46 protein-coding genes (2 of these 46 cut by a window edge) are annotated in these 57,671 nt (G+C 67.4%); 13 read left to right on the top strand and 33 right to left on the bottom strand.

Features of this window, described 5'->3' with window-relative positions; genetic code table 11:
* The 9 genes from K2R93_18410 to K2R93_18370 form a co-directional block, all read left to right on the top strand.
* Positions 1-2,288, top strand: the 3' portion of a protein-coding gene (locus tag K2R93_18410) for a serine/threonine-protein kinase (GenBank protein ID MBY0491819.1). The gene continues 454 nt to the left of window position 1, outside the view; 2,288 of the gene's 2,742 nt are visible here — the last part of the coding sequence; its start codon lies off the left edge, out of view; it ends in the stop codon at positions 2,286-2,288.
* Between the two features lie 12 nt (positions 2,289-2,300).
* Positions 2,301-5,036: a protein kinase gene (locus K2R93_18405; GenBank protein ID MBY0491818.1), complete on the top strand. Its 2,736-nt coding sequence runs from the start codon at positions 2,301-2,303 to the stop codon at positions 5,034-5,036.
* Between the two features lie 103 nt (positions 5,037-5,139).
* A complete protein-coding gene (locus K2R93_18400; protein ID MBY0491817.1) occupies positions 5,140-7,791 on the top strand; it encodes a serine/threonine-protein kinase in 2,652 nt (883 codons plus the stop codon).
* Positions 7,792-7,837: 46 nt separating this feature from the next.
* Positions 7,838-8,083, top strand: coding sequence for a ribbon-helix-helix protein, CopG family (locus K2R93_18395; protein MBY0491816.1), 246 nt, complete (start codon positions 7,838-7,840; stop codon positions 8,081-8,083).
* Positions 8,068-8,451 (top strand): PIN domain-containing protein, encoded by a 384-nt coding sequence (locus K2R93_18390; GenBank protein ID MBY0491815.1) that lies wholly within the window; start codon positions 8,068-8,070, stop codon positions 8,449-8,451. Before K2R93_18395 ends, K2R93_18390 begins: the two co-directional genes overlap by 16 nt.
* Positions 8,452-8,523: 72 nt before the next feature.
* Positions 8,524-11,220, top strand: a complete 2,697-nt coding sequence (locus tag K2R93_18385) for a serine/threonine-protein kinase (protein ID MBY0491814.1) — start codon at positions 8,524-8,526, stop codon at positions 11,218-11,220.
* Positions 11,217-13,847 (top strand): protein kinase, encoded by a 2,631-nt coding sequence (locus tag K2R93_18380; protein MBY0491813.1) that lies wholly within the window; start codon positions 11,217-11,219, stop codon positions 13,845-13,847. Before K2R93_18385 ends, K2R93_18380 begins: the two co-directional genes overlap by 4 nt.
* A 210-nt stretch (positions 13,848-14,057) precedes the next feature.
* Complete coding sequence (locus K2R93_18375; protein MBY0491812.1) at positions 14,058-15,239, top strand: ATP-binding protein; 1,182 nt, start codon at positions 14,058-14,060, stop codon at positions 15,237-15,239.
* A gap of 95 nt (positions 15,240-15,334) precedes the next feature.
* Complete coding sequence (locus K2R93_18370; protein MBY0491811.1) at positions 15,335-18,076, top strand: protein kinase; 2,742 nt, start codon at positions 15,335-15,337, stop codon at positions 18,074-18,076.
* A gap of 47 nt (positions 18,077-18,123) precedes the next feature.
* Here K2R93_18370 and K2R93_18365 read toward each other — a convergent pair whose 3' ends face one another.
* Both K2R93_18365 and K2R93_18360 read right to left on the bottom strand, forming a co-directional pair.
* Positions 18,124-18,663: a DUF2911 domain-containing protein gene (locus K2R93_18365; GenBank protein ID MBY0491810.1), complete on the bottom strand. Its 540-nt coding sequence runs from the start codon at positions 18,661-18,663 to the stop codon at positions 18,124-18,126.
* A 33-nt stretch (positions 18,664-18,696) separates the two neighbouring features.
* Entirely contained in the window at positions 18,697-21,357 is a 2,661-nt protein-coding gene (locus tag K2R93_18360; protein ID MBY0491809.1) for a protein kinase, read from the bottom strand.
* A 198-nt stretch (positions 21,358-21,555) separates the two neighbouring features.
* Here K2R93_18360 and K2R93_18355 point away from each other — a divergent pair, with 198 nt between their 5' ends.
* The gene (locus tag K2R93_18355) at positions 21,556-22,542 is read left to right on the top strand and encodes a serine/threonine protein kinase (GenBank protein ID MBY0491808.1); all 987 of its coding nucleotides are present in this window, start codon (positions 21,556-21,558) and stop codon (positions 22,540-22,542) included.
* A gap of 19 nt (positions 22,543-22,561) precedes the next feature.
* Here K2R93_18355 and K2R93_18350 read toward each other — a convergent pair whose 3' ends face one another.
* Both K2R93_18350 and K2R93_18345 read right to left on the bottom strand, forming a co-directional pair.
* Positions 22,562-23,110 (bottom strand): hypothetical protein, encoded by a 549-nt coding sequence (locus K2R93_18350; protein ID MBY0491807.1) that lies wholly within the window; start codon positions 23,108-23,110, stop codon positions 22,562-22,564.
* Between the two features lie 33 nt (positions 23,111-23,143).
* Complete coding sequence (locus K2R93_18345) at positions 23,144-24,787, bottom strand: hypothetical protein (GenBank protein MBY0491806.1); 1,644 nt, start codon at positions 24,785-24,787, stop codon at positions 23,144-23,146.
* A 119-nt stretch (positions 24,788-24,906) separates the two neighbouring features.
* On the opposite strand from K2R93_18345, the gene K2R93_18340 reads away from it, so the two are divergent.
* Positions 24,907-25,896, top strand: coding sequence for a DUF2383 domain-containing protein (locus K2R93_18340; GenBank protein ID MBY0491805.1), 990 nt, complete (start codon positions 24,907-24,909; stop codon positions 25,894-25,896).
* Here K2R93_18340 and ubiA read toward each other — a convergent pair.
* The 21 genes from ubiA to K2R93_18235 form a co-directional block, all read right to left on the bottom strand.
* On the bottom strand, positions 25,893-26,804 hold the full coding sequence (gene ubiA / locus K2R93_18335; protein ID MBY0491804.1) for a putative 4-hydroxybenzoate polyprenyltransferase: 912 nt from the start codon (positions 26,802-26,804) through the stop codon (positions 25,893-25,895). The genes K2R93_18340 and ubiA overlap by 4 nt on opposite strands.
* Positions 26,801-28,567, bottom strand: coding sequence for a UbiD family decarboxylase (locus K2R93_18330; protein MBY0491803.1), 1,767 nt, complete (start codon positions 28,565-28,567; stop codon positions 26,801-26,803). The genes ubiA and K2R93_18330 overlap by 4 nt, the downstream gene beginning before the upstream one ends.
* Positions 28,542-29,216: a hydrogenase nickel incorporation protein HypB gene (gene hypB, locus K2R93_18325; protein MBY0491802.1), complete on the bottom strand. Its 675-nt coding sequence runs from the start codon at positions 29,214-29,216 to the stop codon at positions 28,542-28,544. The genes K2R93_18330 and hypB overlap by 26 nt, the downstream gene beginning before the upstream one ends.
* A gap of 16 nt (positions 29,217-29,232) precedes the next feature.
* Positions 29,233-29,541 carry a hydrogenase maturation nickel metallochaperone HypA gene (locus K2R93_18320; GenBank protein ID MBY0491801.1) on the bottom strand — a complete coding sequence of 103 codons (309 nt, stop codon included), beginning with the start codon at positions 29,539-29,541 and terminating at the stop codon, positions 29,233-29,235.
* Positions 29,542-29,560: 19 nt separating this feature from the next.
* Entirely contained in the window at positions 29,561-30,142 is a 582-nt protein-coding gene (locus K2R93_18315) for a HyaD/HybD family hydrogenase maturation endopeptidase (GenBank protein MBY0491800.1), read from the bottom strand.
* 5 nt (positions 30,143-30,147) lie between these two features.
* Positions 30,148-30,942 carry a Ni/Fe-hydrogenase, b-type cytochrome subunit gene (cybH, locus tag K2R93_18310; protein MBY0491799.1) on the bottom strand — a complete coding sequence of 265 codons (795 nt, stop codon included), beginning with the start codon at positions 30,940-30,942 and terminating at the stop codon, positions 30,148-30,150.
* A 2-nt stretch (positions 30,943-30,944) separates the two neighbouring features.
* A complete protein-coding gene (locus tag K2R93_18305) occupies positions 30,945-32,654 on the bottom strand; it encodes a nickel-dependent hydrogenase large subunit (protein ID MBY0491798.1) in 1,710 nt (569 codons plus the stop codon).
* Positions 32,655-32,665: 11 nt separating this feature from the next.
* Positions 32,666-33,820 (bottom strand): hydrogenase small subunit, encoded by a 1,155-nt coding sequence (locus K2R93_18300; protein MBY0491797.1) that lies wholly within the window; start codon positions 33,818-33,820, stop codon positions 32,666-32,668.
* Positions 33,821-34,157: 337 nt separating this feature from the next.
* Complete coding sequence (locus K2R93_18295) at positions 34,158-34,622, bottom strand: hypothetical protein (protein MBY0491796.1); 465 nt, start codon at positions 34,620-34,622, stop codon at positions 34,158-34,160.
* A 7-nt stretch (positions 34,623-34,629) separates the two neighbouring features.
* Positions 34,630-36,195, bottom strand: coding sequence for a hypothetical protein (locus tag K2R93_18290; GenBank protein MBY0491795.1), 1,566 nt, complete (start codon positions 36,193-36,195; stop codon positions 34,630-34,632).
* Positions 36,192-37,781 (bottom strand): hypothetical protein, encoded by a 1,590-nt coding sequence (locus K2R93_18285; GenBank protein MBY0491794.1) that lies wholly within the window; start codon positions 37,779-37,781, stop codon positions 36,192-36,194. Before K2R93_18285 ends, K2R93_18290 begins: the two co-directional genes overlap by 4 nt.
* Positions 37,782-37,785: 4 nt before the next feature.
* On the bottom strand, positions 37,786-39,843 hold the full coding sequence (locus K2R93_18280; GenBank protein ID MBY0491793.1) for a hypothetical protein: 2,058 nt from the start codon (positions 39,841-39,843) through the stop codon (positions 37,786-37,788).
* A gap of 171 nt (positions 39,844-40,014) precedes the next feature.
* Entirely contained in the window at positions 40,015-41,517 is a 1,503-nt protein-coding gene (locus K2R93_18275; protein MBY0491792.1) for a cytochrome c family protein, read from the bottom strand.
* A gap of 327 nt (positions 41,518-41,844) precedes the next feature.
* On the bottom strand, positions 41,845-42,378 hold the full coding sequence (locus K2R93_18270) for a cytochrome c-type biogenesis protein CcmH (GenBank protein ID MBY0491791.1): 534 nt from the start codon (positions 42,376-42,378) through the stop codon (positions 41,845-41,847).
* A complete protein-coding gene (locus K2R93_18265) occupies positions 42,378-42,998 on the bottom strand; it encodes a redoxin family protein (protein MBY0491790.1) in 621 nt (206 codons plus the stop codon). The genes K2R93_18270 and K2R93_18265 overlap by 1 nt, the downstream gene beginning before the upstream one ends.
* A gap of 24 nt (positions 42,999-43,022) precedes the next feature.
* Positions 43,023-45,047 (bottom strand): heme lyase CcmF/NrfE family subunit, encoded by a 2,025-nt coding sequence (locus K2R93_18260; GenBank protein MBY0491789.1) that lies wholly within the window; start codon positions 45,045-45,047, stop codon positions 43,023-43,025.
* 1 nt (position 45,048) lies between these two features.
* Positions 45,049-45,525: a cytochrome c maturation protein CcmE gene (locus tag K2R93_18255; GenBank protein MBY0491788.1), complete on the bottom strand. Its 477-nt coding sequence runs from the start codon at positions 45,523-45,525 to the stop codon at positions 45,049-45,051.
* 18 nt (positions 45,526-45,543) lie between these two features.
* Entirely contained in the window at positions 45,544-45,687 is a 144-nt protein-coding gene (locus K2R93_18250; GenBank protein ID MBY0491787.1) for a CcmD family protein, read from the bottom strand.
* Positions 45,684-46,445, bottom strand: a complete 762-nt coding sequence (gene ccsA / locus K2R93_18245; GenBank protein ID MBY0491786.1) for a cytochrome c biogenesis protein CcsA — start codon at positions 46,443-46,445, stop codon at positions 45,684-45,686. Before ccsA ends, K2R93_18250 begins: the two co-directional genes overlap by 4 nt.
* A gap of 6 nt (positions 46,446-46,451) precedes the next feature.
* Positions 46,452-47,168, bottom strand: a complete 717-nt coding sequence (locus tag K2R93_18240) for a heme exporter protein CcmB (protein ID MBY0491785.1) — start codon at positions 47,166-47,168, stop codon at positions 46,452-46,454.
* A 14-nt stretch (positions 47,169-47,182) separates the two neighbouring features.
* Positions 47,183-47,917, bottom strand: a complete 735-nt coding sequence (locus K2R93_18235; GenBank protein ID MBY0491784.1) for an ABC transporter ATP-binding protein — start codon at positions 47,915-47,917, stop codon at positions 47,183-47,185.
* A gap of 307 nt (positions 47,918-48,224) precedes the next feature.
* Here K2R93_18235 and K2R93_18230 point away from each other — a divergent pair, with 307 nt between their 5' ends.
* Both K2R93_18230 and K2R93_18225 read left to right on the top strand, forming a co-directional pair.
* Positions 48,225-48,851, top strand: a complete 627-nt coding sequence (locus K2R93_18230) for a hypothetical protein (protein ID MBY0491783.1) — start codon at positions 48,225-48,227, stop codon at positions 48,849-48,851.
* Between the two features lie 195 nt (positions 48,852-49,046).
* On the top strand, positions 49,047-50,324 hold the full coding sequence (locus tag K2R93_18225; protein ID MBY0491782.1) for a FecR domain-containing protein: 1,278 nt from the start codon (positions 49,047-49,049) through the stop codon (positions 50,322-50,324).
* A gap of 139 nt (positions 50,325-50,463) precedes the next feature.
* Here K2R93_18225 and K2R93_18220 read toward each other — a convergent pair whose 3' ends face one another.
* From K2R93_18220 to K2R93_18185, 8 genes are all read right to left on the bottom strand, one after another.
* A complete protein-coding gene (locus tag K2R93_18220) occupies positions 50,464-51,558 on the bottom strand; it encodes a class I SAM-dependent methyltransferase (GenBank protein MBY0491781.1) in 1,095 nt (364 codons plus the stop codon).
* 86 nt (positions 51,559-51,644) lie between these two features.
* Complete coding sequence (locus K2R93_18215) at positions 51,645-52,436, bottom strand: hypothetical protein (protein ID MBY0491780.1); 792 nt, start codon at positions 52,434-52,436, stop codon at positions 51,645-51,647.
* 9 nt (positions 52,437-52,445) lie between these two features.
* Positions 52,446-53,168, bottom strand: coding sequence for a DUF2461 domain-containing protein (locus K2R93_18210; protein MBY0491779.1), 723 nt, complete (start codon positions 53,166-53,168; stop codon positions 52,446-52,448).
* The gene (locus tag K2R93_18205) at positions 53,165-54,028 is read right to left on the bottom strand and encodes a hypothetical protein (protein MBY0491778.1); all 864 of its coding nucleotides are present in this window, start codon (positions 54,026-54,028) and stop codon (positions 53,165-53,167) included. The genes K2R93_18210 and K2R93_18205 overlap by 4 nt, the downstream gene beginning before the upstream one ends.
* A 19-nt stretch (positions 54,029-54,047) precedes the next feature.
* Positions 54,048-55,031 carry a D-glycerate dehydrogenase gene (locus tag K2R93_18200; protein MBY0491777.1) on the bottom strand — a complete coding sequence of 328 codons (984 nt, stop codon included), beginning with the start codon at positions 55,029-55,031 and terminating at the stop codon, positions 54,048-54,050.
* A gap of 7 nt (positions 55,032-55,038) precedes the next feature.
* Positions 55,039-56,205 carry an aminotransferase class V-fold PLP-dependent enzyme gene (locus K2R93_18195; protein MBY0491776.1) on the bottom strand — a complete coding sequence of 389 codons (1,167 nt, stop codon included), beginning with the start codon at positions 56,203-56,205 and terminating at the stop codon, positions 55,039-55,041.
* A gap of 17 nt (positions 56,206-56,222) precedes the next feature.
* Positions 56,223-56,729: a MarR family transcriptional regulator gene (locus K2R93_18190; GenBank protein ID MBY0491775.1), complete on the bottom strand. Its 507-nt coding sequence runs from the start codon at positions 56,727-56,729 to the stop codon at positions 56,223-56,225.
* Positions 56,730-56,744: 15 nt separating this feature from the next.
* Positions 56,745-57,671, bottom strand: the 3' portion of a protein-coding gene (locus tag K2R93_18185; GenBank protein ID MBY0491774.1) for a GMC family oxidoreductase N-terminal domain-containing protein. 399 nt of this gene lie beyond the right edge of the window; the window shows 927 of its 1,326 coding nt (coding positions 400-1,326); its start codon lies beyond the right edge, outside the window; it ends in the stop codon at positions 56,745-56,747.

Raw genomic sequence — 57,671 nt, 5'->3', positions numbered from 1 at the left:
CCGACTTCGGCATCGCCCTCGCCGTGACGAATGCCGGCGGCAGCCGCATGACGCAGACGGGCCTCTCCCTCGGCACGCCCCAGTACATGGCCCCCGAGCAGGCCATGGGCGAGCGCACCATCGATGCGCGCGCCGACATCTACGCGCTCGGGGCGGTGACCTACGAGATGATCGCCGGCGAACCGCCCTTCACGGGGCCCACGAGTCAGGCCATCGTCGCGAAGGTCATGAGCACCGAGCCGCAACGCCTTGATGTGCTGCGACGCAACGTGCCAGCGCACGTCGCGGACGCGGTGCACCACGCGCTCGAGAAGCTGCCGGCCGATCGACCGGCATCGGCGCGCGCATTCGCCGATCAGTTGGAGGGGCGTTCGGCGTCGCCCACCGCGAAGCGAGGTGCATCTGCGCCCGCGCAGACCGGCGGTATGTTCACACGCACCGCTCTCGGCTGGCGAATGGCAACCATCGCCTTCGCCATTTCGACGCTCGGTCTGATGGCGCGTTGGCTTCGAACGCCCTCGGGCAGCGAGCACCAGGATGCCGTCACCCGTGTGCGCATGTCCCTTGCGCCGGCCTCGTACGCACCGTCTCTGGAAAGCGAAGGCATCGACCTCGCCGCCCGCGGCTCGCACCTCGCCTTCGTTGGCGCCCTTGACGGCGGCGGCAAGCGCAGCATCTGGCTCCAATCGCTCTCGGCGCTTGAGCCGACGTCCGTACCGGGTACCGACGGCGCCAGTGCGCCGCGCCTCTCACCCGATGGTCGACGCCTGCTCGCTCATGTTGATCGCACGTTCAAGGTCATCACGCTCGCCACCGGACAGGCCCAGACCATTCCGTCGGAGTATACCGACGCCACATGGGCCGATTCCTCGTCGCTCTATCTCGCCGCGAACAGTCGCATCATCCGCTGGACGCTTGCCGGCGCCGTGGACACCCTGTTGCCTCAGGATCGGGCGATCGTTCGGGATGCCCTGAGCCCGCTGCCAGACGGCTCGGGGCTGCTCTTTTCGGTCATTCGCCGACTGAACGGAGAGACCTATGCGCTCGCCCAGCTCGATCCCGAGTCGGCCATGCTGACGGCGTGGCGGCGCGCCGACGGGAAGTCCGTCCCGATCGTGCGAGCGGTGTGGGGCCGCGTGCTGCCGACGGGTCATCTGGCCTACGTGCAGAACGACGGCACGATGCTCATCGCCCCGTTCGATCTTGAGACGCTGCACCTCACCGGCCCGGCCACGCCGCTGATGCGAGTGCACATCGCGCGCGGCTATCTCGGCACCAGCGACATTCGTCCGCAGGTGGCCATCGGCGATGACGGCACACTGGCCTACGCCCCGGCGCCGGCCGACAGCACCGATCGGCTGTACTGGCTCTCGGCGACAAACGAAGTCGAGGACTCGCTTCGTTTGGAGGCGGTCGTCGAAAGCTTCGCCCTCTCCCCCGACGAATCGCAGGTCGTCTTGGCGCAGCGCCGCGCGGCCGTGCCAGGTCGCGCTGTCGGAACCGACACGCTGCCCGGAGTCGATATCGTCGTGCTCGACCTGCGGAGCCGATCCCGCCGGGTCATCGCCACCGGCGGCCAGAACATCCGGCCGTCGTGGTCGCCTGACGGTCATCGCATTCTCTACGTGACCGATGCCGGGGTCGCCGAGCGCCTGGCGGATGCCAGCGCGCCCCCGACGCTCGTGCTGGCGAATGCGAAACTGGGCACCAACAACGTAGCCGACGCGGCATACGCACCGGGAGGACGCATTCTCATCCGCACCTACCCCGGCAACCCGCCGACGACCGCCCGTCCGTTCGGCTCGACGTCGCGTGACATCTTCGTGGTCGATCCGGCGGCCCCAGTTGGTGCGCCAGACCGCGTCCGGCCCATTGCGGCCAGCGCGGCCAATGAGACGTACCCGCGACTCTCGCCCAACGGGCGATGGATCGCCTTCCAGTCGGGTGAGATGACGACGCCACAGGTGTACGTCATGCGCTTCCCGGACGGCGGCGATCGGCTGCGCGTCTCGACGAAGCGCGGCAACACGCCCGAGTGGACTTCCGATGGCACGCGTCTGGTTTTCCGTAGTGCGGGATCAGTGGAGGAGGTGCAGCTCGGCGGCGATCCACTCCGGGTAATCGATCGGCGGGCAGTGATCCCCGTGGAACCCGATGGTCTCGGCGGGTTTTCCCTGCGTCGTCGGGGTGGTCTCCTCCTGCTGACGCATCCGGTGCGGGGCGAGGGTCTCGTGCTGGTGCGCAACTGGTTCGCGGAGGTGCGTGCGTTGGGGGCGACGAGCCGATGAAGACGACCGACTATGTCTGACACACTGAGGAGCGCACTGAGCGACCGCTACGAGCTCCTCCGCGAGCTCGGCGCCGGCGGCATGGCCACCGTCTACCTCGCGCGCGACGTGCGGCACGCGCGTGAAGTGGCCATCAAGGTGCTCCACCCCGAGCTCGCGGCGGTGCTCGGTGCCGAGCGGTTTCTGAGCGAGATCCGAACGACGGCGTCGTTGCAGCATCCGCATATTCTGCCGCTGTTTGATAGCGGCGAAGCGGCCGGGCAGCTGTTCTACGTGATGCCGTTCGTCGACGGCGAAACCTTGCGCTCGCGATTGGAACGCGAGAAGCAGCTGCCGATCGCGGATGCCGTGCTGTTGGCCCGCGAGGTGGCCGGCGCGCTGCAATACGCGCACGAGCGCGGCGTCATCCACCGCGATATCAAGCCGGAGAACATCCTGCTGCAGGGCGCGCCGGGGGATCAGCACGCCCTCGTCGCCGACTTCGGCATCGCCCTCGCGGTGACCAACGCCGGCGGCAGCCGCATGACGCAGACGGGCCTCTCCCTCGGCACGCCCCAGTACATGGCCCCTGAGCAGGCCATGGGCGAACGCGCGATCGACGCGCGCGCCGACATCTACGCGCTCGGCGCGGTGACGTACGAGATGCTCGCCGGCGAGCCGCCGTTCGTCGGCCCGAACAGTCAATCCATCGTGGCGCGCGTGCTCACCGAGCGACCGCGCGCGCTCCTGGATGTGCGCGACCGCGTGCCGGCGCACGTCGCGGATGCCGTGGAGGCGGCGCTTGCGAAGCTGCCGGCCGATCGGCCGGCGACCGCAGCCCAGTTCGCGAACGCGCTGCGCGAGGAAAGCACGCGCGGTCGTGCGTCCGCACCCCGTCCTTCCCCGCGCACGCGATGGCGCGACGTGCGCCTCATCGGGATGGCCATCGTGACCGCCGCATCGCTCGCCGTCGCCGCGTGGAGCCTCCGGCGGCCGGTGCCGACGGAGGGTCCGGTGCTTCGCGTCACCATCGCCATGCCGGACTCGCTCGTGGATGCGACCACCTCGCAGACCACCGGTCATCTGGCCATCGCACCCGACGGCTCCCGGCTCGCCATGGTCGCGCGAGCCGCCGGATCGTTGAACAGTCAGGTGTGGCTGCGTGAGCGCCATGCGATCGAGGCGCGCCCAATCCCTGGCGTGTTCAATGTGCGCGATCCGTTCTTTGGCCCGAACGGCACGCGGATCGGGGTGCTCGAGCCCAGTTCGGGGACGATACGGCTGATGGATCTCGACGGCAGCGCCGAGGTCCGACTCAAGTGGAAGGGGCTGGGTCCCGCATCATGGGGGCACGACGGGTTCATCTACGTCAGCGACACGTCCGCGCGGCAGGGTATCGCGCGCTTTCCGGCGACCGGCGGCGCAGCCGCACCAGTCACTCGCGTCGATACCACACGTCGCGAAGCGTCCCACCAGGCGCCGCAGCTGCTGGCCGACGGACGCGGCGTGGTTTTTTCCGTGGTCTATGGCAGCACCACGGACATGAGCACCCGCGACATCGCGGTCGCCTCACTCGACGCGGGCACCCCGCATCGCGTGCTGACGCGCGGCGTCGCGGCGTGGGTGCCGGTCCCGGGAATCCTCATCGTGCTGCGGGCGGATGGGCACCTCGTCGCCATGCCATTCGACGCCCAGACCCGGACAATTGGCAGGCCTGAGGTGGAGGTGGCGACGGACGTCTGGCATGGCGTCACCGTCGCGACGTGGGATCTGGCGCTCTCGACGACCGGCACCCTGGTGTACCGCGCGGGGAGCAAGGGCCCGAATCTCAGTGAGCTCGTCTGGCTCTCACGGGACGGTGCCGTGACGGTGGCCGATACCGGCTGGCGCGCCGACTTCGTGTCCATGCGCCTCTCGCCCGATGGTCGCCGGGTGGTGGCGGAAGTATACGAGTCGTCGGCGGCCGGTCTGTGGATTGGCAGTCTCACCGATGGGGCGCGCAGCAAGCTGACGCGCGACGATATGCGGCCGCAGCGCCCGATCTGGACGCCGGACGGCCAGCGGGTGGCCTACATCAACGCGTCAGTGGCGCCGTGGTCGGTCGTAAGTCAGCGGGCCGATGGGAGCGATGCCCCGCGGGTCGAGGTACAGGACACCACGGACGTCTCGAGCGTGCTGGCCACGGGCGACGGGAGCGCATGGATCTATCGTACGTCGTCCTCGGCGGTGAGCCGCGGCAATATCCGCCTGCTTCGCGTCGGCGAGCGGGTGGCGCGCCCGCTGGTGGAGACGCCCGCCGACGAGCGTCACCCGGCACTCTCGCCCGATGGGCGCTGGCTCGCGTATCGCTCGGACGAATCCGGCTCGAGCGAGGTGTACGTACGCCCCTTTCCCAACGTGGCCGACGCCCGCATCACCATTTCCACCGGAGGCGGGAGCGATCCGGTGTGGTCGCGTGACGGGCGCGAGTTGTTTTACATCGACGGACGGGAACGGCTGGTGTCAGCCGAGATGCAGCTAGCCGGCGGCGCGCTGCAGGTGCAGCGCCGCCGCGACCTGTTCACCGTCCCCGCCGATATCGTCGGCAATATCGCGATCGCGCGCTACGACGTCGCCCCCGATGGCCGGCGTTTTCTCATGGCGCGACGGCGCAGTGCGCTCTCGCCCGGCGACGCCGGGCGCCAGTACACGTACGTCCTCAACTGGCTCGACGAGGTGCGCGCGCGCCTCGCCGCCGCCAAGGCTGCGGGGGCGGGGGCGCAGCGCTGAGCACGAGCGGCCGGGAGTTCGGTGCAGTGCGCGCGACGGATAGGTGGGACACTGACGCGATGCAGCCCGTGCACGCGTCGGCTCGGCGCTGCATGTTCACTCCATGAGTCTCCCCAACGCGCTGCGCACCGCCCTTGCCGACCGCTACGAGCTCCTCCGCGAGCTTGGACAGGGCGGCATGGCCACCGTCTACCTCGCGCGCGACGTGCGCCACGCGCGCGAGGTGGCCATCAAGGTGCTGCATCCCGAGTTGGCGGCGGTCCTCGGCGCCGAGCGGTTTCTGAGCGAGATCCGCACGACGGCGAGTCTGCAACATCCGCATATCCTGCCGCTCTTCGACAGCGGCGAAGCGGCGGGCCAGCTGTTCTACGTCATGCCGTTCGTCGACGGGGAAACGCTGCGCTCGCGGTTGGAGCGCGAGAAGCAGCTGCCGATTGCCGATGCGGTGCTGTTGGCGAGAGAAGTCGCCGATGCGCTCCAATACGCGCACGACCGCGGCGTCATTCATCGCGATATCAAGCCGGAGAACATCCTGCTGCAGGGCGGCCATGCGTTGGTCGCCGACTTTGGCATCGCGCTGGCGGTGACCAACGCCGGTGGCGCGCGGATGACGCAAACGGGACTGAGTCTCGGCACGCCACAGTACATGGCCCCCGAGCAGGCGATGGGCGAGCGCACCATCGACGCGCGCGCTGATGTCTACGCGCTGGGCGCCGTGACGTACGAGATGCTCGCCGGCGAGCCGCCGTTCACGGGGCCCACGAGTCAGGCGATCGTCGCGAAGGTCATGAGCACCGAGCCGCAACGTCTTGATGTGCTGCGACGCAATGTTCCGGCGACTGTGGCAGACGCGGTGCACCTCGCGCTCGAGAAGCTGCCGGCGGACCGGCCGGCCAGTGCGCGCGCATTCGGGGAGGGCCTCACGGCCGTTGGTGGCGCGCCGCGAATCGTTCGCACGAACGACACGCCGGCGCGCACGACCCGACTCGCTCGCCGCACCATCGTCATCGTGGCCCTCACCGCAGCGGCGATCACCGGCGCCATCACCTGGCCGCTGGCGCGGCGCGGCACGGGAAGCCCGGACGCCGCGGGCGATCTGGGCGTCATTCGCGCCGACGTCAGTGCGCCTCCCGGCATGATGCTCGAGGCGCGGACGCGCCGCGAAGTCGCCATCAGCAATGACGGACAACTGGTCGCGACGGTGGCCAGCGACAGCGCCGGCACCGCGATCGTCTTGCGTCGCATCAGCCAGAGCGCCGGGCGCCTCGTGCGGGTTCCGTCGGTGGAGGGGATGGCGTTCAGCCCCGACGGCGCCTGGCTCGGCTACGTCACGAGGCAGGGCGCGTTCAAGGTGCGCGTCGATGAAGGCGCACCCGTGTCGCTCGCGGCGCTCCCACCCGGATCGCCACGCGGTCTTGCGTGGACCGATCGCGACACGCTGGTCACGATGCTCAGCGGGCTCGAGGAGCGCGGTCATCGCACCGTGCTGATCCCTGCCAATGGTGGCACGCTGCTGTCGCTCGACAACCCGGGCATGCGCTGGCCGGTGGCCATGGCTGGCGGCGTCGTCCTCGGTGGCCTCGGCACAGTGAAGGCACTGCGCCTCGCGGATCGCCGCGTCATCGACCTCGGTGTCGCGGGCACGATGCCGCTCGGTGTCGTCGACGGACACCTGCTGTATGCCACGGCGGACGCGATCCTGACGGTTCCGTTCGACCCGGTTCGGCTGGTGGTGACCGGCGCGCCGGTGCAGGTCATCGACAGCATCGAGAGTGCCCAGACTGGTGGCGCCTACGCGGCGTTGTCGCCCTCCGGCACCCTGATCACGCGGCGGGGCCTGGAACGGCGCGAGGTGGTCGCCGTGCGTCGGGACGGGAGCGTGTCGCTCGTGACGGCGGACGAACCCCGCCTAATCGAGATGAACCTCGCGCCCGACGGTCGGCGGCTGCTCCTGCACGGCACCGGACCGCTCCGCCTGCTCGATCTGGAGACCCGTATCACGACCCTGCTGAACCGAGGCGACGTCCAGGATCCGGCCATTCGCAGCTTCTACACGGCCGCTCCGGCGTGGGCCCCCGACGGTCGCACGCTCTACTACACCGAGTCGCAGGGCCGGGTGCTCCGCCGGCTGCACACCGAACGCGGCGGTACTCCCGACAGCCTGCCACTCCCCGCCGGCCACTTCATCTCCGCGCTCTCCGTGTCCCCCGATGGTCGCTTTCTGCTCGTCGGCACGAGCGCCACCGGCCCCACGGGGATCGACGCGTACGTTGCCCCCATCGACTCCGTGGCGAACGCGCGCCCGATCGCGGCCACGACGGCGCACGAACGCATGCCGGTGCTGTCGGCCGACGGCCGCTGGGTGGCGTACGTCTCGGATGAGCAGGGCGAGAATCGCGTCTACCTGCGACCGTTCCCGGGGCCCGGTGCCCCCATCGCCGTCAGCGACGTCTGGTCCAGCGAACCGCGCTGGGACCGGCGCCGCCCCGTGCTCTACGTGCGCGAGCGCACACGCCTCGTCGAAGTCGTGATCGGCGCCGACGGACGCCCGCGGCCTCCGCAGGTCGTCGTGAGCGGCGAGTACCGGATACAACCCGCCGGCACGTCGCCGTTCTGGGACATCTCGCCGGATGGCAACACCTTCTACCTCGTGAGGGCCGTCGGTTCACGCGCCGTACCGGTCATCGCGTACCACTGGGCGCGCGAGTTCACGGCTCGGCAGCAGCGAGAGGCGGGACGTTTGCCGCTCCCATGACCATTGAACTCACCTGAGTTATGGTACATATTATGGTATGGCAATAATGACCCACCGCACCACCTTCGCCCTCGACGAGGCCACCGTCACGCGGATTCGCGCCTTGGCCGAGCAGTGGCAGGTCTCGCAGGCGGAGGTGATCCGGCGCGTGGTGGCGCAAACGGCGTCGGCCCCTGATCCGCTCGCGCTGCTCGACGCCCTGCATCGCGACCAGGCGGGCCTCTCGGCCGATACCGCCGCGGACTTTCTCGCGCAGGCCCGCGCGGATCGCGGCGTGTGGCGCGGCCGGTGATCTGCCTCGACACCAACTACCTGATCCTCGGCCTGGTCCCCGGCAGCCCTGAAGGCCGCCGCCTGCGGGCGTGGATTGTTGCCGGCGAACCGCTCATCGCGCCCGCGGTGGTGTGGTACGAGTTCCTTTGCGGCCCGGTCTCGGCGCGCCAGGTCGAGACGATCCGGGCCTTCCTGCAGGCCGTCGTTCCGTTCGGTGAGCCACACGCGCACATCGCCGCCGAGTTGTTCAATCACGCCGGACGCAAACGCAGCACGCGCGTGGATGCGATGATCGCGGCGATCGCCATCGCCGCCGGCGCGCCATTGGCGACCAACAACGGCGTCGATTTCGAAGACTTCACGCACGCAGGACTGCAGCTGGTGTAGCGCATCGCGCGGACGCCCGTTGTGCGTGACAGCCCGTGCGCTCGCGTGACGCGCGGTGCATGTTCTACCGCAATGACTCTTCCTGTCGCGCTCGCCGCCGCCCTGGCGGACCGCTATGAACTGGTGCGCGAGCTGGGCGCCGGCGGCATGGCCACCGTGTATCTCGCGCGCGACGTGCGCCATGCGCGCGAAGTGGCCATCAAGGTGCTGCACCCGGAGCTCGCGGCGGTGCTCGGCGCCGAGCGGTTCCTGAGCGAGATCCGCACGACGGCATCGTTGCAGCACCCGCATATTCTGCCGCTGTTCGACAGCGGCGAAGCGGCCGGGCAGCTGTTCTACGTCATGCCGTTCGTGGATGGCGAGACGCTGCGCTCGCGCTTGGAGCGCGAAAAGCAGCTGCCGATTGCCGATGCGGTGCTGTTGGCCCGTGAAGTCGCCGACGCGCTCCAATACGCGCACGACCGCGGCGTCATTCATCGCGATATCAAGCCGGAGAACATCCTGCTGCAGGGCGGCCATGCGTTGGTCGCCGACTTCGGCATCGCCCTCGCCGTGACCAATGCGGGCGGCGCGCGCATGACGCAAACGGGACTGAGTCTCGGCACGCCACAGTACATGGCGCCCGAGCAGGCGATGGGCGAGCGCACCGTCGACGCGCGCGCCGATGTGTACGCGCTCGGGGCGGTGACGTACGAGATGCTCGCCGGCGAGCCGCCGTTCACCGGGCCGACGAGTCAGGCGATCGTGGCCAAGGTGCTCACCACGACGCCGGCGCCGCTGCTGGAGCTTCGCGCCACCGTACCCATGAACGCGGCGGTGGCGGTAGCGGCGGCCCTGCAGAAACTCCCCGCCGACCGACCGGCCACCGCGCGCGCGTTCGCCGACGCCCTCATCAGCACCGCTCCCCTGCTCGCCGATGCGGGCACTTCAGCGCGCACCACGCGCGAGCCGCGCACGACCCGCAGCGCGTCGCGCGCGGCGGCGATCATGCGCGCCTCGGCGCTGCTGCTGGCCGGCGCCGGCGCGATGTACCTCATGCAGCGCGGTGTCCGATCAGCGGCCAGCGCCGAGCCGGAGCCCGTACGCTTCGTCGTGGAGCCACCGCCGGTCGCGGGGCTGACCATCGCGCCAAGCGCCGGTCGCCGCGGTTTTGCGATCAGTCCCGACGGCCGCGAGATCGCGTTTCGTGTGGCGTCCGCCGATGGAATCACCATTTATCGACGTCAACTCAGCGAACTGACGGTCACCCCGGTGCCGGGGACGACCGCGGCCTACAGCCTCACGTATTCCCCCGACGGCGAGCGGCTCGCCTTCAGCCGCTTGAGCTCGGGTCTCTTTGTCGTCCCCAAAACCGGCGGCACCCCCAATCGGCTGCTGGAGTCGATGACGGGGTCGGCCATCGCGTGGGAAAGCGGCAGCGCCCTGGTGTTTGCCAGAGGGCGTCAGGTCTGGCGTGTCAGCGCGAGTGGTACGGCGGAACCGATCGTGAAGGACAGCCTGAATGCCGTCGCCGCGATGCCGCATCTGTTGCCCGAGAACAAAGGCGTGGTCTTCACGATGCAGAACATCGCCGAGCGCACCCAGCGTCTGACGGCGCTGCGATTCGCCGACTCGGCCCTTGTACCGCTGGGGCTCGACGGCACCGACCCGCGCTATGTCGAGGCGGGCTACCTCCTGTTCGTCAGCGGCAGCAACACGGTCAGTGCGATCGCGTTCGATCCGGTGACCCTGCGGACCTCGGGGCAGCCGGTCGTGGTGCTGACGGACGTGAACATGAGTGGCTTCGGCGCGATGCTGGACGTGGCGCGCAACGGCTCGCTCATCTACGAGATCGCCACCGAAGATCGTCAGGTGGTCCGGGTACTCGACCGCACGGGAAAGCAGGTGGGGGTGTTGCCGGCCAATGCCGGGGGGCTCGGCCATCTGCGCGTCTCGCCGACGGGCGATCGACTCGCCTACGAAGCGGCCGGCAAGGACGGCGGCACCGATATCTTTGTGCTCACTCGGGCCACGGGTCAGGTGCAACGACTTACGCAGAACGGCAGCAGTCGGTCGCCCGAATGGAGCGCCGATGGCGCCGAGGTGTTCTGGCTCGAGGAGGACGCGGTGCGCATCAACGGGCGGCGTACCATGCGTCCGGCGGATCGCCTGCTGCGGCAGCGGGTCGATGGACTGAACACCGCCCAGCTGGTCCCGCTGCAGGCGCGGCAGATCCACAACTTCTCGCTCGCGCCCGACGGTCGCCGGATTGCCCTGTCCACGGGGGAACCCGGTCTGCACATCCTGACCATGGCGTCGCTGACGGACGGTCGCACGCTCGGAACGTACGGCGTGCCCGACGACGACAACGTGCAGCCGAACTTCTCCCCCGACGGTCGCTGGGTGGCGTACGTCTCGCATCGGAGCGGTGAGTATGCGGTGTACGTGGCGCCCGCCGACAGTTTGCCGCTGAGCCAGCTGATCTCCGAGAACATCGGGAACGCACCGATGTGGTCGGGAGACGGTCGCACGATCTACTACTCGGCCGGCGTCAACATGATGGCGGCAACGCTGTCACTCGGGCGATCCATTGCCGTGCAGCAGCGCGACCAACTCTTCGTGAACCTGTATCGCGAAGGGGCTCGCGATCGCTCCTACGACTTCAATCGCCGGTCCGGCGAGTTCGTGATGGCGGCGGGTGCCCAGGAGACGCCCAATCGCCTGGTCGTCATTCTGAACTGGTTCACGGAACTGCGCCGGAAGATGGCGGCGGCAAAGGCAATGCCATGAGCGACACGCCCCGTGACCGTCTTGCCGCCGCGCTTGCTGATCGGTACGAGCTCGCTCGCGAGCTCGGCGCCGGCGGCATGGCCACGGTGTATCTCGCCCGCGATGTGCGCCACGACCGCGATGTCGCCATCAAGGTCCTGCACCCGGATCTCGGGGCCGCCATCGGCGGCGAGCGGTTCCTCGCCGAGATCAAGACCACCGCGCGGCTGCAGCATCCGCACATTCTGCCGCTGCTCGACAGCGGGGCGGCGGACGGGTTGCTCTACTACGTCATGCCGTATGTGCGCGGCGAAACGCTGCGCGCGCAGATCGAGCGCGACCAGCAGCTGGCCATCGACGACGCGGTGCGCGTGGCGCGGGAGGTGGCCGATGCGCTCGAGCATGCGCACGCCCAGGGCATCGTGCACCGCGACATCAAGCCCGAGAATATCCTGCTGCAGGATGGGCATGCGCTGGTGGCGGACTTCGGCATCGCGCTGGCCGTGCAGACGGCCGGCGGCGCGCGGCTGACGCAGACCGGGTTGTCGCTCGGGACGCCGCAGTACATGGCCCCGGAGCAGGCGGTGGGCGACAAGGCGGTGGGCCCGCGCGCCGACCTCTATGCACTCGGCGCGGTGACGTACGAGATGCTCACCGGCGAGCCGCCGCACACGGGGGCGAGTGCGCAGGCCATCGTGGCCAAGCTGCTCACCGACACCGTGCGGCCGCTCACGATGCTCCGCCCGAATGTGCCACCCGCGGTGGACGCGGCGGTGCGGCGGGCGCTCGAGAAGCTGCCGGCGGATCGCTTTGCGAGTGCGCGGGCGTTTGCGCAGGCGCTGGCCACGCCGCTTGCGAGTACGGCGGCCGCGACCGCGATGCCATCGGCGGGCGGTCGCCCAGCGCGCTGGATTCGATTTGTTCCCTGGCTGGTGGCGCTTGCGTCATTACTCGTCGCGCTGGCGCGGTGGCAATCCACGCCCGACGCCGGCGCAGCCAGTGCACCGGTTGTGCGCTTGCCCATTCCATTGGCACCCACCGAGAATCCGTCGTTTGCGATTCAGGGTGGCCTCGCCATTTCACCTGATGGTCAGCGGCTCGCGTATCTGGTGCAGGATGAGAACGGCAGTCGGGTGATGCTTCGCCAGACGGCGGATCTCACGCCGCGCGTGATCATCGATCACGAGGTGAAGGACCTGCTCTTCTCGAGAGACGGTTCCCGGCTGTTGTATCGGGACGGATTCGAGCTGCGCCAACTGCCGCTCTCGGGCGGCGATGCGCGCCGCGTCACGACGTTGGCCAGCGGCATCCAGTACAACGGACTCACCTGGGGCAATGGCGACACCCTGCTGCTGGGATCGACGAGATGGGTGGCCGCGATTGCCACGGAGACTGGTTCGCTGAGGATCATCACGCCCCCCGACCGCCGCCTGACCGGCCGCCATCCGGTGCTGCTCCCGGATCGCCAGACGATCGTGATCAGCATGTCGGACTCGGCGCTCGGACCGAGCGGAACGCTCGCGACGGTATCTCTCGCCAGCGGCGAAATCCGCGTGCTCCCATATCCCCGACTGGTGCCGATTGCGGTCCTCGAGAATACCCTCCTGGCGTTGGATCCCGACTCGAGCACGATGCTGGCGTTGCCGGCCGAGGCGAAGGCCCTGACCACGGCGCGCGCACCGGTCGTGCTGGCCGACAACATCATGGGCGATCGGGCGAATGGGCCGCAGGCGGTGGTCTCCGCAAGCGGCACGCTGCTCGTGCTGCAAGGAGCGCTGCTCAATGAGGTGGTCATCCGTCAGACATCGGGCGCGGAGGCGACGCTCGCTCTCCCCGCGGATGCCTATCTTCAGCCGCGGTTTTCTCCGGATGGATCTCGCATCCTGCTGCAGACGCGCCGCGGCCGCCTGCTCACCTACACGCGCGGCTCTGGCGCCATCACACCACTCGGAGACGCCTATCGCGGTGATTGGATGGCCGACGGGCAGCGCATCGTGTTCATGGGCAGTCCGAATCGGTCGGTATTCCAGACGCGCCGGGCCGACGGCACGGGGCCAATCGACACGCTGATGCAGGATCGTGATGCCGCGGAATCGATACTCTCGCCGAATGCGCAGTGGATCGTATTCCGCACGCCAGCCGCTCGCGCGGCGCCAAACGATCTCTTTGCCGTGCGCCCTCGCGATACGGCGGCTCCCGTTCCGGTGGCCTCCGGCCCGAGTGTCGAACTGAGCGCGGCCATTTCCAGCGACAGCAAGTGGTTGGCATACGTCTCGGATGCGTCGGGACGATTCGAAGTCTACGTCCGGCCGTTTCCGGCCGATGGTCCACGCATCACCATCTCGCAGGACGGCGGCGCAGCGCCATTCTGGTCCAAGCAAGGGCGCACGCTGTACTATCGGCGCGGGACCACGCTGCTCGCTGCCGATCTCGGTGCCGATGGAACGATTGCGCCGACGCGCCGCACCATACTGGATCTGAAGTCCGTCAATGCGAACCTCGGCTCGGAATCGAACCGGGCGTATGATGTCTCAGCCGGCGAGCGAGAGGTGGTCTTCACTCGGCGTGTTCCGGGCGACACCAAGATTGTCCTGGTGCACAACTGGATCCGCGAACTGCACGAGCGCGTCAACAGCGGCTCGCGCTGATCAGCCTCGACACCCTGCGCGCCGCCCGGTCGGCGATTGACGTCAGCCTGAGCGACCGGTATCGTTCATCCAGTGGATGAAATTCGTCCACAACATGGACGATTTGCATAACCCCATGTCATAAAACATTTTATGACGTCACCGGCAGGCCGAATCGGAGCCAATCTCCCTCGATTTGGCGCTCAGCACCTGGTCGCCAGCACGCAGGTCATGCCCGTCTCGGTGCTGATGGGGGCGCGGCAAACGGGCAAGAGTACGCTCGTCCGCACGCTGCCGAGTCTTGGCGAGTACCTCTTCCTCACGCTCGACCGCGCGGACATTCGCGAGCAGGCGCAACGCGATCCGCACGCCCTCCTTCGGTCGGCGCCCAAGGTGATCATCGACGAGATCCAACGAGACCCGGCCCTCGTGCTCGCCCTCAAGGAGATCGTCGACGAACGTGCCTACGCCGGGCAGCGAGCCGTGGGGCAATTCGTCCTCACGGGGTCCGCCAACCTGCTCGAGATGCGCCGCGTGAACGAATCGCTCGCCGGTCGCGCCGCCTACACCACGCTCTGGCCGATGTCCCGGCGCGAGCAGCTCGGTCAGGGGGTCGCCGGCACGTGGTCCGACTTTTTCGCGAGCAGCACGACCGACTGGTTGGATCAGGTGCAGTCGATGCCGGCCGTTGCCGCCGATTGGCGCGACCACGCCCGTATCGGTGGGTATCCCACACCCGCTGTGGAACAGACCACGGCCGACGAACGCGCGTTATGGTTTCAGGGGTACCTCGAGACCTATCTCGATCGGGACCTGCGCGATCTCGCGTCCGTGAGCAATCCGCTGGACCTGCGTCGCCTCATGCGCATCGCCGCGCATCGCATCGGGCAGCTCATCAACCGCTCGGCGTGGGCGAACGAAGCCGGCATCGCGCCGACCACGGCCTTTCGCTACCTCGATCTCCTTGAGCAATCGTACCAGCTCGTTCGCCTCGAGGTGTACGCGGTCAACCGCGGCAAGCGCCTGACCAAAACGCCGAAGGTGTACTGGAGCGACACGGCACTGGCCTGGCATCTCGCCGGCACACCGCCACTCACCGGCTTTCACTTCGAGAACCTGATCGTGCAGGATCTCCTCGTCTGGCGCGACGCGCAGTTGCAGAAGCCGTCGCTCATGCACTGGCGCACCACCACCCAGGACGAAGTGGACGTCGTCGTGGAGCAACCGGACGGCCGACTGCTCGCGATCGAGTGCAAGAGCGGGGAGCGTCCGACCTACAACGACGCCGACGGGTTGCGGCTGTTCCTCCGCGAGTATCCAGCCGCGGTCGGTGGGCTGCTGTTGCACGGCGGCACCGAGACGCGGTGGCTTGCCGACCGCGTGCTCTCCGTGCCCTGGTGGCGCGTGCTGTAGGCGGCCAAGCCAGTCACTCCGCGTCAACGATCGGACGCGCAAGCCGCACACCGCACGCGACGTTGGCGACCGCGTCGCGTCGGCCGTACCTTGGGATGACCCGTGACGAACGCACCGTGAGCAGCCCCGCCTCCGACGCGCGCCTCCGCGCCGCCCTCGCCGACCGCTATGAGCTCCAACGCGAGCTCGGCGCCGGTGGCATGGCCACGGTCTATCTCGCGCGCGACGTGCGCCACGCGCGTGAGGTCGCCATCAAGGTGCTGCACCCTGAGCTGGCCGCGGTGCTCGGCGCCGAACGCTTTCTGAGCGAGATCCGCACCACCGCGAGCCTGCAGCACCCGCACATCCTGCCGCTGTTCGACAGCGGGGAAGCGGCCGGGCAGCTGTTCTTCGTGATGCCGTACGTGGAAGGCGAAACGCTGCGCCATCGGCTCGAGCGTGAACGGCAACTCCGCATTCCCGACGCCATCACGCTGGCGCGGGAAGTCGCCGACGCCTTGCAGTACGCGCACGACCGCGGGGTCATTCATCGCGACATCAAGCCCGAGAATATCCTGCTCCAGGGTGGGCACGCGCTGGTTGCCGACTTCGGCATTGCCCTCGCGGTGACCAACGCCGGCGGCACGCGTATGACCCAGACCGGCTTGAGTCTCGGCACGCCGCAGTACATGGCCCCCGAGCAGGCCATGGGCGAGCGGAACGTCGACGCGCGCGCCGATCTCTATGCGCTGGGCGCGGTGACCTACGAGATGATCGCCGGGGAGCCGCCGTTCACGGGACCGACGAGTCAGGCGATCGTCGCCAAGGTGCTGAGCGGTGATCCGGCACCACTCGATTCGCTCCGGCGCAACGTTCCCGCGCATGTCGCGGATGCGGTGCACGTGGCGCTGGAGAAGCTGCCCGCCGATCGCGTGGCAAGCGCCGCCGAATTTCGCGCCACCCTGCTTGGGGAAGCGCCGCGCGCTCGACCGTCGCGCGCCGCGCGTGGCGGGCCGCCTGCCGTCGGAACGCGTTGGATTTGGCCCGCCCTCGCGGCGGTGAGTACGGTGATCGCGATCGGCCTTGGCGTGGACCGAATGCGCCGCACCGACGCGCCGGCCGCTCGTGAGGCAAGCAGCGTGTTCCAGATCGGGCTGGCCGACAGCGCCAGAATTGCCGGCGTGGCGGGCGGCTGGAAGGTCGCCATCTCCCCCGATGGACAGTACCTGGCGGCCGTCCTGCTGGTCGGTTCCGGCACCCAGCGTTCGCTCTATCTGCGTCGCAGCGACGATCTCGAGTTCCGACGGGTGCCTGGCACGAACGGCGCGACATGGCCCACCTTCTCTCCGGATGGGCGACAGATTGCGTACTACGCCGGCGAAGTGCTCTTCACGATTGCGGTGGACGGGGGCACGCCGATCGAGGTGGCACGGACCAGCATCGGCGCCTCCACCTGGACCGACGACGGACGGTTGCTCTTCCAAGTCGACACGGTCCTGGCCATCGCGACCCCCGGGCGAGCGATGCAGCGTATCGTGCCAACGCTCAATGGGCGCGCCGTCGGTGTGAACTATCCTTCGGCACTGCCGGGCGGCCGTTACGCACTGATCAACTTTATCGAAGGCAGCGGGGTGGTGCGTCGCCTTGACGCGCAGCGGGTTGGCGTGCTCGAGATTGCGAGCGGCGTCATACAGCCACTCGATCTCCCGGGATCGAATCCCCGATATGCGTCCGGCTACGTGTTGTTCGGCCGCCGAGATGGGTTGTACGCGGTGTCGTTCGACATTCGTTCGCGTCGCGCAGGGGGCGCCCCGGTGAGGATAGTCGACCGGGTGGCGTATGGTGGCGGCGGACAATTCAGCTACGGTGTCACGGACCACGGGACGCTGATGTACCAGCCCGCCTTGACGGGCGCCGTGACGGTGGCGCCCGACGCGCTCGTCCGCTACGACCTCTCGGGCGGGCGAGCCACGACACTCACCGATGCCGGTGGCGTGTTCCGCGACATGCGCATTTCGCCGGATGGACAGCGCGCGATCGTGCGGCGCGACGCCTCGCCCGATCTTGGCAACCTGTCGATCTACGAGTTTGCCACCAATACGTTCACGCGCCTGACCGATGATTCGGCGTCGTTCCGCGGCGAATGGAGTGCGGATGGACGTCGCGTCGTGCACCTGCGGCGCTTCGGCGTGGATTCCGTGCTGGTCATCTCACGCGCGTGGGACCGGAGCGGCCCAGATTCCACGTTGCTGCGCACGAACTTCGATGCCGGTGCCGCCGGCAAGGGATTCGGCTTCCAGTACCTGTCGTTGGCGCGGACCAACAGCCGCGTCGCGGTGCGCATCGGGGGAACGTCGTTCAACCCCGATATTTATATGTCGACGCTCGCCGACTTGCGGGTGCGGCGGCCGCTCGCCATTGCCGCCACCGCCGCGCGCGAGCTCAACCCGGCGATGTCACCCGATGGACGCTGGGTCGCGTATCAGTCGGACGAATCGGGCGTGAACGAGATCTACGTGCTCGACACCGATGGCCGCGGCCCGCGCCTGCGCGTGTCCGAGCACGGCGGCGTGGAGCCCGTCTGGTATCCCGACGGACGGCGCCTGCTCTTCCGCGCGTCGAGGAATTTTGCGCGCGCGACGTTGTCATTCGCACCGCTGGCGGTGACGGCACGTGATTCGCTCGCGCCGGATCCGTTCTATCGCACAGAGGGAACCTTCAGCTACGATCTCTTCCCGTCGGGGGATGCGGTGCTCGTCACCACCTCTAATTCGGCGGGGGGCGTGGGCGATGATCTTCATATCCGCGTGCTGACCAACTGGACGGCTCGCGTGAAGAGTGAGGGAGCGGCGCGGTAAGGCCATCCCGGGGGCGTGGCCACGGGTACATCGCGGAGCAGCGCGGCTCACCCCTCCCGCCACGCCGCCTTCACCTTCACCGTCACCCCCTGCACGCCCCAGTGAATGCGCAGCTGCGCCTCGTCGCGCAGCACCATGGGGAAGTAGATCGCCATGCTCTCCATCATCGAGAGCGAGTCGGGCAGCACGTCCACCCGCAGCGCATCGCGCGACGGGCCGCTGTACGACTTGTGATCCACCAACGCATCACGATTCAGAATGACCGTCCACGCGGCGTGCTCGCGCGGAATGAGCCACAGGGAGTACGTCCCCGCACGCAGCGGCTTCCCCTCGATCGTGACGTCGTGATCGACCGTGAGGCGCGAGGCCGAGTCGGCACCGGGGTGCCAGAGGCTGTCCCACGGCACCAGCGCGCCCCAGAGCGTGCGGCCGCGGGCCACCGGGCGGCCGTACTCCAGCGTGACCGTGGTGAGCGCCACGTGCTGCACGATCGTGGTGCGCTGGCTGGGCGGGTACATCTGGGCCGCCGCAGGCCGCGCGGCAACCAGCAGCAGTCCCATCGTGGCCAACCGAAGGGTTCTGGTCATCGAAGCATCTCCAGGTGATGAACCGCGGGCACGTTACTTCGCGGCAGCGGCGCGCTTCCACGCCTCCAGCCAGTTCGCATACAGGAGCACCGGCGAGCGCTGCGCATCGGTCAATCGCACCATCACGAAGGAGCGGCCATCCGGCGCGGCGTCCCAGGTGGACTCGAGCCCGAGCAGCTGGTAACGCGCGGCGAACAGGAACGTCGGTTCGGTGATCCGTGGGGCGTCGGTGGGGCGCGCCCCGAGCGTCACGCGCGAGACGAGGACGGAGTCGCCGGAGCGGAAGAAGATTTCACCGGACCGTGTCCATCGCGGCTCTTCGCCACCGCGTCGGGACACGGCAAACTTTGGGGCGCCGGCTGCGAGGTGGCGAATGTACACCTCGTCGCGCCCGGATTCGTTGGACACGTACGCCAGCCAGTCGCCGGTCGGGCTGGTGGCAATGCTGCGCTCGTTGAACCGTGTCTGCGCGATGGGGCGCATCGCCGCCGGCGAATCGACGGGCATGGCAAAGATATCGCGGCCCGTGCTTTGCGAGTTGGCATCTTCGCGCCACACCAGCGTGCGCCCATCGGCGGTGAGGGCGAGCTCGTAGATACCGCCCGGGCGGTCCACGAGCGTCGTCGCCGGCGCCGTGCCGTCAGCCGGCATGCGAGCGGCGAACAGGATGTTGGACGGCTTTCGCTTGGCCAGCAGCAGCGAGCGCCCGTCGGGCGTCCACGCCGGTCGCGAATTCTGGCCGTCGGTGGTGACGCGCAGCTTGACCCCGGTCGCCGTATCGATGCTGTAGAGATCCCCTTCGCGCGTGGTCGTCAGCGAGCTGAGTTCGCCCACTACGACCCGCGCATCGGTGGGAGAGAAGCGCGGCCCGAAGTAGGCGCTCTTGCCGCTCAGCAGCCGCGCGGTGCCGGACCGATTCACCAGCACGAGTTCGCCCAGCGTGGCATCCTGCGTCGAAATGGCCAGCAGGCCATTGTCCGCCAGGTCGTAGCGGGAGCCGCGCATGGTGATCGGCGTCTCGCCGATGATGCGCGGATCACCGGTCGTCTTGAGGCTCCGCGGATCGAAGGGGACGCCCTGCAAGATGCCATCGGGTCCGACGAACACCAGCACGCCGCGCAGATACAGCCCCCGCGCCGCGCTGATCCCCAGCTCCGTCAGCTTTCCGCCGCCGTCGAGCGGGAGGGCCACCAGATCGGGCACGTTGTGGCGGAGTCGAGACAGCAGCAGCGTGTGCGTTTCCTCGATCAGGTGCGGTGCGCTGTACATCGCGCCGGAGTCGGCCGCGCTGGCGACGAGCGTCTCCGGCTCGCCTCCGGTGAGCCGTACCCGTTGCACCCCATCCGGCCCGGCGACGATGATCCAACCATCGCGCGTGATCGTCACGCCGCTGAAACGGCCCGTCATGATCTGTCGCGGTTGCCCGCCGTTCGCATCGACGACCAAGACCTGGCGCGAGCGGAGGAAGAGCACCGACTTGCCGTCGGGGGAGAGCGCAACGCCCAGCGCGTCCTCCGTCCCCGGAATCGCGCGCACATCCCCACGACTCAGCGTGGAAAGGAAGACCCGTGTGGCGGCCACCGAATCGCGCCCGAGCCACGCCAGATGCGTCCCATCGCGCGACAGCGCAAAGCTGCGCAGCCCCGCGAGCGACGCCAGCTGCTGCACCTCCACGTTGTGCGCCTCCACCAGCATCGGCTGCGCGGGCACGTCGTCCCTCGCCCCGGTGCGCCAGAGAGCCCACGCCGCCACGCCAAGCGCCACCACGGCCACACTCCAGGGCGCGACGCGCGCCCATGAGGCGCCACGGGCCGGACGCGCGAGGCCCGGCGCGGCCGTCATCGTCGTGAGCGTCGCCGTCGCCTCGGCATGCTGCAACGCGTGCACGAACTCACCCGCCGTCGTCCAGCGATCCGCCGGTAGCTTGGCGAGCGCCTTGAGCACCGTGGCTTCCACATGCCGCGGAATTGTGTCGCGTACCGCCGTGGGGTTCGCCGGACGCTCGGTGAGCACCTTGGCCACGATGGCTTGCACCGTGGCCCCGGTGAAGGGCGGCTCACCGGTCAGCATCTCGTACGTGACCGCGCCGAGCGCATAGACATCACTGCGCGCGTCGATGGTGCGTTCGCCCATCGCCTGCTCGGGACTCATGTACTGCGGCGTCCCGAGGCTGAGCCCTGTTTGCGTCATGCGTTGCCCGCCCGCCGTCTGCACCGCGAGCGCGATGCCGAAGTCGGCCACCATGGGGCGCCCGTCGTGCAGCAGCACGTTCTCCGGCTTGATGTCGCGATGGATGACGCCCTGCCGGTGCGCATACGCCAGCGCTTCCCCCACTTCCGTCGCGATGCGCAGCGCAGGCTCCAGCGGCAACTGCTTCTCGCGCTCGAGCCGTTCGCGCAGCGTCTCGCCATCGACCAGCGGCATGACGTAGTACAGCAGCCCATCCGCTTCGCCGCTGTCGAGCAGCGCCAGAATGTTCGGATGCTGCAGGCGGGCCGTGGTGCGGATCTCGCCGAGAAAGCGATCGGCGCCGAGCGCTGCCCCGAGATCAGGGTGCAGCACCTTGATGGCCACATCGCGGTCGTGCCTGAGGTCGACCGCGTGATACACGGTCGCCATGCCGCCGGCGCCAAGCTCGCGGGTGACGCGATACCGATCGGCGAGCGCGCGGGTGAGACGGTCGAGCATGGTCATGGCGGGCAGGGAGGGGACACGGGTCAGCCCTTGCGAAGATACGATCCGACCCGTGGTTCCGTGGGGCCGGCGACGGGGTTGCGGGGCGGATTCTCGGCCGGGCCGGCGATGGATGATCCCCACACGGCCCCGCCCGAATTGGCGCCGCAGGGCCGGAACCGGCTACAATTCTCGCGTCCCGCCCCTATCCCACACGTCATGCCCCGCAGCCACACCGCCGAACTCGGAACCGCCCTCGCTGGTCGCTACCTCGTCGAAGGACACGTCGGCAAGGGCGGCATGGCCACGGTGTACCAGGCGCGCGACCTGAAGCATGACCGCAACGTCGCCCTCAAGGTCCTGAACCCGGAGCTCGGCGCTGTACTGGGCGCCGAACGGTTCCTGACCGAGATCAAGGTCACGGCCACGCTGCAGCACCCCAACCTGCTCACGCTCATCGACAGCGGCGAAGCGAACGGGTTGCTGTACTACGTCATGCCGCTGCTCGAGGGCGAAACGCTGCGCGCCCGCCTCAAGCGCGAGGGGCAGCTCTCGGTGGATGAAGCGGTGCGCATCGCGGTGGGGATCGGCAATGCGCTCGCCTACGCGCACGCGCGCGGCGTCATTCATCGCGATCTCAAGCCCGAGAACATCATCCTGCAGCACGGGCAGCCGATCGTCGTGGACTTCGGTATCGCGCTCGCACTCCGCAAAGCCGGTGGCACGCGGCTCACACAGACGGGCATGTCGATCGGCACGCCGCAGTACATGAGCCCCGAGCAGGCCGCCGGCGAACGCGAGATCGATGGCCGCGCCGATATCTACGCGCTCGGTACGCTGCTCTTCGAAATGCTCGCCGGTGAAGTGCCGCATGCCGGCCCCACCGCGCAGGCGGTGATCGCCAAGGTGATGACGACCGAAGCACGTGTCGTCACCACCGTGCGCCCGAGCGTGCCGAATCGCGTGGCCGAGGTCATCCGCAAGGCGCTGAGCCGCGCCCCCGAAGAGCGCTACGCTACGGCCGATGAATTCGTGCAGGCGCTCGAGCCGCGTGTCACCGGCGAAACGCTCGCCCCACTCACGACAACCATGCCCACGGCACCGGCGCCGGTCGCGCCGAGCGGGCACTCCACCGCCACGCTCGCCGGCGTCGCGGCGGCGGCGGCCGCCGCAGGCTTCGCGCTCGGCTGGATCCTCAAGCGCTGAACGCCCGCGGCACCGCGGGTCAGCGCCCGATCGCGACCTGCTTCATCGCCTCGGCGATGACGACATCCGGATCGTAGTTCACCAGGTAGCCGTAGCCGAACATCCGGTCGAGCGCCTTCCAGAAGTTGGCCATCCAGATCTGGCCGGCGACGTCCGTGCCGAGGTCGAGCTCGTCGTTCAGGAACTTCACCCAGCTCGCTTCCTTCCACGCCACGAAGCGGCGCACTTCGCGCTCGCCATTGGGCGGCGCCTGCGGCGGGGCGGGCGGCATCGGGTTGTCCTTCGCCTTGAGCAGCGTGTTCACCCCCGGGCCGGCGCAGATGATGTGGCCGTAGATGTTCTCGCCCTTGGCCATGTCGAAGAGCGTGGTGATGCACACCACGGCGCCTTCACTCACCACGCTGCAGTCGGTGGGGAACACCACGCGCACGAGATTGTTGTCGTGCAGCACCTTGAACAGCCGAGGCTCGCGCGAAACGGTGTAGCCGCCGCGCTCCACATACTTGCGCTCCCCGATGAACGGGCCACTCTCGAGAATCGCCTCGACAATCTGTTCACGTGCCCACATGGCTGCTCCGGTAAAGTTGGTCGATCAGAATCTCTAGTCGTTACTCGTCATCACGTTGCGGATGAGCACCAGCGCGCCACCGGCGGCCAGCGCGTACCCCACGACCACCATGCCGGGGAACCCGAAGATCGTGAAGCCCGAGTAGTTGACCCACATCGTCCCCGACACGATCAGGGCGGCAACGAGGAGCCCCACCGTGATGCGGTTCGCGATGCGGTCGATGCCGCGAATGAACCGGTCGGTCTCGGCGATGCGGATGCGCACCGGGATCCCGTCTTCCGACTGGTCCAAGAGCCGCTGCAGCTTCGACGGCAGCTGCCGCCGGAGTGCATCGAGATCTGCCACCGTGCTCAGCATCGCGCGAGCGGAGAATCCCTGACGCAGATGCTCCCCGAAGATGTCGTTGGCATACCGTTGCACCGCCTCGTTCGGGTCGAACTGCGGGTCCAATGTCATGCCCACATGCTCGAGGTTCATCAGCGTCTTCCCGAACAGGGCAAACTCGGGGGGCATGCGCAGCCCCGCATCCGCTGCCGCCCGCCCCAGCACGAAAAAGAGCATGCCGCCCTTCACGCTGGCGGCCGGGGTGGCCGAGTAGTTGGCCACGACATCCCGGATCAACCGCCGGAACTTCCGCTCCTCGAAGAACTCGGTCAGCTCGCCCACCTCGATCGACACATCGGCGACCACATCGCCCTTCCCTTCGGCGAGGGCCACCAGCAGGCGCAGCAGCCGGTCGCGGAACATGTCGGGGACCATGGCGACCATGCCCACGTCGAGGAGCGCGAGGCGCCCATCGGGCATGAGGAGCACATTCCCGGGGTGCGGATCGGCGTGGTAGAAGCCGTCCACCAGGATCTGTTTGAGATAGGCGCGGAAGAGATCCTGGGCGAGCTGCGCGCCGTTCATCGCGACGAGCTCATCCAGCGGGATCTCAGTCACCTTCCGCCCGTCCATCCACTCCATCGTGAGCACGCGCGAGCGCGTGTGCGACATGATGGGGTGCGGGACGACCAGACTGGGATACTCGCGCAGGTTGGTGCCCAGCCGGTCCAGGAACACCGCCTCGGCGCGATAGTCGAGCTCGCGCCCGACGACGCGGCGGAACTCCTCCACCGCCGAGAGCAAGTCGAAGCGGTACGCCGTTTCGCTCACGCGCTGGGCAAACCGCAGCAGCTTCTGCATCGCCGCGATATCGCCCTTGATCCGTTCACGGATCCCCGGGCGCAGCACCTTCACCGCCACCTTGCGCCCGTCAGGGAGCGCGGCGCGGTGCACCTGACCCAGGCTCGCCGCCGCGACCGGGACTTCTTCGAACCACTGATACGCTTCGCTCAGCGGGCACCCCAGCTCCCGCTCCACCGTGGCGCGCACCTCGGCGAAGGGAAACGGGGCCACCTGGTCCTGCAGCCGCTCGAGTGCGGCGAGATAGACGGGCGGCAACAGGTCGGCGCGCGTGGAGAGCAGCTGACCGAACTTCACGAACGTGGGCCCGAGACGCTCGAGCTCGTGCGCGAGTGCTTCAGCCCGCGCTTCCTCGTCGCGCGATGGTGGCTCGTCGGGGAAGTCACGGCTGAGCAGGTCGGTGGCCTGCGCATGCGCCAACAGGTCGCGGCGTCCGTGTCGCAACGCCAGCTGCACCAGCTGCGCATATCGTGACCAGTGCCCGCCGCTCATGTTCTCACCTCGAGGTGCGATTCAGCCGACGGCCGTGATGTCGTCGGTGTTCTCCGTATGGCCCTGCGCCGCGCGTCTCCCAATATTTCGCCCAGACCACCGTGAGGGGAGAGGAACGTATGCCGAATTCGTGGCGCGCCGATGGCGCAACGCTGATTGCCGATCTGAACGACCTGATCCAGCTCGATCGTGACGCCGTCGAGACCTACACGGTCGCGATCAACAGCGTGCAGGATGCCGCCGTTCGGGAAGCGCTCGCCGGCTTCCGCACCGAACACCAGCGGCGCGCCGAAACGCTCGCCGAGGTGGTCCGCGGCCGCGGTGCGATGGCCATCGAGCTGCCCCACATCACCGGCCCCTTCAAGATTGCCGTGCAGGCGATGGGTGGCGCCATCGGCTTGGCCACGCGCAAGGATGCCACCGTACTGCTCTCGCTGCGCGTGGTGGAAGGGCAAGTGCGGGAGAAGTACACGCGCTTTGCCAGCAAGACGTGGCCGGCTGACGTGGCGCCCATCGTGCAGCGCGCCGCCGAAGAAGAGGCGCGGCACTATGCGTGGATCTCCGAGCAACTGCGCGCCGCGGGCTTTGGCGAACAGTCGCTCGCCGGGTCGGTGAGCGCGGCCGCCGAGGCGCTGCATACGTTTGTGGCGAACCCCCTCGAAGCCGCGGCACGCAAGGTCATGGCGTTCGTGGAGCAGAATCGCCCCGACATGGTCCGCACGCGAAGCACGACGCACGCCACCATCGTGGAAGCGTTCCGCAACGCGCTGCAGTCGCTCGAAGCCGATGGCACGGTGGACTGGATGGTGTCGCTCTTTGCCGGCACCGCGACGCTGAGCAGCCCGCGTGCGGCCACGCCGGAGCAGGGCGCCGACGGCGCGCGTCGCTTCTGGGATGCGTATCGCCACGCCTTCCCCACTGTGACCACGAGCATTGATAGCGTGACCGAGGCGCCCGGTGTGGCCACGCTGCAGTGGACGAGCCACGGGCTCGTCGATGGCCACGATGTGACATGGAAGGGGATCACGGTTCTCGAGCACGCGAATAATCGCATCACGCGCCTGCTCCAGCTGTATGATGTGTCGCAGCTGGCTCCCGCCATGGCCTAAGCCAGCCGGTCGATCAGCGCACTCACGAAGACGGTGGCCGACAGAATCGCGTTCCACTGAAAGAACGCGGGCCCCACCTTCGACACATCATCGTGCCGCACGAGGCGGTGCTCCCACGCGAGGAGCACCGCGGCGACGGTGACCCCACCGAAATACCAGGAGCCAAAGCCCGCTCCCCAGCCGAAGACGGCGAGGAGCGGAATAGTCGCCCCATGCAGCAGGCGCGCGAGGCGGAGGGCGTTGCGTTTCCCGAGCCGCGTGACGGTGCTGTGTAACTGGTGCGCCCTGTCAAACTCCTCGTCGGGGAGCGCGTGGAAGATGTCGAACCCCGCCACCCACGCGGTCACCGCGAGGCCGATGGTGCAGAGCACCCACCAGGGGGTACTCCACGCACCAACGATGGCCAGGTACGCGCCCACGGGCGCGATCGCGAGGCTGAGGCCGAGCCAGAGCTGCGTGAAGTCGAACCAGCGCTTGGCCAGGCTGTAGCCCATGATCCAGACGAGGGCGAGAGGGCTCAACGCCAAGCAGAGCGGATTGATCTCCCAGGCGCTCCAGAAGAAGAGCACTGCCGCCACGGCGATCGACGTCCAGGCCTGCCGCACCGACAGCGCGCCCCGTGCCAGTTCGCGCCTGGCATTGCGTGGGTTGGCGCGATCGAAGCGGAGATCGGCCACCATGTTGAAGGCCAGCGCCGCCCAGCGCGCGGAGGTGAATGCCAGCACCACGAGCCCCACCAACCGCGGCGTCACCGGCGCGTGCCACGACGCCGCCACCACACCGACCAGCGCAAAGGGCAGTGCAAAGAGCGTGTGCGGAAACTTGACGAGATTCAGAAACCGCACGACGACATGCTCGCCGGCAATCACCTGCCCGTCCATCGGGACTCGCGGGTGGGGCGCGCTCACAAACCGTATTCCTGCCAGCGGCGATCGACGAGATCGATGATTGGCTGCGGCATCGTCACCGGCAGCGGATATCCCTCCTTCATGGTGGCGTCGATGCCGATGCGGCCATCGTATACCGGCTTGGCGCCGATGAATGTCTGTGACCCGAAGATCATGTCGCGCGCCGGATCGAAGCGATTGAAGACGCCCCAGAGCAGACTGGAGTCGTCGTCGAGCATCACGTCATCGCTCACCGCCGCAATGAAGCGGATCTTCCCGAGCGGCTCCCAGCGAATGAGCTTCTCCAGCACGTCACGCGGATCGCGCTGCACGACCACGACCAGGAAGCCTTCGTACAGGCGATGATCGGTGATGCGCGCGTCGCAGCCGCGCGGGTCAGCGATGGCGCGCGGCGGCGGCTCGGTCTCGATGACGGGGCCGGTGGCATCGAAGATCACCTTGCTGCCGACATGCATGATGTAGCTCGTGTAGTCGAGCGTATCGAGCGGCGCGATCGGCATCATGAGCATCTTCTCGCGCGGCTCGAAGCGGTGCCACAGCTCGCGGAAGAGGGCGCGGAAGTCGCGGCAGTCGATGTCCTCCAGCACCATCACCATGACCTTGGTGAGCGCCATCTGCCCGGTGCCATTCAACCCGATGGCGATCTTGAGCACTTCGGTGGGATGCCGCTCCACCATGCTCACCCCCACCAGGTTGTGGAAGCTCGCCGCGTCATAGGCGTACAGGTCGCGCACACTCGGCTGGATGAGCTTGACCAGGGGCCCGATCATCTCGCCGGCGGCGATCCCCACGAACTTGTCTTCCTGCGGCGGCTTCCCCACCACCGTGCCAGGATAGATCGCGTGCTGCTTGCGCGTGACCGCCGTGGCGTGGAACACCGGGAAGTCGGCCGCTTCGGAGTAGTGGCCGTAGTGGTCACCGAACGGCCCCTCGCTGCGCCGCTCATGCGCGCCCACGTAGCCTTCCACGATGAACTCGGCGTTGGCCGGCACCATCATGTGCATGGTCTTGGCCTGCACCATGGGCGTGGGCGTGCCACGCACCCACCCCACGAACGCCAGCTCATCGTAGCCTTCGGGGAGCGGGAGAATGGCCGCCAGCATGGTGAGCGGATCACCGCCGAGCACGATCGCCGTTTCGAGCGGGATGTTCATCCGCTCGGCTTCGAAGTGATGCGCGCGGCCGCCCTTGAGTGACTGCCAGTGCACACCGGTGGTCGTGTCGTCGTAGATCTGGCAGCGATAGAGGCCGATGTTGCGGCGCCCGTTCCGCGGGTCCTGCGTGAGCATCGGGCCCCAGGTGATGAACGGGCCCCCGTCGCGCGGCCAGCCGGTGAGGTGCGGCATGCGCGTCAGCCGCGGCGCTTCCACTACTTCCTGCACTCGCGCGCTCCGGACCTGCTTCACGCGCAGGTTGCGCCCGCGCCAGAGGAGGTCGCGGTTGTTCCAGAAGGCGTCGAGCGAGGGCGGATTGAGCCGCTCGATGAGGCCAATGAGCGCTTCACCCAGCGCGCGCGGCTCGATGCCCATCCCGAGCACGAGCCGGTCCATCGTGCCGTAAATGTTCGTCGCGAGCGGAAAGTCGGCGCCCTTCACGCGCTCGAAGAGCAGCGCCGGGCCACCCTGCCGAATCACGCGTTGCGTGATTTCGGAGACTTCGAGATAGGGATCGACTTCGCAGCGAATGCGGTGGAGCTCCCCCCGGCGCTCGAGCGCCTGGAGGAAGCTCGCCAGATCATCAAACGGAAGCGGGGAGGTCTGCAAAGTGAGCGTCGCCCTGTCGGGCCCGTGCGGCGTTGGCGGCTGCCTCGAGATAGGCATACCAGTCGGTCATCCCTTCGCCGGAGTCCGCTGAGACGCGCAGAATGCGAGCGTTCGGGCTGACCTTCCGCACATTCGCTTCCAGCTTCGCAATGTCAAGCTTGAGATACGGCAACAGGTCCACTTTCGTGAGCAGCACCAGCTCCGCCTGTGCGAACGCCTTCGGATACTTGAGGGGCTTGTCCTCGCCCTCGGTCACCGAGCAGAGCGTAATGCGATGCCGCTCCCCCAGATCCCAGCTCGCCGGGCACACCAGATTGCCGACGTTCTCCAGAATCAGCAGATCGAGGTCCGAAATATCCACCGCCTCGAGGGCATCGGTGACCTGCAGGGCATCCAGATGGCAGCCGCCGTTCGTCACGACGGCCTGCACCAGCTGATCCGTGTGCGACGCCAGGCGGTCGGCGTCGTTCTCCGTCTGCACGTCGCCGGTCACGATGGCCATGCGCATCCGTGCGCCGATGTCATCGAGGGTGCGCTCGAGCAGCGTCGTCTTTCCGGCGCCCGGGGACGAGACGAGGTTGAACGCGGCGACGCCGGCGGCGTCAAGGCGACCGCGCACCACGTTCGCCAGTTCATCGTTGCGGGCCATGACCCGCTCGCGGACTTCAATGCGCCGAACTGCCATCGTTCGCCTCGTGCGGTTGCGCGCCCACTGCGGCGCCCGTTCGTTCGTCGTCCAACTCCAGATAGCCCACGCGCAAATTGCCGCCGGCCACCGACGTCACCGTCACGGTGGCGCCGGCAAACGGCGGCTGGCCCAACAACGCGTCCAGGCAGAATTGCAGGTTGGCCATCTCGATCCCCGCGTCTTCGCCCACCTCCAGATTCACCGTGATGATCTGGGGGAGCTGCGGCGCGGGGATCGTCGTTTCCAACACTCGGGCGATCTCGAGGGCCAGACTCAGTTCATGCATGATGCCCCCGAGCCTCCCGTTACGCCGACATGAGAACGTCGGCGATCCCGCCGGTCACCATCGCCGACCGCGCGCGTGCCGCCGCGTCGGCTTCCGCCGGGTCCCGCCGCCGTACCGTGTGGCCCCACGCTTCGAGCTGGGCTACGGCCGCCTGCACCACGTCATCCACGCGCGCCGCCACACTGGCCGACAGCGCGACGCGGGTGATCGTGGTTTCCGGCTGCACGCCCAGGGCGACGGCGTCTTCGGGGAACGTCCCCCGCAGCCGCGTCATGGCCAGCACTTCGCGCAGATCCAGCTGGTGCGGCGAGATCATGTTTGCGAGCGTGGCCGGAATCGCCTCGCCCTCGAGCCGGATCACCGTGCCCGGCGCCTCGCCCTTGTCGATGGCATCGAGGAAGAGCACGCGCGCCGAGTCTTCGATCATGGGCATCAGCTGCATGCCCCAGGTGCCACCGTCGTGAATCGAGATGGCATCATCGAGCTCGTACTGGTCCCGCAGCCGCTCCAGCGCGACGAGCCCGAGGGCGTCGTCGGCGAGGAGCGGGTTGCCCAGACCCAGGATGGCGGTACCGGTTCCGCGTGGTCCGAATGACAGCATGTCCGTCAGCCCTCAGCGTCTTCAAAGTCTTCGTGAATCGGCACGAATTTGCCGCCGCTGATGATCTGCGAGATCCCGCCGCCTCGTTCGATCACGTCGGCGCGCATCGCGAGATACACGTGGGCCGGTGTAAAGATCAGGAAGAACCATGTGGCCACATGATGCACGAGGCGCACGTTCTGCAGGCCACCCAGGAACGTCGTGATCGGATAGAACACGCCGTACATCCAGCCGTTCGGATGCGTGGTGGTGTAGAGCGCAAAGCCCGTGAGTACCATGAGGGCGGCCGCGAGATACACCGTGGTATAGCTCACCTGCGCCATCGGGTTGTGGCCGATGTACTCAGGCATGTGCTTCGGCGGCATGAACAGGTAGAACCGCGCCTGCTTCACGAGGTTCTTGAGGTCACGCGGCCGCACCGGGAAGAGCGCCGGGAAGCGCTCGAACCGGTTGCCCGCCACCAGCCAGTACAGGCGCACGATCCCGGTCACCGTGAGGAGCATGCCGGCCAGGAAGTGACCGAGCCGCATGTATTGTGTTCCGAACGTGCTGGTGCTCTGCGCACTGCCCATGAAGTACGGGCGGCCAATCCAGAAGCCGGTGATCACCAGCGTCACGATGCTCACCGCCGCCGCCCAGTGCATCATGCGGAGCGGCAACTGCCACAGGTAGATCCACTCGTACTCACCTTGACCCGGTGGCACCGGATGCTGAAGCAACCGGCCGATGGGCGCATCTGGGGCGACCGGCGGTTCGAGCGTCCGGTGCGGCCCCGCATGGGGTTGAATGGTCGGCGCCATGGTTATTGCACCTTGACCTGAGTGATCTCGCGGCCGGTGGCGTCGAGCACGTGCACGCCGCAGGCGAGGCACGGATCGAACGAGTGAATGGTGCGCAGGATCTCGATCGGACGTTCCGGATCGGCCAGCGGATGGTTGTCCACGAGTGCCGCTTCGTACGGCCCCATCACGCCGTCCTTGTCACGCGGCGAGCAGTTCCACGTGCTCGGCACGACGGCCTGATAGTTTTCGATCTTGCCGTCCTTGATGTTGACCCAGTGGCCCAGCGCGCCACGCGGTGCCTCGAGATAGCCGAAGCCCTTGGCTTCCTTCGGCCACGTGCTCGGGTCCCACTTCTCGCCGTTGTGCGTGGTGGTGTCGCCACCCTTTACGCGGGTCACGAGATCGTCATACCACTCGCGCATCAGCTTGGCGTACAGTAGCGACTCCATGCCGCGCGCCGCGGTCCGGCCGAGCGTCGAGAAGAGCGCCTCGGGGCCCACATTGAGCGCCTTGAGCGTCGTGTCTACAATGGCCTTGATGTCCTTCTGGCCGGCGGCGTAGCCCACGAGCATGCGCGCGAGCGGGCCGACTTCCATGGGCTTGCCGTTGTAGCGCGGCGACTTCATGAACGAGTACTTCTTCTCATCTTGCAGGTATTCATAGGGCGCCTTCGGGCCGGTGTAGCTTGCCTTCGTTTCGCCATCCCACGGGTGCAACGCAGAATCGTTGCCGCCGCTGTACTCGTACCACGAGCTGTGGATCTGCTCGGTGACACCGGCCTGATCGAACGGCACCAGTTTCGACAGGTCCTTGTTCATCACGACGCCCTTCGGGAAGTAGAAGTCGTCGCCGTTCGGGGTCTTCGGGAGGTCGCCGTAGCAGAGATAGTTGCCGGTGCCGCCACCGATCGCCGCCCAGTCTTTGTAGAAGCCGGCGATGGCCACCAGATCGGGCCAGTACACCTTCTCCACGAATTCCTGCGCGCGCTTGATGAGCGCGTTCACATCGGTCAGCTTGTCGGCGTTGATCGTGGCGCGCGCTTCCAGATTGATCGGCGACGCCATGCCGCCCACGATGAAGTTCGGGTGCGGATTCTTGCCACCGAACACCGCGTGGAGTGCCACCACATCGCGCTGCCAGTCGAGCGCCTCGAGGTAGTGCGACACCGCAATGAGGTTCACTTCGGGCGGAAGCTTGTAGGCCGGATGGCCCCAGTAGCCGTTCGTGAAGATGCCCAGCTGGCCACTCTGCACGAAGCCGGCGACGCGATCCTGCACCGCTTTGAAGCGCACCGCATTGTTGTTCGGCCAATCGGACATGCCCTTCGCGATCTTCTCGGCGGCCACCGCATCCGCCTTGAGCGCGCTCACCACATCCACCCAGTCGAGCGCGTGGAGATGGTAGAAGTGCACGACGTGGTCGTGGATGTACTGCATGCCCAGCATCAGGTTGCGAATCAGATGCGCCTGCGCCGGGATCTTGATGTCGAGCGCGTTCTCGACCGAGCGGAGCGACGCGACCGCGTGCACGACCGTGCACACGCCGCAGATACGCTGCGCAAAGGCCCAGGCGTCGCGCGGATCACGGCCCTTGAGCACGAGCTCAAGCCCGCGGAACTGCGTCGCACTGGCCCACGCGTTGTTGATCTTGCCGTTCTCCGCCTGCACTTCGATGCGAAGATGGCCTTCGATACGGGTGATCGGGTCGACCACCAACTTGGTTACCGCCATGGTTCAGATCCTCAGTTGGAAGTCGGAGAGTTGCCGCCCTGACCGGACCCACCATGCTGCGGGTGCACGGGGAGCTGCTTCTTGCCCATGCGCGACGCGGTCGTCGCGGCGGCGTGGAGGGCGATGCCGCCCACGGCGGCCGCGGTCATGACGCCACCTACGATGTCGGCCGTGCGTTCCACCGGAATGCCCGCGGTGTTCGGCAGGCGATTGTAGAACGGCGTCATCGTGTCCCAGAAGTGCGGTTCGGTGCAGCCAATGCACGGATGCCCGGCGCCGATGGGCCAGCTCTCCTTGTTGTTCCACATGAAAATCGGGCACGGCGAGAACGTCTCGGGGCCCTTGCAGCCGACGTGATAGAGGCAGTAGCCGTTGCGCGCCGCTTCATCGTCGAACTTCTCCACGAACTGGCCGGCGTCGTAGTTGGCGCGACGCGGGCACTGATCGTGAATCTTCGCGCCGTAGGCGAACTTGGGCCGCCCTTCGCGATCGAGTTCGGGGATCTTCCCGAAGGTGAGCACATGCACGAGCGTTGCCGTGATCACATCGGCGATCGGCGGGCAGCCGGCGATGTTCACGACCGGCTTGTCGGTGATGATGTCGCGCACGCCCACCGCGCCGGTGGGATTCGGCTTCGCGGCCTGCACATTGCCCCAGTGCGCGCAGGCGCCCACGGCGACAATGGCGGCGGCGCCAGCGGCCGCTTCCTTGAGATGATCTTCGGCCGTGCGACCGGCGATCGTGGTGTAGATCCCGCCTTCATTGCGCGGGATCGACCCGGTGACGACGAGGATGTACTTGCCCTTGTTGGCTTCCATCGAATCCTTGAGCGCCTTCTCGGCGGCAAAGCCGGCGGCGGCCATCAGGTTCTCCTGGAAGTCGAGCGAGATCGTGTCAAGCAGCAGGTCACCGATCGAGGGCGTCGACGAGCGGAGGATCGACTCGACGCAGCCGGTGCATTCCTGGAGCGACAGCCACACCACGGGCGGGCGTTTGATGGAGGCCAACGCCTTCGCAATCTTCGGGGTCATCGCCGAGGCGAGCCCGAGCATCACCGCCATTTCCGCGCAGAACTTCAGAAAATCCCGCCGTGGCACCCCGGTCTGTTCGAGGTATTCGACGAGGGACTCGTCTTTGCGCCAGGGCAGTTGGGTGGGATTGTACATCAGGCCTCCTACGGGGGTAGGGGCGGCCGCTTTTCTAAGGGGCGGCCGGAGCCGGGGAGTGGGGAACTGCTGGGAGGAGTGTCAGCACCGGAGGGGATGGTCCGCTTGTGTGTGACAGTGCAAGGTTGGGTTCGGACGCACGGTCGCCTATGGGGGAATGCGGCAGGCGGGTGTCCGAGATTGCCCGACGGGTGGGTAGGAACGGTGGAAGCCAAACGCGTATACATGAGGCGTATACGTGAGGCGTATACGAAAGGCGTATACGTGTTCGGGAACCGCGGTGAGCCGCTCGTCCCGAACATGTATACGCCGTTGGTATACGCTGTTCGTATACGCCCTAAGGTTTCCCCACCGGTCCCCCATCCTTCCCCGTAGCCGGGTGCCCCGCCGGCATAACCGGCCCCGCATGCGGCGGCATCGCGGCGTCGGCAACTTCCTTGTGGGCGGGGAGCACGGACGAGTCGGCGGTGAGGCGCCGTACGACGACCATCGCGCTGTCGGCGAGTGCGACGTTGTTGGCTTCCTTCGCCGCCATGTAGAGGCCGAACCAGGGCGCGGGGTGATCGGGGGCGCCGGCGGTGGCGGCACGGTATTGGGCAATGGCGCGCGGATAATCGTCGGCACGCATCGCGCTGTTGCCTGAGTTGAGCGCGGCCATGACGGCCAGCGGCAGCTTGGGCGACGACGCCCCTGACGAACCGCCCGCGCCAAGCGGCAGCGTGTTCGGTGTGTCAGGGCCCGCACAGGCGCCAAGGAAAGCGAGCGCAGTCAGGCTCGCGGCAGTACGCAGGGTGATGGTCATCGTGTCCTCACCGTCCCAGAGGATCTTTCAGGTGACACCGCAGGCACGTGAGTCGATTGGCCTTCCACGCCTTCTCCGCGTTGAAGCCCGGGCCGTGCGGGTTGATGTTGCGTCCCAGATTCGAATGGCACTGCATGCAGTCGCGCTGCTGGTGGCAGCTGGTGCAGTTCTGGAGCTCCTGCCGCGCGGCCTGGCCATGCTGGATGATCCAGATCTGCGCGCCGTTGTGATATCCGCCGCCGACCTTGCCCTTGGAGGTCATTCCCAGCTGCATGTGACAGCTGCGGCAGAACACTTCGCGGCTGTGGCACTGCGCGCAGTCCGTCTCGCGACCGTAGGCTTCAGGGGCATGGCGCGCCGCGAAGTTGGCCGGATGGAAGCGCCGCGTGCTCTCGCCCGCGTGGCACTGCGCGCAGTAGCGCTTGGTGTGGCACCCTTCGCAGCTTGGGCGATCGGTGGCCGCCTGCACACCGTGCGTGCGGGCAAAGCCCACCGGATGCACCTGCGCCTGCTTCGGGAGCGTCCCCTTCACGCTGTCGGGGCGCATCGGCGTGAGCATCGCAAAGCGGCTCGCGACCATCGCCGGCGCCGTGGCCGCGCCGCCGGAGACGGTCTTCCATGGCAACGACGTCGCGTTGAGCCGCACCCCGCTCGCCCCGCCTGCTTCGGGCACCGGCATGTCCGTCACCGTGCGGCCACCGAGCGGGCCGGTGTGGCACGCCTGGCAGCTGCTGCGGGCATGACACGTCGCGCAGGACGCGCCGCTCGCTTGCGCCAGCCCACCATGCGCCGCCAGGAAGTCGCCCTTGGTGTGCGACGCCGGCGTGACATAGCGCGACGGCTTGTCGCGCGTGAGACTCGCCACGCGTGCATCGGCGGCCAGCTGGTAGCGATTCGCCACCGCGCTCGCATTCACATGGCACGTCGCGCACGTCTCCTTGGCATGACACACCGCGCACTGTGCCGGTGAGGCCTTCGCGGCGTTCGCGTGCGCCGTCGCGAACCCCTTGGCGTCATGCGACGCCGGCTCGGGGAACGCCGCGATGCGCGCCACCGTGAGCCCCGTGGCCTGCGGGAGCGACACGTGACAGGTACTGCAGCGGTTGTCCGCCGCCAGGTGCGTACTGACCTTGTGCGAGTGACAGCTGATGCACTGCTCGGGCTTGGCTCGCTCGACATGCATCCATTTGCCACCGGTGCTCGCATGGCAGGTGCTGCACGTTGTGCCCTCAGTGGCCGCCACATCGTTGTGCGCGTTGTGGTCGAACTTGAGATTGCTCGCCGTGCGGACCGGCGCCCGCCAGGCGACCTTCTTCTGATCGCGGGCATTGTGGCACTCACCGCAGAGCGCGGTGTCCGGGAACATCCTTGCCTTCTCGCCCGTGGTCATACCGGCGTGGCAGCCGGCGCACTGCGGGAAGAGCTTCTCGTGCTTGGCGTGCGGGAACTTCTCCGGCTGCCCCTGCGCGTCGAGCGGAGAAGCCACGGCCAGCGCCAGCAGGGCCGCAAAGCCGAAAAGCGACCAGACCTTTCTGAGCGTGGTGATCATGGGCGTGATCATGGTCGCGATCATGGCTGACGCTCCGGCGCCGACGACGAGGCGGCCGGCAGCGTGCGCGTCGTCATGCCGCCAAAGCGCGCCAGCTCCTGCGATCCGCGCTCACGGGCCGCCATCTTGCGCGCCGCGGCACTCAGCCCGCGCACGCCCGGATCGCCACCCACCGTCCACTCGAGCCGCATCGTGGCGCGCCGCTGCGTCCAGTCCGTACTCGGCAGCGCGTTCTTCGCCATCTGCCGATACGCCGTGGCTGAGGCATTGAGCCGCAGGTCGGGCGCGATCTGCCAGCCGGCGTCGCCGCCAAAGCCGACCACGCGGCCCGTCCCGACGCGGAACTCATAAATGCTCTGGAAGGCCGTCGCGTTGGCGCCCACGTACACCGTACCACGCGTGTAGTGCAGGCCAAGATCGCCTTCGGTACGCGACGCGCCGGCGCCAATGTCGGCGCTGTAGCTGCCGTTCATATGCCACGCTGGTGCAAACCGCCACCCGGCCGCGCCACCGGCGCGCCAGCCATCGCGGCGCAGCGGGGCGAAGCTCAATCCGGCATCGGTATCCTGCCACCGGCGCCGCGCCCCATGCACATCCGCCGAGAACGCGCCGCTCGGGCTGATCCACCCGAGCTGTGCCCGCCCTTCATCAAAGCCCACCGGCGAGAACGCGCCCCAGATCGTCCACAGTTCGAAGAAGGGCCGATAGCGGCGCGCTTCCACCGAGAAGGTCGTGCGCTTGACCGACGGCGCGCGCAGGCGGAGCCGAAGCTCGTTGGTCGTGCCCATGGCGAGATCCTGCTGCCACGCCCCTTCCACGCTGCCGCCCTTCACCCGCCAGCTGCCGTCCATCGCGAGCCGTTCGGAATAGAGCGCCGAGCGATTGTCGCGCAGTTCGCGCTGATAGACGGTGTGAAAGGCCGTGCTGGCCGTGGGGCGCGCCCGGAGCTGGGCCCCCAGCAGGTACGCGTTGCGATCGGGGGGCAGTTCGTCGAGCGTCGCCAGTTCGCTGGTGGTGAGCGATTCATTCACCCCCTGCACCAGGCTGTACCCGGCGTAACCGTCCAGCGTGACTTTGCGCATTGGGCGCCACGTGAGCGACGCGCCGTCAAAGTTGTACACGCCCAGTCCGGTACCCGTGTACTGCCGACCGGCGCGCACGGTATAGGTGGGGCGATCGAACTGCAGATACGCCGTGAGCGCATCGAAGCGATCGTTGGCGCGCGGCCAGAGCTGCGCGTTGGCACCGGCCGCCTCGCGGATGCGCACGCTGCCGTGCACACTGAGTCCGCGGCCGAGGCCCCACGCGCTGATGTCGAGATCCTGGATCATCGGCACCGCGCTGGTGATTGCGCCGCTGCGATAGTACTTGCAGTAGGCGTCGCCTTCGCCGCACGCCACGGTGAGCCCATTGCTCAGCAGGCGCAGGGCAAAGAGCCCCGGCGTGGTCTGCGCGAAGGGCACCGAGTCCGGCACCATCGCCCGCAGTTCGATGAAATTCGCCGTCGTGGTCCCGCGCACGAGGACGCCTTGGGCATCCACGACATGCAGCGGGAGGACCGCCAGCGCCGTCAGCGCGGCGGCGATCCTGGGGAGTGGAAGCGCACGCATGGGATCACCGCGATCCGCGTGCGGTGGGCGTCCACGTCACCGCGTGGCACTCGGCGCACTCGCGCTTGGGTTTGTGCGTCTGCTGCTCCGTGTGGCACACGAGGCAGGTCGTGCGCGACGGCGGCAGCGCGAGCACGGCGGCATTGCTGTGGCAGCCGGCACCGGCGCATCCGTCATGCGAGGCGCGCTGATGCAGCGTCTTGGCCGGCGTGTGGCAGCTCGCGCACGCGCGGTCGGGCTCGTGATGCTCGGTGTGACACGACAGGCAATCCTTCGTGACACCCAACAGAATGCCGTTCGTATGGCACCCTTTGCAGTCGAGATCGCGGTGCTTCACGTGGTTGAAGGTGAGCGTACGGCTCTTGGCCGCCGTGTTGGCGCTGGTGCGCATGCTCACCGTCTTCGTGATGGCCTTGTCGAGGGTCTTCTTCACCACATGGCAGCCTTCGCACGCGGTGGGGCGTTCGGCGGCATGATGGCAGCTCGCGCAATCGGTCTTGGTTTTCACCAGGAGCGTGCCGTTGCTGCTGCTGTGGCACCCGCTGCAGGCGAGCACCTTGTGCGTCTTGTGCGAGAATGTGGGTGAATCCTTGGGCTTGCCGAGCGTCGCGGCCGGCTTCTGCGTGGCCGGGGGCTGCGCCGTGGCCGGCTCCTGCCAGCGTACCTGGCGCAGCGCTACGGCGCGTCGAGCGGCTTGAAGACGCACCCGATGGGCGAGGCCCACATGCCGCGCCGCGCGACCGCGGCGCACCGGCGTGTCCACGCGATGCGCGATCGGGCGCAGAAGTGCATGCGCCGCGTTGTCGGCACCGGCCCCATCGTCATTGGCCGCCGATTTCTTCTGGTTGGCCGTAGTCGGCTTGGCGTCGTTGTTCTGGATGTTCTTGTGGCAGTCGATGCACTGCGTGCCGATCGGCTTCCACGTGTGCGCCTGGTGGCACTGCCCGCATTCGGGCGAGCTGTGCTTGCCACTCTTGGCGTGGAATGCGTTCTTGGTGGCGATGTCGGCGTGGCACCCAGCCTGCGCGCAGCTCTGGTACGCCATCTTGGGCACCGTCTGCGTGTGCGGGTTGTGGCACGTGCCGCAAACGCCCTTGTGGCCCCGGTCGTCGTCGACGTTGAAGCCCTTGAGTTTGTCCTGCATCTTGTGGCAGCCGAAGCAGCTCTTCGGGCCACCCGTGGGCTTGAGATACTGCCGCGTCGAATCGATCGAAATGTTTTCGGGGATGACGCGCGTAAAGGTGTGACACCCGGTGCAGTGCTGCGACGTCTGCCCGGCCATCGAGCCGAGGACGATCTTGGTGTCCTTCGGCTGGTGGCACCCGCTCTGGCCGCACGTCTTGTCGACGGGCTTGAAGCGGTGCACTTCCTGACCGTGGCACGTCACGCACGCGACTTCCTTGAGCGCGCTCGAGTCACTCTCCAGGTGGAGCCGGTGACCGGCGGTGCGAATGATGCGCTTCCAGCCGCTGTCGGCGCGGCTCTGCACATGGCATTCCGAGCAGATCTTCGTGGGGACTTTCGCGTGCTCCGGAATCTCGCTCGGGCGCTCGGCGATCCAGAAGTAGAGCTGCTTGGCGTTGGCCACCATGCTCTGCCGATGGCACTGGTGGCACTCGAGTTTGCGATGCTCCGACTTCTGAAACGCCGTCCACGCATCACCCATGACGTGGCAGCTCATGCAGAAGTCGTTGTTGTGCTCCATGTAGTGGTTGCCGGCGTATGCCGCGCTGGCACCACCCAGGACCATGAAGCTCCCCATCGCGAGGAGTCCCATCTTGTAGCCATTCGAGCGCGTGTTGAACCACGCCATGATGGCATCGCGATTCTTCCAGACCAGGAACAGCACGACGGCGCCAACGAGCGCGCCGACGGCCGCGAGGCTCGCTTGCGCCCAGGCCGGCAGGTTGAACCCGAACTGCAGCATCTGGCCGATGAAGCCCGGAACCGGGTTCTTCACGACGAGTTCGGGATTCACGCCCCCATGTGCGGACGCCGCCCCGTTCGCCGCAGAGTCGGCGAGGGTGGCGGCCTGGGTGAGGAGTCCGTGCGGGAGTCCCATCGGGATTCCGGCGGAGAGTCCGGGGCTGACGCCTGCTGTTTGCATACCGTTCTCGGGGGTGATTACTCCAGTGCGCCGGGCGGGCCCGACACGGCCCTTCCCGACGCACCGTCGTGTCCTGCACCTACCGTGGTCGGTGCGGCTCATCACCGCACCGACCGTCGCTACGAGTTACTGCTTGAGGAACGTGTTGCTGAGATCGAGCCCCGCCGTCACCGCGACGCCGTAATCCTTCTTCAGCTGCGCGATGCTCGACGTGAGCAGCGCTTCGACGAGGTACGGGTTGTGGATGACCGCGGCGGTGGCCGCGCCGGTGGTGGCGTTATAGACCGAGCCGGAGTTGAAGGCCGCGCCTTCCGCCGTCGTGATCTTGTTGTCGGTCGTGCTGAACTCGGTCGGCTTCTGGGCCTTCACGAGGGCCACGAGGCGATTCACTTCGATGGCGAGCGTCTTGACGCGATTCTCGGCGATCGCTTCCGCGCTGGCCGCGGCTGTCTGGCTGCCGTGGCAGCCACTGGCGACGCACGTCTTGAAGGAACGGGTCGAACCGGAAGCACAGTCCGCGCCGGCGGCCGGCTGCGCCGTGGTCGGGGCACCGTTCGCATTCACGCAGGGCGTCGGGAGGAAGCGGTGACCGGTGACATTCGTCTGGAAGTTGCCCGTTGCGTCGGTGACGGTCCACTTGGCCACGTGGCACCCGGCGCAGAGACGCGGATTCGCGCTCGAGCCGTGCGTCGTCGTGATCTTGGTGACCCCAGCCGGCAGTTCCATGCCCGGCGGCACCCAGCCGAATTCACCCGTGAGCAGCGCGCCTTCCGGCGAGTGGGCCGCACGTGACGACGTCGGGTCGGGGACACTGCGACGGTTGTGGCACTTCATGCACAGGTTCAGTTCGGTGTTGTTCACCGAGATCGAGAACCGGAGCTGGCCGGAGTTGTTCTTGGCATGCGGGTCGTGGCAGATCGCGCACGTGATCGTGAGCGTATCGCCCGGGCCCTTCGCCTTTTCCTTGTAGTTCGTGCGCTGGGCCACACCCCAGTTCGCCAACGCGCCCTGGCCCGTGTGGCAACCCTGGCAGTACGAGGAGTCCGCCCGCGCGCCCCACGCCCCGCCCTTGGACAGCGCAAGCGTGCCGTGGCCGGAGAGCTTCCACTCGTCAAAGAACGGGTAGTGCGTTCCGTTGTGGCAGGCACCGCAGCCGTTCGAGAAGCCACTCGACGCCTTGAGCGACACGAGCGGGACGTTGGCCTTGGTGGGGTTCGTGATGTGCGTCGTGCCGGCACCATGGCACGATTCGCACTGCACGTCCTGATAGCGCGCGTCCTTCGTGGTATTCCAGCCGGTCAGGGTATCGGCGGCGCCGTTGCCCTTGTTGTTGACCGAGTGGCACGCCTCGCAATAGCCCTTCTTGCCGGCGTTCGCCTGCAAGGTGGCCCACGCGCCAGCGTGTTTCGTTTCCTTCCACTCCCCCAGCACCTCAACGTGGCAGGCGCCGCAGGTCGGCGTCTTGCTCGTCGTGGACTGGTACCCGATGAACCCTGCCGCCGTGGCGGCTGGCGTCTCGAACAGCGGTTTGTCCCGATAAACGATCTTGTCGTCGGCACATCCACTGAGCGCCGCGGCCATCAGCAGGGCGGCGGACAGTCCGCCCAGTGTTGCCTTTAGCGTGCGCATGGTAACCCTCACATCAGCGTTGAAAGAATCGTGTCCCTCTTCCCTCGGTGCTGATATGACGCTTCGGCGCCAGTCGTACTATCAGGGAAACCCCGTACAAGTACGTCAAGATTCCCGTGAATTACGTAGTACTACGGTACAGGGCTCATTAGGAATGTCGGGTCGCATTGACACACTAGTACCGATCGGTCCTAACAAAGAACGCAACGGCTCGCACAGGGTGCACGGAGAGCCACAGAGCACACAGGGGGCGCGCCCGAGACATCTCGATGCGCGCCCCCTGTGTGCTTTGTGGCTCTCTGCGTGCTCTGTGCGAGCAGTTTCTCCTCACACGTGATTGAGCTCCGCACCCGCCGGCGCGGCGGCATCAGGCGCCACGTCGTCCGCAGCGCCAGCAACCGGTCGTGGCTTGATCCACTTCTTCACCGTCATGAAGAGCACCACGCCACCGATGAGCATGAAGATCACCGGGATCCAGTACACCAGCAGGTTGATCCCTTCGGCGCGCGGCTCGAGCAGGATCCAGTCGCCGTACTTCGCGAGGAAGTAATTCAGCACATCCTGCTCGCTCTTGCCCGCCGCGAGCTGTTCGCGCACCACGCCCTTCATCTGCGCGGCGAGTTCCGCAGGCGACTCCTGGATGCTTTCCCCCTGACACACCGGGCAGCGCAGCCGCTGCGACACATCACGCACGCGGCGGTCGAGCACGGTATCGGCGCCGGGGATCGGCACGTTCGTGGTGCCACCGGGCGACGTCTCCACCGCGCCGGTCACCGTCTGTCCCTGCGCGAACGCGCGCGGGGCGGTGGTGCTCACACTCAACGCGAGCACCGCCATCACAGCCAGGCGAAGGCGGCGCATCACGGGGCTCCCTTGGCCGGCACGGCCGTCTTGGCGGCACTATCGGCACCGCCCGCACCACCAGCCTTGAGCACCGAATCGACCTTCGCTATGAGCGCCGTGGCGGTCACGGGCCCGATGAACTTGTGCGCCACCTTCCCCGTCTGATCGATCACGAACGTCTCCGGCACGCCGTAGAGGCCGTAATCGATGGCCGTGCGCGCGCCCGGATCGGTGAGTGACGGATACGACTGTCCGCCCATGTCGGCAATCCAGCGCACGCCGTTCGCCGGCTGGTCGTTGTAGAGCATGCCGAACACCTTCACGCCCCGCGACGCGAGCTGCTGCGCCGCTTCCGAGAGATCGGCATGCTCATCGCGGCAGGCCAGGCACCACGAGGCCCAGAAGTTCACCACCACCACTTTGCCCTTGAGATCAGCGAGCCGCACCGTGTCGCCCACTGTGCGCTGCTGCGCGGGATCCGCGCCCGGGGCGAACACCTCGTGCGTCCACGTCGGCGCCGCCTTGCCCGGCAGCGGCGACGGGATCTGCCGCGGATCGCGGGTCATCCCAAAGGCGAGCAGCGCGATGAACGGGGCCCCGATGGCCCCCGTCACCATGAACGCGCGCTTCCAGTCCATATCGACCTCAACCCTCAGGAGAAATCAGGAGAACTCAGGAACCGGGCCGCTCGGCGCCCGCACCGTCCGCGGCGCCGACACGCGCGCCGCCTGGCGCGACGTGCGCGCCGTCGGCCACGCGCTCACCACCGCGCCGAGCGCGACGATCAGCCCACCAAACCAGATCCACGGCACGAACGGCTCCAGAATCACCTTGATCGTGGCGCTCTGCCCGTCGGGCGTGAACGCCATGAGGTTCATGTAGATGTCGCCCTGCGGCCGGCTGCGCACCGCCGGCGTCGGCACCGGCTGCTCCTGCGTGCGATAGAAATTCATGCGCGGATCGATCAGCCCATTCACACTGCCGCCCTTGAGGAGCTCGACGTCGGCGCCGATCACCTGACGCCGCGGCTCTTCCTTCCCCCAGAGCGTCTTGAGGCGCACCGACAGATCGTCGGTCACCTGCATCGTCTGCCCGGGCTTGAGCGTCGCCTCACGCTCGACCTTGCCGCTCGAGCTCGCGGTGATCGCCGCCGCCGTCATGATGATGCCGAGGTGCGCGAGATAGCCGCCGTAGCGCCGCTGGTTCGCCGCCACGAGCCGCCCCAACGCCACCGGTGCCGATTCGCCATGCGCCTTCTGCCGCGCCGCAATGCCCACGCCATACTCGCGCAGGTTGCACGTCGCCGCGTACGACGCGAAGGCGAACGCCAGCACCGTGTACGGATCCTTCGGCCCGAACACGAGCGTCAGCACCGCGACAATCGCCGCCACGATGCTCGGCAGCAGAAACGCCTTTCGCACCTGCGCGTCCGTCGCGGCCTTCCACGGCAGGCTCGGCCCCACGCCCATCAGGAACAGGAGGGCCACGCAGATCGGAATCGACATCTTGTTGAAGAACGGCGCACCCACCGTGACCTTCGCGCCCTTGATCGCCTCGGCGACCAGCGGGAACAGCGTGCCGAGGATCACGACCAGCGTGAAGCCCGTCAGCAGCAGGTTGTTGAACAGGAACACCGTTTCGCGCGACGCCATCGCGTCGAGCTGCCCTTCACTGCGCAACCCCGCGCTGTTGCCCGCCACCAGGATGAGTGACGCGACCAGGCAGAAGGCGATGAAGCCAAGGAAGAAGTAGCCGATCGTGCCGGTCGTGAACGCATGCACCGACGAAATGATGCCCGAGCGCGTGAGGAACGTGCCAAGGATCGTGAGCAGGAACGTGCCCACAATGAGGTTCACGTTCCACAGCTTCAGCATCCCGCGCCGCTCCTGCACCATCACCGAGTGCAGGAACGCGGTGCTCGTGAGCCACGGCATGAACGACGCGTTCTCGACGGGATCCCACGCCCAGTAGCCACCCCAGCCCAGCACTTCGTACGACCACCACATCCCGGCGATGATGGCGAGCGACAGGAACGCCCACGCACTCAGCGTCCACCGGCGTGTGAGGCGAATCCAGTCATCCTTGGCAATCTCGCCCGAGAGGAGCGCGCCCACGGCGAACGCGAATGGTACCGTCATCCCGACATAGCCCAGATAGAGCAGCGGCGGATGCACCGCCATCAGGATGTGGTTCTGCAGCAGCGGGTTCGGCCCCGGGCCGTCCGGCGGCGTCGGCGAAATGAGCGCCCACGGATTCGCCGGGCCCACGAGCAGGATGTAGAAGAACAACCCGACCGTCAGCAACGCGACCGCCGACCAGGGCACGAGCCCACCCGGTCGGCGGCGATTGGTGTACACCACGATGGCGCTGTACATCGCCAGCACCCATCCCCAGAAGAGGATGGAGCCTTCGAGCGCGCCCCACAGTGAAATGATCGTGTAGAGCGTGGGCGTCGAGCGACTGCCCACCTGCGCCACGTACCCCACACTGAAGTCATGCGTGACGAGTGCGTAGATCATCGCCGCCGCCGACACACTCAACAGCGCAAAGTTCACGTAGACGGCCTGGAGACCACTCGCCACCCACGCCGTGCGCTGCTTGGCGAGCCCACCGATCAGCGCGACCAGCCCGTACACCGAGATCGCCAGCGCGACCCAGACGGAGACGAGCCCAAGAATTCGTGTCACATCAGCTCCGGATCAGGGACTTGTCAAGCCGCGCGGGGTGCTGCCCTTCCCCGGGCTTCGGGGCCTTGTACTCGTTCGAGTGCTTCACCATGAGGCTCTTGCTGTCGAACGTGCCGTTGGCCCCGAGCTTGCCTTCCACGACCACGCCGATGCCGGCGCGGAACATCTGCGGCGGCGCGCCGCTGCTGTACACGGGCACCGTCTGCGAGCCGTCGGTGACCTTGAACTTGAGATTGAGCGTCTCGGCATTCCACTCCACCGAGCCGGGCACCACCTGCCCGCCCAGGCGCACCGGACGGCCCACCACCTTGCCGCCCTTCGCCACCAGTTCACTCGGCGTCAGGAAGTACACGAGGTTGTCTTCCACGCCGCCGTAGGCGAGGTAGCCGAACGCACCCACCAGCGCGACGATCGCGCCAATGAGGAGCGGCCGCTTGGACGACGACGAGGTCGTCACGGGAATCGCAGTGCTTTGCATCGAATCGCTCATCGCCGGCTACCTCGAAGAAGAATCAGAGATGCGCGCAAACGCATCCTTTACCGTACGCCACAGGTAGAGGGCATAGGCCCCCAACACCGTCCATGTCACCACATAGGCCGCGATCACATACGGCCACGAGTTCTGCGCCATGCCGTTCATGCGGTGCGCCTCCGCGCCAGGGCCGCTTCATCCTGCTCCATTTCGTACACCCGCTGTGCCACGTGCGCGCGATAGCGATGCGCGATGCACACCACGAGGATCAGCGTGAACATCAGCCAGTTGACCTGCTTGCCCAGCGCGTAGAACGGATCGAGGTTCTCGCTGTTCGAGGGCGGCTGATGCAGCGTGCGCCACCACTTCACCGACATGTACACGATCGGCACGTTGAGCGCGCCGAGGATGCCCACCGCGGCGCTCCAGCGCGCGCGCTTCTCCGGATCATCCGTGAGGCCGCGCAGCGCGAGATAGCCGATGAACACCAGGAAGAGCACCGCGGTGCTCGTGAGACGCGCGTCCCACGTCCACCACACGCCCCACGTCGGCCGGCCCCAGATGGAGCCCTGCGCGAGGGTGAGGCCGGTCATCACCGCGCCAACCTCGGCGGCCGACGCCGCCTGCAGGTCGGCGCGCTCATCGCGCTTCCACAGGTAGCGGATGCTCTGCACCAGCACCCACGCGAAGGCGAGGAACGCCGTCTTCGCCGCGGGCACGTGCACGTAGAAGATCTTCTGCAGGTCGCCCATGTCGCGATCGGGGAGCGACTGCGTGAGCCAGATCAGCTGCGCCGCAATCGCGCCGATCGGCGTAACCCACGTCAGGATCGTCAGCCACAGCGCCTTGCCGGGCCGCTCCAGCGGGCGATAGGTGGCGCGCATCGGCTGCGTCATGGCGCCGCCTTGCAGGGTGGATTCAGCCATCGGGACCTACCCCTCCATCACGTATGGGAACGCCCAGGTGGCGCCCACCAGAAAGATCACGTCAAACGCCGCCAGGAGGCGAATCCAGGCACGACTGTCGCCCATGGCGTCCCCCACCAGCAGTGCCGCGGTGGCACCGCTCGCAGCCAACAGCACCGGGACGAGCATCGGGAAGAGCAGCAACGGTAACAGTACCTCGCGCGACCGGCTCCGGCTGGACATCGCGGCGTAGAGCGTGCCGAGCGTCACAAACCCGATCGTACCAAGTATCAGCACCAGGACGATCTGGAGCCAAGCCTCAGGAAACGCCACGTGATAGAGAATGCCAGTCAGGGGGACGGTGATGATCTCTACCAGAAAGACGAAGGCCAGGTTCGCGAGAACCTTACCCACGAAGAGCGTCCACCGCTCCCCGGGGTAGAGCATCAGCTGCTCCAGCGCCCCCGCCTCGAGCTCCAGCTGATACGAGCGGTTGAAGGCCAGGACCCCGCTGAACAGAATCGCCAGCCAGAGCACCCCCGCCGCCGCATTCTTGAGCCCCTCGGCGTCGGCGCCCAGCGCAAAACCGAACATCAGCAGGATCAGGGCGGACATCGCCACGACGGCATTGAAGTTCGCCTTCGTGCGGCGCTCCGCCGTGAGATCCTTGGCCACGACGGCGAAGACGCGGCCGAAATCGGCGCGCCAGCCGCTCTGCACCGTGATCACGATCGGCTCGGCCATCGCCGGGCCTCCGCTCATCGCCCACCCCCGAGCTTGCTGCTGCTGCGGGCGGCATCGATCGGCACCACCGCCGGGTCGTGGGCGGCCGTGGCCGAGTCGTCCACGAGGACACCGTCTTCCATGGTCAGGGTCCGGTCGGGGAGCCCTTCGGCCCGGGCGATATCGTGCGCCACGAGCAGCACGGTGCCGCCACGGGCGCGCGTTTCGCGAATCAGCTCGTTGACCAGCCCGGCGCCGGCGGTGTCGAGCGAGTTGTACGGTTCGTCGAGCAGCAGCACCTGCGGCTGACGGAGCAGCAGGCGCGCGATGGAGAGCCGGCGCTGCATCCCGCTCGACATGTTGCGCGCCAGTTCGTGCTCTTCCCGCCCGAGCCCCACGCGGTCGAGCGCGCGGCGCATCAGGAGCGGGTCATGCGCGACGCCCAGCATGCGCGCGGCAAAGATCAGGTTCTCAATGGCGCTCAGGTCGCCGTAGACGCCCGGATCGGTGGAGAGCAGCGCGACCATCGCGCGCACCGCCGCCGGATGCCGGACCAGATCGATCCCGAAGATCGACCCCCCGCCGCGAGTGGGACGAATGACGGTCGACGCGACCCGCAGCAGTGTGCTCTTGCCACTCCCGTTGTGCCCCAGCAGGGCGAGCACCTCCCCCCGAGGCACCTCGATGGAAACGCCACGCAACGCCCAGCGCCGGCCGAACCGGTGAGCAATGTCCTGGAGCGCGATGGCGTGCACGTGATGAGAGGACAAGGAGATAGACGAGAGCCAGGGGAGGAACGTGAGGAAGGTTACCGCCGGTATGCGGATGGTGTCTATCGGTATTCTCCGGACGCGACTATCCGTAATCCCCCCTGTTCGGTGGGGTTTCCTTCCCATTACTTCCTGCCCCATGACTCAGCGCGCAAACACCACCTGCCCGAGCTGCGGCACCCAGGGTTCGGGAAAGTTCTGTAATCAGTGCGGAACCGCCCTCGGCGGGGCCCGCTGCCGCTCCTGCTCCAGCCCGCTCGCCGCGGGGGCCCGCTTCTGTAATGAGTGTGGGAGCCCGGTCGGTTCAGTGCCCGCCACCCGGTCCGGCGGCTCGCCGACGTCCGGCGGGGGGAGCTGGATCCCGTGGACCGTCGCGGGCATGCTGCTCGTGGGCGTGACCTCCTACTTCCTGGCGACCTCAGCCAAGACGGAGGAGGTGCCGGCCGGCATGCCCGGAGGCGCGGTGGCCCCGTTTGCCAACGGCGGCGGCGGTGGCGCGCCACCCGATATCAGCCAGATGAGCCCGCGCGAACGGGCCGGTCGCCTGTACGACCGCATCATGCGCTACGGCGAAGAAGGGAAGCGGGACAGTCTGCAAACCTTTGCCCCGATGGCACTTGCGAGCTATGAGGCGTTGGCCGGCGAAATGGATCTCGACGCCCGGTACGACTACGGCCGGGTCGCCCAGGAGGTCGGGAATCCGGAGATCGCGGCGGCGCAGGCCGACACGATCCTGAAGGAATCGCCCACCCATCTCCTGGGGCTCGCGCTGGCTGCCCGCACCGCCGAGATGCGCAACAAGACGACGGACGCCGCCGGCTACTGGAAGCGCTTCCTCGCCGCCAAGGACGCGGAGCTCAAGAAGAATCTGCCGGAGTATCAGGCGCACTCGGCCGACATCGGCCGCGCCTCGGAGCTCGCCAAAGGCAAGTAGGGCGGCGAATCGGCAGGAAATAACCGGCGAGCGACGAGAATGCCCGACTATGTCGGGCATTTTCCGTTTGCGCACGGCCGGTCCGGAATACAGGATCTCCTCATCCGGGATGCGGCCACCACCTGCCGCCCCCGCTTCGGCGGCGCCCCCACCTGCCGCGCACTCCCCAAACAGTCCCGAGGAGGGTTGGTCCCCATGACGGTCGTACTCCCCACTCCCGATGCCGCCCTCGTCGCCAAACTGGCGAGTGGAGATCAGACGGCGCTGACGACCCTCTACAAGGAGCTGTACGACGGTCTCGCGCAGCGCGCCGCCGAAGTGCTGCCGCCCGACCTCGCGCATTTCCGTGGCCGCGTGGCCGAACGCGCCATGCTGAACGCGTGGGCCGCACGCGCGCGCTTTCAGAGCCCCGTGGGTCTGATCGATTTTCTCGATGAGATGGTGAAGCAGGAAAGCGACGTGCAGAAGCGGAAGCACGCCTCACTGCATCGTCGCGAAGGGCAGAACACCTCCACGCATGCGGCCGTGCTGAACGCCGATCAGGCCGTGGCGAAGCTGCTCGAAGCGCTCAACCCCGTCGATCACGAACAGGCGATGGCCGAAGCGCGCGAACTCAAGAAGGCGCACGCGAAGGAACATGTGGCGCGCGTCGGAGGTCGCCCCAAGTGGGTGCTCCCCACCGTGCTCGGCGTGGTGGCCGTGGTCGCAATCATCGGTCTGCAGAAGTATCTCGACAAGGCGGGCGTGGATGCGGCCATCGATCGCGCCCTCAAGTCGGACGGCGTGCAGACGCTCTCGGCCGGCAAGGGCCAGCGCGGGTCGCTCACGTTGCGCGACGGTACGAAGGCCGCCATTGGCAGCGACAGCAAGCTGCGCGTGCCTGAAGAGTTCGCGACGCCCAAGCAGCGCACCATCGCGCTCGAGGGGACCGCGACGTTCACCCCCACGCCGCCGGGCGCGGGCCCGGATGCACTCCCGTTCTCGGTGCGCGCCGGCAACGCTACGATCACCGCCAGCGGCGGCGTCTTCACGGTACGCAGCTACGCCGAAGACAACGCTGTCACGGTGGATGTGAAGGAAGGTACCGTGCAGGTGAAGGATCGCGAGAGCGGCAAGACGCAGGATGTCGCGGCCGGCTCAGCCATCAAGTTCGCCGGCGGCGCGATCACCCCGCTCGAAGGTGTCGCGCGCGATGTCGCGATGGCGTGGACCCGCGACTCGCTTGTCTTCGACAATCAGCCGCTCAAGGCGGTGCTCCCCGAACTCGTGCGGTGGTTCAGCCTGAACGCCGCCATCACCGACCCCAGCGTCGAGAACCGCCCCGTGTCGATGCGCGTCGCGCTCTCGAGCTCGGGTGATGCCACCAAGGCGCTCACAGCGGCGGCGAATCTGGCGATTCAGTTCGGGAAGGATGATCGGATTGAGTTTATGGATGGGGCGAAGGGAGGGGCGGCGCCGGCGGCGAAGAAGTGAGAGGTGAGACGTGAGTAACCCCTGAGAGCTCAGGGCGTAGAACGTCAGGGGGGAGAGCTCAGGACCGCGTGCAGTCCTGAGCTCTCCCCCCTGAAATTCTTCCCCCTGAGCTCTCAGGGGTTACTCACTGCTCACCACGCTACCGCACCTTCATGATCAGCCCATTGTGCGCCTTGATCACGCCCGCGCGCAGAATGTCGAGCCCGTTCTGATAGCAGTACCGCCCCATCTGCCGCACATCCATGAGCTCGCGATAGCCGTGGTTCATCCAGTCGGCCATGAGATTGTAGAACGCGCGTGAGCGGAACTGATTGCGCGGCGTGGTCATCACCACGTAGCCGCCGGGCTTGAGGAAGCGGCGGTGCATCTCGATGCACTCGGGCTTGTACTCGTCGGGGAAGTGCTCGAGCAAGCCGATTGAGACCACGACATCGAACTCCGGGCCGTACTTGAGATCGCGAATATCGCTGACCTCGAAGGTGATCGGCATCTCGTCGCGATACCACGCGCGCGGATGGCCGGTGGTGGGGTCGACGCCGAGGAACGGATAGTCGAGCGGGAACTTGCCGAAGCGATCGGTGGCACAGAAGGCGTCGTAGTCCACCAGGACGATTTCCCCGCCGGGATACATCGCGGCGATCTGCATCGCCTCGTAGCCATCGGCTGCCCCGAGAAACAGGATGCGCGGCTTCTTCACATCGAGACCGGCAAAGAGTGCGCGCTTGCCGCGCGGATCCCATACGGCGTCCTCGACGCGCATGATCTTGTTCCAGATCGCCAGGTGCGCGAGGTCTTCGAGTGCTTCCTTGGCCTCGTGCATGTCCATGCGTCCGAGCGCGGCACCGAACGCCGCCTTGGCCTGCTGCTGCGCCTCGGGCACATCGGTGAGGAAGAACTGATGGAACGACGTATTGAACAACCGCCACCCTTCGATGATCGGGAGCGACTTGCCTTCCGTCCGCTCGTAGTCGCGGCGCGCACGCGACCACTTCTCGGTCCGGTATGGCGTGCCGACATCGCGAGCGGTCAGCGCCGCCCAATTGGTCGCACTCACATCCTCGAAGAGGTCCGGGGCCTGATCGCGCAGATCGATCCGATACTGCCCCGTGAGCTCGTGATGGCCGATCGCGTGGCGACGCGTGCGGGGGCGACCCCACGGCGCACTCGTCGATGCAGGGAAGGCGCGCGCGGGCGCGGGGGCGACTGGTGACTCCGGAGAGACGAGCGTAGCCATGGCAGGGTCCGGGGGAGGGCTCATGGAGAATGCCCTCGCCGGGGTCCCTCGCGCCAGCCCTGATCACGCCCGGGGCACGACCGCACTCAGCCGATGCCGAACTCGCTCCGGGCCTGCTGCGCCGCGCGGCTCTCCACCGCCGTGGCGCCGCCGGACACGCCCTCGGCCTCCCGGCGCGCGAGGAGCGCCCAGAATTCGCCGCTCTCCGGCTGCCCCGGCAGGTCATCCGGCGGCAGCAGCGCGTACATCGCCTTGTACATGAGCTGGAAGGCAAAGAAGAGCGCGATCATGTCGGGGAGCACCAGCACCACGCGGGTGATGGCGTTCACATTCGCCACCTGATCGTTGAACGCGGGCGTGTTGAAGTGCGCCGTCACGATCCGATAGTTGAGCACGTAGTTCACGAGCCCGGCACCCAGATTGGTGAAGCCAATCATGAGGGTCGCCTTCTTCATGGCCTGCAGCACCGTGGGCTCGTTGAACAGACGCTCGAGCTGCGCTTCACGCTCGGGCGTGTCCGGTCCGAGCCCCTGCCACGCAATCGAGCGTGTGACGGGCCTGCCGAAGAAGGCCGTCAGCCCGAAGACCAGAAACGCCAGCAGATAGCTCGCGCTGTCCTTGAACGCGAAGAGCGCGCCCTCCACGTACCAGAACGCCAGCGCCCCGCGCATGATGGCGCTCGCGCCGCTGTACGTGGTGATGAAGTTAAAGTGCCGGGAAATGACGAAGAGATCGAGCAGCACCCACGCCACCGGCACCAGCGCCGCCGTCAGGTACGCGGGGAGCGTGCCGAGCGGCGCGGTGCCGTACTTGAGGATCGCCCATGGCAGGGCGGCCCCAATGAGGATGTCGAGAGCGAGCTTGAGGTTCTTCGGCATGACTGGGCGTTAGCGCATCGACGCGGGCTTGAGCCCGAGCGCGCTGTTCAACCATCGGACGAACGGGGTCATCGCCGCGTAATGCTTCGCCAGTACCTGCGGCAACTTCTTGCTCGTCACCACATCGGCGTCGAGTTCAGCGCTCACAATGTAGCTCTGATACTTGAGCCACTCGGCGGCCGGATGGTCGGGGGTGAAGCCACGCGGGGTCCGGGTGAGCTTGCCCTCGGTGGAGAGCTCGCCGAAGCGCTGCTTGAAGCCGCGCGCCTTCACGATCTCCTCGAACCCCTCCAGATCGTCCACGAGGTGCTGGCGGATGCGTGCCACCGCCGGCCGCGGCGGCATCCAGATCCCGCCGCCGCAGAAGCAACCGCCCGGCTCGAGGTGGAAGTAGAACCCCGCGCCGCCATGCGCCGCCTCACCACCCACGCCGTGGCCGGCATCGCGATGGTAGAACCAGCAGGCCACGTGCGTTTTGTACGGGCTCTTGTCCTTGCTGAAGCGCACATCGCGGTGAATGCGGAACGCGCTCTTCTTGGGGGAGCCGATGATCTCCGGCGCGATCGTAGCCAGCGCGACGTCGATCTCCTCGATGAGGAGCTTCATGGGCTCCTTCAATTCGGTCTCGTACGTGCTGCGATTGGCTTCGAACCATTCCTTGCGGTTGTTCTTCTTGAGCCCGCGCAGGAAGGTGAACGCCTTGGGCGAGAACTGCGTGAACGTATCACTCATACCGTCACGGCCTCCGGCAAGACAACGCCGCTGTGGGCGGGAAAGAGGAACCGCAGGAACAACCCCGTGCGCTCGCCCCACGCGCGTTCGTCGTGCAGCGCGCCCTCGGCTTCCATGTACGCGAGGTCGCGCCCGATGCGCCAGCCTTTGCGGAGCAGCATGCGATAGAGCAGCCGCGTGCCCTTGAGCATGCGGCGCTCACCGGTGCCGACATCCAGCCAGATGCGCAGCGCCGGCCGATGCCCGACGCTCCCCTGCACCAGCTGTTTCACGATCCAGCGATCGTCCCACCACACGCTCGGGCTCAGCAGCCCGAGCTTGCCGAATACCGCAGGATGCGTGAGCCCCAGATGCAGCGACAACAACCCGCCGAGCGAACTGCCGGCCAGCGCCGTGTTCATCGGCCCCCGCTTGGTACGCCAGGTGTGATCGACCCACGGCTTGATCTCGTACACGAGCATCTGCCCGTAGCGATCGGCCTGCCCGCCGGCATCGTGCATGTTGTCGCGCGTGGGCGTGTACTCATCGATGCGATCACGCCCGGCATTGCCAATGGCCACGATGATGATCGGCTCGATGACATCGGCATGCGTCAGCGCACGCGCCGTCGTATCCACGCCCCACTGCACCCCGAAGGGCGACAACGGCAGATCATCAAAGACGTTCTGCCCGTCATGCAGATACAGCACGGGGTAGCGCCGCTCCGGCTGCTCATGGTACCCGGGCGGCAGGCTCACCATGACGTCATGCGCCTGCGACAGAAACCGCGACCGGATCTCCGTGAAATGCAACACCGAGCCGGCCGTCACGGGGACGGGCGGCTCGGGGTGCAGGGTGTGGTCGAGGCCGAAATGAATCATGGCCCCGAAAACTAATGACTCAGGCCACGCGATCCGGCAGGGGCTCGCCCTTGGCGTAGGCGTCCACGTTGAGCAGCGCCCGCATGCCCATCGCGGTGCGGGTCTCAATCGTCGCGCTCCCGAGGTGCGGCAGCAGCACCACGTTCTCCATGTCCTTGAGCTCGGCCGTCACGCTCGGCTCGAATTCGTACACATCGAGACCGGCGCCGGCGATGGTGCCGTCCTTGAGGGCATCCACCAGCGCGCGCTCATCCACCACATCGCCGCGGGCCGTGTTCACGAGGTAGGCGTCCTTCTTCATGAGCCCCAGCGTCCGGGCATTCATGAGATGGCGCGTCTCCGGTGTGGCCGGGCAATGCAGCGACACGACATCACTCCGCTGCAGCAGCTCCTCCAGCGTGGCCACCCGCTCGGCGCCCGCGGGGCCCGCCGTTGCCGGATCGTCGATGCGCGGATCACGCGGCGCGTGATACACGATGTGCATGCCAAACGCGGCGTGCGCCGTGCGCGCCATGGCGCGGCCAATGCGCCCGTAGCCGATGATGCCGAGTGTCTTGCCACGGAGCGTGCGCCCCAGCATGAACGTGGGGCGCAGGCCGCCCCACGCGCCGCTCCGGAGGTGCCGTTCCCCTTCGCCAAGCCGACGCATCACCATGAGCATCAGCGCAATGCCAATGTCACAGGTGTCGTCGGTGAGTACGTCGGGCGTGTTGGTCACCATCACGCCGGCGCGCTTGGCCGCTTCGAGATTGATGTGATTCACCCCCACCCCGACATTCGCCAGCAGCTTGCAGCGAATGCCCGGCGTATCGAAGATCCCCGGATGCCACTTGTCGGTGACGGTCGTCATCACCACATCGGCTTCCTTGAGGATCTGCACCAGCTGATCGGGGCTGAGCCCCACGTCGGTGCGATTGAACAGCGCGTCGTAGCGCGAGGCGACATCGGCCTCGACGGCTTCCGGCAGTTTGCGCGTGACGACCACGCGAAGGGAGTTGGCCATGGTGGTCTCAGCCCGGGACGCGCCAGCAGGATAGCGCAGCGCCGACACCGCTCCCCAGCGTGATCGGAATGCCGGCATCACACAGCGCCATCTCCACACCGCTCAGCGCCGCCGCCAGCGTGAGCGCATTCATGTCGCCCAAATGGCCAATACGGAACACCTTCCCTGCCACTTCGCTGAGCCCCGAACCAAGTGCGATGTCGTAGCGGGAGAAGGCGATATCGATCACCTTGCGCGCGTCGTGCCCCTCGGGAACGACGACGGCCGTGAGCGAATCGGACGCGATCTCCGGACGCTTCGCACATTCCCGAAGCCCCCATGCCTTCACGGCCGCGCGCACGCCATTCGCCAGGAAGCGATGGCGCTTGGCCACGTTGTCCATCCCTTCCTCGAGCAGCATGGTGAGCGCTTCGTCGAGCCCGTAGAGCAGGCTCAACGCCGGCGTGCTCGGGAAGAAGCCCTGCGCATTGTTCGTGCGCATCGGGCGCAGGTCGAAGTACGCGCGCGGCATCGTGCACGCATCCACACGCGCGAGCGCCTTGTCGCTCATGTAGAGAATGCCCAGCCCGGCCGGCAGCATGAACCCCTTCTGCGAGCCGGTGATGGCGCAGTCCACGCGCCAATCATCAAAGCGGAAGTCGAGACTCGCGATGGAGCTCACGCCATCGACGAGCAGCAGCGCCGGATGCTTCGCGCGATCCATCGCCGCGCGCACGGCCGCGACATTGGTGGTGACACCGGTGGCCGTCTCGTTGTGCACGAGCAGGACACCCTGAATCTCGTGGTTCGTGTCGGCGGCCAGTGCGGCTTCGATCTTGGCCGGATCGGCGGCCTCACCCCACGGCTCCTCGATCACATCCACCGTGTGGCCGAGCGCACGCGCCGTCTGGATGAACAGGTGCGAGAACTGACCGAACCGCGGCGCGAGCAGCCGCGAACCGGGGTTCATCGTGTTCACCAGCGCGGCTTCCCACATCGCGCTGCCCGTGGCCGGGAAGACGAAGGCCTCGCCCTTGGTTTGGTGCACGACGTGCGGCAGGCGCGAGAGGATGGACCGCGTGAACGCCGGGAAGGCGCTCGAACGATGGTCTTCCATCTGGCGGTGCATGGCGCGCTGGAGGCGATCCGGAACCGGAGTCGGTCCCGGAATCTGCAGAAAATGGCGACCTGGCATGCTCAGGGGAGTGAGGGCTAATTCGTCGGCGAGACTGCTGCTTCAACGGGCGACTCGTCGTCAGCGCTGGGCTCGTCGGGTTCATCACCCAACGCCCGCAACAGCCGGCGGCAGAGACGGGTCAACTTGGTGCGCTGCTCGCCGCTCAGTTCGCGCATCAGCTGCACGATGGCCTCGGTGCGCACGGGCGTCGCGTCGGTGAGAATGACGCGACCGGCTTCGGTGAGATAGACGGAGATGAAGCGACGGTCCACCGCGTGGCGTTCGCGACGCACCAGCGCGCGCGCTTCGAGCGCATCGATGATCGCGGTCATCTGCGCCTTGCTGCGGCCAAGGCTTTCCGCGAGCTCCTGCTGATGCACGGGGCCACGCGTGGCGAGCGTTTCCAGCACACCGAACTGCGACGCCGAGAGGCCGAAGGGCTGGACGGCATCGTCGACGCTCGCGGCGGCGAGCGCGGCGGCCCGCTGCAGCGTGCTGTACGCGTCGAGGGCGCGCCGTCGCTTCTTGTCCCCTTTGCTCATGCCATCCTGCTGAGGTCAGACGCGGTGAATGCCGGCGTGACGCGCAGCGAGACGCCGCGCGAGCACGGTCGTCACGGCCATGATCGTCGCCTGGGGATTCACGCCCGGCGCGGTCGGCAGTAACGATCCGTCGGAAATGTACAGACCGCGGACCCCGTGGCGCTCGCCGTCGGGGGTGGCACCGCTGGTGGCTCGGTCTGCACCCAGGCGGCAGGTCCCGTTCACATGGGCCGACCCGAGAGCGAGCTCATTGGGCCCCATCGGCGCGTCCATCAGCATCGAAATCTCGCGCGGGCTGCGAGCGACGCGTGGCACCGCATGGCTGGTGAACACCTCGCGCGCCCCGTTGGCGAAGTGGAGCTCTGCCATGGCGCCCAGCGAGGCCCGCACGCGCCGGGCATCCTGCGCGGTGAGCCGGTAGGTGATGGAGGTCTCACCTCGACGATTCACCTGCACGCGCCCACTCGACACTGACCGCTCGGCGCCGTCGCGGGTGAGGCTGATCAGCACCCCCAACCGATTGAACTGCTGCATCCGGGCCGCGTGCGCGGCCCCGAACTGCTGAATGGCGGCCGCCGCAAACCAGGGAGCCACCGGCGGCGTCTCGATCCAGAAGCCGTAGTCGGTCCCCTCCCAGCGCAGATGCTCGTCGCACAGCGTCGTCATCGGGATCCCGGTGCTGGCGGCGATTTCGCGATCGTACACGCCAAAGCCAAACGTCACCGGATGCACGCGCAGGAACTGACCGACGCCATCGCCCCCGAACCCGGAGCGCTGGAGGAGTGCCGGCGTCCCCACCGCCCCGCCGGCCACGATCACAAGGGGCGCATCGATCGTGAGCGCGGCACCGGTGCGGGTATCGGTGGCGTGCACCCGCTTGAGCGGCGGCGTGCCCTGGCCCGCGGCGGTCCCGGTGTCGCGCTCGCGACGCTCGATGCGCTG

The sequence above is a fragment of the Gemmatimonadaceae bacterium genome, assembly GCA_019752115.1.
Classification (GTDB): domain Bacteria; phylum Gemmatimonadota; class Gemmatimonadetes; order Gemmatimonadales; family Gemmatimonadaceae; genus Gemmatimonas.
The sequence above is the reverse complement of the archived record's forward strand: the minus strand, read 5'-3'. Positions and strand labels throughout refer to the sequence as shown.

Excerpts from the sequence above, each read along its gene's own strand:
- K2R93_18295 (MBY0491796.1), bottom strand. The coding sequence starts at position 34,622 with ATGACCATCACCCTGCGTACTGCCGCGAGCCTGACTGCGCTCGCTTTC.
- K2R93_18345 (MBY0491806.1), bottom strand. The coding sequence starts at position 24,787 with ATGAGCGGCGGGCACTGGTCACGATATGCGCAGCTGGTGCAGCTGGCG.
- K2R93_18305 (MBY0491798.1), bottom strand. The coding sequence starts at position 32,654 with ATGGCGGTAACCAAGTTGGTGGTCGACCCGATCACCCGTATCGAAGGC.
- K2R93_18225 (MBY0491782.1), top strand. The coding sequence starts at position 49,047 with ATGACGGTCGTACTCCCCACTCCCGATGCCGCCCTCGTCGCCAAACTG.
- K2R93_18315 (MBY0491800.1), bottom strand. The coding sequence starts at position 30,142 with ATGCTGTCATTCGGACCACGCGGAACCGGTACCGCCATCCTGGGTCTG.
- K2R93_18375 (MBY0491812.1), top strand. The coding sequence starts at position 14,058 with ATGCCCGTCTCGGTGCTGATGGGGGCGCGGCAAACGGGCAAGAGTACG.
- K2R93_18400 (MBY0491817.1), top strand. The coding sequence starts at position 5,140 with ATGAGTCTCCCCAACGCGCTGCGCACCGCCCTTGCCGACCGCTACGAG.
- K2R93_18205 (MBY0491778.1), bottom strand. The coding sequence starts at position 54,028 with ATGATTCATTTCGGCCTCGACCACACCCTGCACCCCGAGCCGCCCGTC.
- K2R93_18255 (MBY0491788.1), bottom strand. The coding sequence starts at position 45,525 with ATGCAAAGCACTGCGATTCCCGTGACGACCTCGTCGTCGTCCAAGCGG.
- K2R93_18250 (MBY0491787.1), bottom strand. The coding sequence starts at position 45,687 with ATGAACGGCATGGCGCAGAACTCGTGGCCGTATGTGATCGCGGCCTAT.
- K2R93_18195 (MBY0491776.1), bottom strand. The coding sequence starts at position 56,205 with ATGCCAGGTCGCCATTTTCTGCAGATTCCGGGACCGACTCCGGTTCCG.
- K2R93_18200 (MBY0491777.1), bottom strand. The coding sequence starts at position 55,031 with ATGGCCAACTCCCTTCGCGTGGTCGTCACGCGCAAACTGCCGGAAGCC.
- K2R93_18220 (MBY0491781.1), bottom strand. The coding sequence starts at position 51,558 with ATGGCTACGCTCGTCTCTCCGGAGTCACCAGTCGCCCCCGCGCCCGCG.
- K2R93_18300 (MBY0491797.1), bottom strand. The coding sequence starts at position 33,820 with ATGTACAATCCCACCCAACTGCCCTGGCGCAAAGACGAGTCCCTCGTC.
- K2R93_18370 (MBY0491811.1), top strand. The coding sequence starts at position 15,335 with ATGACCCGTGACGAACGCACCGTGAGCAGCCCCGCCTCCGACGCGCGC.
- K2R93_18360 (MBY0491809.1), bottom strand. The coding sequence starts at position 21,357 with ATGACCATGCTCGACCGTCTCACCCGCGCGCTCGCCGATCGGTATCGC.
- cybH (MBY0491799.1), bottom strand. The coding sequence starts at position 30,942 with ATGGCGCCGACCATTCAACCCCATGCGGGGCCGCACCGGACGCTCGAA.
- hypB (MBY0491802.1), bottom strand. The coding sequence starts at position 29,216 with ATGGCCCGCAACGATGAACTGGCGAACGTGGTGCGCGGTCGCCTTGAC.
- K2R93_18290 (MBY0491795.1), bottom strand. The coding sequence starts at position 36,195 with ATGATCGCGACCATGATCACGCCCATGATCACCACGCTCAGAAAGGTC.
- K2R93_18210 (MBY0491779.1), bottom strand. The coding sequence starts at position 53,168 with ATGAGTGATACGTTCACGCAGTTCTCGCCCAAGGCGTTCACCTTCCTG.
- K2R93_18365 (MBY0491810.1), bottom strand. The coding sequence starts at position 18,663 with ATGACCAGAACCCTTCGGTTGGCCACGATGGGACTGCTGCTGGTTGCC.
- K2R93_18385 (MBY0491814.1), top strand. The coding sequence starts at position 8,524 with ATGACTCTTCCTGTCGCGCTCGCCGCCGCCCTGGCGGACCGCTATGAA.
- K2R93_18215 (MBY0491780.1), bottom strand. The coding sequence starts at position 52,436 with ATGCCGAAGAACCTCAAGCTCGCTCTCGACATCCTCATTGGGGCCGCC.
- K2R93_18265 (MBY0491790.1), bottom strand. The coding sequence starts at position 42,998 with ATGGACTGGAAGCGCGCGTTCATGGTGACGGGGGCCATCGGGGCCCCG.
- K2R93_18395 (MBY0491816.1), top strand. The coding sequence starts at position 7,838 with ATGACCCACCGCACCACCTTCGCCCTCGACGAGGCCACCGTCACGCGG.
- K2R93_18405 (MBY0491818.1), top strand. The coding sequence starts at position 2,301 with ATGTCTGACACACTGAGGAGCGCACTGAGCGACCGCTACGAGCTCCTC.
- K2R93_18380 (MBY0491813.1), top strand. The coding sequence starts at position 11,217 with ATGAGCGACACGCCCCGTGACCGTCTTGCCGCCGCGCTTGCTGATCGG.
- ccsA (MBY0491786.1), bottom strand. The coding sequence starts at position 46,445 with ATGGCTGAATCCACCCTGCAAGGCGGCGCCATGACGCAGCCGATGCGC.
- K2R93_18275 (MBY0491792.1), bottom strand. The coding sequence starts at position 41,517 with ATGCGCACGCTAAAGGCAACACTGGGCGGACTGTCCGCCGCCCTGCTG.
- K2R93_18190 (MBY0491775.1), bottom strand. The coding sequence starts at position 56,729 with ATGAGCAAAGGGGACAAGAAGCGACGGCGCGCCCTCGACGCGTACAGC.
- K2R93_18340 (MBY0491805.1), top strand. The coding sequence starts at position 24,907 with ATGCCGAATTCGTGGCGCGCCGATGGCGCAACGCTGATTGCCGATCTG.
- K2R93_18285 (MBY0491794.1), bottom strand. The coding sequence starts at position 37,781 with ATGCGTGCGCTTCCACTCCCCAGGATCGCCGCCGCGCTGACGGCGCTG.
- K2R93_18270 (MBY0491791.1), bottom strand. The coding sequence starts at position 42,378 with ATGCGCCGCCTTCGCCTGGCTGTGATGGCGGTGCTCGCGTTGAGTGTG.
- K2R93_18240 (MBY0491785.1), bottom strand. The coding sequence starts at position 47,168 with ATGGCCGAGCCGATCGTGATCACGGTGCAGAGCGGCTGGCGCGCCGAT.
- K2R93_18320 (MBY0491801.1), bottom strand. The coding sequence starts at position 29,541 with ATGCATGAACTGAGTCTGGCCCTCGAGATCGCCCGAGTGTTGGAAACG.
- K2R93_18355 (MBY0491808.1), top strand. The coding sequence starts at position 21,556 with ATGCCCCGCAGCCACACCGCCGAACTCGGAACCGCCCTCGCTGGTCGC.
- K2R93_18280 (MBY0491793.1), bottom strand. The coding sequence starts at position 39,843 with ATGGGACTCCCGCACGGACTCCTCACCCAGGCCGCCACCCTCGCCGAC.
- K2R93_18350 (MBY0491807.1), bottom strand. The coding sequence starts at position 23,110 with ATGTGGGCACGTGAACAGATTGTCGAGGCGATTCTCGAGAGTGGCCCG.